This window comes from Arthrobacter sp. GQ119, from assembly GCF_059759125.1.
Map to the genome: position 1 here is coordinate 1 of NZ_JCAXEA010000031.1, position 54,341 is coordinate 54,341.

Sequence of the window (54,341 nt, forward strand, 5' to 3'; positions counted from 1 at the left end):
TTCACCAGTTCTGTGTAGCCGGGTTCCGTTAGTCCTGGACCAAGAGAGAGACACCGACTGGAGAGGCAACCCCGTCATGGGAGCTGCCTTCATTGGGAGAACACGCGAAATACCCGTGCCGGCCACAGCAGCCACCACCTGTGACCGGCACGGTCATCCTGTCGCTCATAACTGCAGAGCGACAGGGAGTCTGGAAAGTGTTGGTGCGTGCCCGGACGGAGAAACCTTTCCCTGGTCATTGGCGTCAGTCGTGCACTCAGCGTTCTAGCTCTTTTGGAGTACACCCACGGTCAGAAGCGCGTTCGCGAACCGCCGTGAATCGCCCGTAACGACACACAAGGCGAGATTCTGTGACCTGGCGAGATCATAGAATTCGAATCGGTCAACGAACTCCGTTTCGGTGCCTTCGGGCATTAGGTCATCGATTTCTGTATGAACGAGACATGGCATTGCGTCCCCGGAGGGCGTGATCCGCGTTAGCTTTTCGACACGGACGGTGCCCAGGACGACAGCCAGGACCTGGGGCACTGTTGGAAAGTCGGCCTGCAGGTTCAGGTAAACGGTTTGTGCGTTTGGGCCCACTGCGGTCGCTGCTGAATAGTGGCCGTCGGTGATGAGGACGGTGGCACCGTGGCCAGCGGCGGCCAACGCAGAGATGATGCGTGGATGCGTCAGCTGTCCGGTGATCATGCGAAGTACTGTCCGCCGTTGATGTCCACAACGGTGCCCGTGACAAATCGCGCATGTTCCGAAGCAAGCCACAACGCCGCACCTGCGACGTCTTCCGGAACTCCGGCCCTTCCGAGCGGGATTGTCTCGACCGTGGCGGCTTTGGACTCGGAAGTGGTGAAGGTGTCATGGAAGGGTGTCGCTTCGATGAAGCCAGGGGCCAGGGCATTGACGGTGATACCGGATGATGCCAGTTCCTTTGAAAGCCCTCGGGTGAAGCCAAAGATGGCGGCCTTGGACGTCGCGTACGCTGTTGCCCCGGCGTGTCCACCGTTGCGTCCGGCCAACGAGGCGACATTGATAACCCTGCCACCGCCGTTGATCAGTGGCAGGGCGAAATGGGTCATCAGGAAGGTGCTGTCCAGGTTGACGGCCAGGACCTGCTTCCAGAGTTTGAAGTCCATCTCGCCGATGGCAGATCGCTGGATGAGCCCGCCGACGTTGTTGACAAGAATGTCCAGCCGTCCAAAATCGCGGCCGAGGGCCTCGACTGTCCTTTGGACTTCCGTTTCGATGGTCGCGTCCAGTTGCACGGAGGCCAGGGGGTGTCCGGAGTGGCGTTCCACTTCATCGGCGAAATCCTGGTCGGGTTTGTGGCTGTTGTAGGTGATGGCGACTCTGGCTCCAGCTTTAGCGAGGGCCAGGGCGATGCCTTGACCGATGCCGGTGCCTCCGCCTGTAACCAGAGCGGTCTTTCCACGCAGTGACTGTTCAAACACGATGATTTGTTCCTTTCATGCGAACCGGTTCTCCGGCTGCGACTAATGGGTTTTGGCGAGTTCGGCTGCGGCGACAGCGCTGGGAGTGGCTGTGCCTTCGGGCCGGTTCCGTGCGTAGAGGAACGTGGCAATGGCTGTGATGACCAGGCAGGCAGCCAGGAAGAGCAGGCCGGCAAGGTTGCTGTGGGTGGCGTCATTGAGCAGCCCGACGGCGTAGGGGGCTACGAAGCCTCCGACATTTCCGATGGAGTTGACCAGCGCCAGGCCCGCCGCCGCGGCCGCGCCGCCCAACGCGGCCGATGGCATGGACAGGAGCGGGGCAGTTGCGGAGAACACGCCCATGGCGGCGATCGTGAGGAATACCAGTGCTGCGACAGGGTTGACCGGGAGGAGGAACGCGGCCCCGGTCAGCCCGAATGCTGCGATGAGCATGCTAATGCTGGCATGGGCTGCGCGTTTGCCGGTCCGGTCGGACCGGCGGCTCCAGTAGAAGACGAAGAACGCTGCGGCCGCGTAGGGAATGACGACGATGAAGCCCACTTGTGCGGGATCGAGCTTGCCCAGCCCGGCGACCACGGTGGGGAGCCACAAACCAAAGCCGTAGATGCCGCAAACCATGCCAAAGTTCAGGAACGCGTACACGAGGGCGCGGCGGTCTTTCAGCCCGTCCAGGAAGCTGTGCGATCCGCTGCGCTGTTTCTCCGCCAGTTCGTTGGCCATGGTAGTGCTCAGCCAGTTGCGTTCGTCCGGGCGGAGCCAGTGCGCCTCTTCCGGGCGGTCGGTCAGCAGCCGTGGGGCCATGAATCCCAGGATGATGGCGGGGATGCCTTCGATGATGTACAGCCACTGCCATCCGTGGAGGCCCATCAGCCCGTCCAGGTTCAGCAGCAATCCCGAGAGGGGTGCTCCGATGGCGTTGGAGACTGGCTGCGCGAGAATGAACAGCCCGAGGACGGTGACCCGCTGGGCCGCGGGGAACCACAGGGTGAGGTAGAAGACGACGGCGGGGAAGAAGCCGGCTTCGGCGGCTCCGAGCAGGAAACGGATCACGTAGAACGTCGTCTCGCCGGTGACCAGCGCCATCGCGGTGGCGCAGATGCCCCAGCTGACCAGGATCCGGGCGAGCCACTTCCTCGCCCCAAACCTGTACATGCCGCCATTGCTCGGGACTTCGAACAGGGCATACCCAATGAAGAAAATACCGGCGCCCAGGCCGTAGGCGGTGGCGGTCAGGCCGATGTCTTCGCTCATCGTCAGTTTCGCGAAACCAACGTTGTTTCGGTCCAGAAATGCGATGAAGTATAGAAGGCAGATCACCGGGATGATCCGGCGGCGCACCTTGGCCAGGGTCCGGTCGCCGAGCTCTCCGAAAGTGGGTTGGGCAGGGCGCTGCCGGGCTGAAATTAGCGTTTTCATCAAGGCTCCTTTGGCTTAATTCATTGTTGTCGCCGCACCCGTCCGTGGCGACACATCAAATCCGTTATGACTAGAGTGCAACATATGCACAGCATGTGCAAGTTCTTACTCGCCAACCTCTTCCCCATGCGCCCTCAATGGGGATATTTAGGACTTTTCGTTGACAGTAGGGCCGAGGCGTTCTATGTTTCTTGCACATAGCGTGCATATGTTGCACTGCACTTTGGAACAACGAAGAGATCAAGGAAGATCGCGTGATGCGCAGACGTAGTTTTTTGGTGCTTGCCACCGGATCGCTGGCAGCGGCAGGGTTGGCGGGTTGCTCTTCACAGGCTCCTTCAGGCGACCGAGAGGCCACCTTGAAGGTTTGGAACCCCCAGGACAACTGGCGTAAGACGACGAAGTTCTATGACGCCAGGGTTCAGGCGTTCAAGGAGAAGTACCCGAAGGTCCAGGTCGAGTATGTCGACATTCCGTACGGACAGTACGAGGCCCGGTACACGGCAGGGTTTAGTAGTTCCTCGGACGCGCCGGATATCTTCATGGGCCAGGTCTCCTATTACGGAGGCGGGCTCGGAGTGGCGGCCGTCGCCCCGGACGACCTCCAGGAATCGTGGGAGGAGAAGCTCAACAGCGTCACCCGGGACAATTTCAAAGTCGAGGGCAAATGGGCGGGGTATCCCGTGAGCACCGATCTGGGCATGCAGCTGTATTACAACGTGGACCACTACGCCGCGGCCGGCCTGAACCCCGATTCCCCGCCTAAATCTTTCGAGGAGCTTCGGCAGTACGCCGCCAAGCTCGTCAAGAAGGACGGTGAGAAGATCGTCCGGAACGGACTCTCGCTCCGTTACTCCGGAAACCCGACAGGTATCGCCGACAAGGGCTTGCCCTACATCCATGCCTTCGGCGGCAGGCTTTACGCCGAAGACCACAGCACGGCCGCCGGTTACCTCAACGGAGAAGGGACCGTGGCCGGCATCCGGTTCATGCAGGACCTCGTGAAGAAGGACCGCGTCTCCAGCCTGGAACTCGGAAGCCCCGATGACACCTTCGCCCAAGGCGCGTCTTCCATGACACTTCGTGAAGGCTGGTACGAGGGATGGCTGAAACAAAACGCCCCCGGCGTGAAGTTCGCCGTGGTGCCCTACCCCGAGGGCCCCAAGGGATACCCCAAGGTATCCCTGCTGTTCAACTGGGCATGGATGGTCAATGACCGCTCCAACAACAAGGACCTCGCCTGGGAATGGATGAGAACCGTTTCGAACCCCTCGACCGACCGTGAGCTGGCGAAGCTCGAAGGCTACCTGCCCGTATGGACCGAAAACTTCTCCGACCCGTACGTCACCGCACGCACGGACTACCAGGCAGTAAAAAAGCAAATGGCAGAAGGCCCCGGGCCGGTATACAACGCACCCTACACAAACCAGATTGCGATTACCGTCGGCAGCGCCATCGAGGCTTGCCTTCAGGGCGCCGACGTCCAGAAGACCCTGGACGGGGTCATTTCGCAGGTCGACGAACTCCTGGAACGCGGACGGTAGCCGGTGAACGCTCCTGCCCTCAGGCCAAAGGGCCTGAACAGCTCGCTGCACACCCGGCGCGCCTACACCTTCCTCGCCCCGGCACTGTTCTTCGTCCTGGTGCTGTTCATCATCCCCCTCGGCTACAACATCCTTATCAGCTTCTTTGACTGGTCGGCGGTGGGCCGCAAAGAGTTCAACGGACTCGAGAACTACATCAAAGTCCTTGGCAGCGAACGGTTTCTCAATGCCGCCGGAAACACCATGTACTTCACCGTGCTGGCGGTTCCGATCGGCGTGGTTCTCTCCCTCGTGGTCGCGCTGGGCTTTAACACCCTGCTCATCACGAAAGTGACCGGGTTCATCCGGGCCCTGTACTTCGCCCCGGTCGTGGCGTCGCTGACTGCTGTCGCCTTCGTCTGGTTGTGGATCTTCAACCCCGCATACGGCCTGGCTAATGACATCCTCGGAATCTTCGGCATCGGACCTCAGCCCTGGCTGACCGACGAATCCCAGGCAATACCCTCCCTCGCCATCATGTACGTGTGGGCACGGCTGGGATTCAACGTGATCATCCTGCTCGCAGGGCTGCAGGCTATCGACCGTTCCTACTACGAAGCTGCCCGGATCGACGGAGCAGGCCCGCTGAAGATGTTCTGGTCCATCACCTTGCCGCTGTTGAACCGCCAGCTCGTGCTCGTGATCAGCGTGGAAGTCATGAACGCGATCAAGCTTTTCGAGCTGCCGTTCGTGGCCACAAAGGGAGGCCCTGTTGGGTCCACCCGCTCAATCGTGATGGAAATCTACGAACTCGCGTTCCGCGCCGACAGGTGGGGAGAAGCCGCCGTCTACGTGATCTTCCTGTTCGTTTTCCTGCTCGTCGTTACCGGCCTGATCCGGAAACTCTTCACAAGGGACATATCGGAATGACCATCACGACAACCCGCCCGGAGAAGGCCAGAGCCCAGCAGGCTGTTCTCCGCGGTCCCCGCTTCCGCTGGGGCGCACTGCTGATCAAGACAGCACTCATCCTGGGCGGCTGCGCCCTGCTGGTGCCGCTGGCCTGGGTTGCCCTGTCCTCACTGAAGCGGCCGGACGAGATCCTGCAGCTTCCCGTGAAGTGGCTTCCTGAGAACTTCTTCAACTTCAACAACTACGTGCAGCTCTTCGCCCAGTACGACTTTGGCCGCTACATGGCCAACTCGTTCCTGGTCACGGGAATCGGAATCCTCACCAGTCTCGCCATAGCGCTGCTGGCCGCCTATGCCTTCGCCTATTACCAGTTCCGTTTCAAGGAGCCAATCTTCCTGCTGGTTCTGGCGCTGTTCATGGTCCCTCAAGAGGCGCTGGTGATCCCCATGTTCCTCATGGTCTCCGGAGCCGGCTTGAACAACACCTACATCGGCATGGCGTTCCCTGACCTGTTCACGGTCCTCGGGGTCTACCTGCTGCGGCAGTTTATGGAGGGAATCCCCTACAGCTACGTCGAGGCCGCCCGCATGGACGGCGCGCGGGAGTTCAAGATCCTCACCCGCGTGATCACCCCCATGGTGGCACCAGCGATCGTCGTTTTCGTCATTATCAAGTTCATGTTTACCTGGAACACCTTCCTGTGGCCCATGCTGATCGCCCAGGACGAGAACATGTACACCGTCACCGTCGGACTGGTGAACTTCGCCGGTTCCGAGTTCAACCAATGGAACCTCATCAACGCAGCGACCATGATTAGTATGATCCCCACCATCGTGCTTTTCATTACCCTGCAGCGCTACCTGGTCCGCGGAGTCGCCATGAGCGGCATGAAATAAGAAGGGAGGGTGCCGGCGGCCATATGCCGCCGGCACCCTGACAAAGCCAAGCGACACCACGGCCGCTCACCGACCGGGTGTCTAAACTGAGAAGGCCGGATCAGTTGCTGAGCGGTAGTCACGAGTCGACCATCAAAACCACAGGATCGAGCAAAGCCATGTCGCAGACGGTAGCCCGCGCTATCCAGATTCTGGAGTATTGCAGTGAACACCCGCGGACCCTGAAAGACATCGCCGCCGACCTCGGCGTCCACCGCACCACAGCGTCCAGAATCCTGCAGACCATGATCGAAGCGGGCTTCGTGCGGACCGATGAACGCGGCTATTTCGGCGTCGGCTTCAGGCTCGCCGGCCTGGCACAGTCCGCCCTGGAACAGTTCGATCTCCGGTCAGTCGTCCACCCCCACATCGTCCGGCTCAGCGAACACCTCGGCCACACCGTTCAGTTCGCGGTCCCGGAAGCCAACCGCATTGTCTACGTCGATAAGGTCGAACCCGAACAAGCCATCAGCCTGAACACCAGGATCGGTGGATTTGTAGTCATCCACACCGCCGGAGTCAGCAAAGCCATACTCGCGTTCATCGATGACCAACGCCGCGAAACCATTCTGGACAACGCCACCTTCGAACAACGGACGCCGAATTCCATCACGTCCAGGACAGAATTCGTGAAGCGCCTCGAGACTGTCCGCGCACGAGGGTGGGCTGAGGACAATGGCGAGTTCGACATCGTCTCGAACTGCATTGCCGCACCCGTATGGGATCACGCAGACCGCGTGGCAGGTGCGATATCAATCACAACCTTCCGAGAGAAGACCGGCCTGGAAGAACTCCGACGAAGCGTCCCGGACCTTCTGGCAACAACAATGTCCATCTCCCTCGAACTCGGCTGGAAGCCCAAAGGCGAGACCGTATCATCATGGGCAAAGGCAACAGGATGACCGCACGGACGTCACCAGTGGCGGAAAAAATCCGCGTCGTCACCATGGGAGTCTCCGGGAGCGGAAAAAGCATCGTCGGCCACATGCTCGCGGAAATCCTCCGCGCTGACTTCCTAGACGGCGATGACCTTCACCCGACAGCTAACATCGAAAAAATGGCAGCGGGCCAAGCCCTCACCGACGCAGACCGCGGGCCATGGCTCCGCCAAATCGGTTCCCGTCTGAATTCTGCACAAGGACCCGTCGTCGTCGCATGCAGCGCACTGAAAAGGTCATACCGCGACATCATCAGGCAGGAAGCACCGGATACCGTCTTCATACATCTGACCGGAAGCCGAGACGTGTTACACGCCAGAATGTCCCACCGCGCAGAACATTTCATGCCCATAACGCTGCTTCAGTCACAGCTCGACACCATTGAACAGCTCGATGCTGATGAGAACGGCACGGACCTTGACATCTCAGAACCGCCCGCCGTTATCGCCGCGGCTGCGGCCCATTGGCTGACTGACGGAAAGAACGGAACCTTCGCTATCTAAACTGTGCGGACAGCAACCGAAACCCGATACGCCAATTGCGCCACACCTGACGTTGGACGCATATGAAACTCAGTTCTTGATGTTCCGTGCATACAACTTCTGACATTCGGTTGAGACAACTTCGGAAAATCGCAACCAGAATCTGGGAAAGGGCTCAGAGATTCAGCCCAACTGAAGTACACCCCAACCTGACAGGCGCGGCGGATGATCTTGACCTTCTTTTGGAGCGGGCACAGAAGGCAACCTGGACAGGATGAGGGTTGGAGGCGCCGGTGCTGGACAGCGGATCGGGTACGTGCGGGTGAGTACGTTGGACGAGAACGGGAAACGCCAGCTCGAGGGCCAGGCGCTCTTATCCGGGCTTCGCGGACAGGGCTTCTAGCGGGGCGCAGCCGACCTCAGGGTAGCTGCGCCAGGTCAAAACTGGGGTGAGGTCTCTGCCCTTGCGGCGGGAACGTGCTCGCCGCGTGTAACGTCAGCAGCCGCAGGACCGCCGGATGACAAGCTCAGTGGGGAGGAGTTGGACGATGCTGTTTGAGTCTTTAGGGGAGAGGGCTGCCTGGACGACCGCCTCGGCAATCTGGTCGATGGGTTGTCTTACGGTCGTGAGCTGAGGCCAACTGAATTCCGATTCGGAGGTTCCGTCGAACGAGACAACGGCGACGTCTTCGGGTATGGAGAGGCCCGCTTCGTGGATGGCGCGCAGGGCGCCCACTGCCAGCAGATCGGAACTCGCGAAAATAGCCGTGGGCCGCTCTGGTCGTTCCAGTAGCCGGCGGGTGGCTTCGTAGCCACCCTGCCTGGTGAAGTCGGTGTACTCCGCTGGCCCCTCGGGAAGCCCTGCCTCCTGGAGTGCCTTCCTCCAACCATTGTGTCTGGGGTCAACACGGGACGGATCAATGTCCTTGCCGACCAGGACGCCAATGTCCTTGTGGCCGTGGCCGATCAGGTGCCGCACGCCAATGACAGCTCCCTGTTCAAAATCGGTACTGATGGTGGGCACACCATGCACGGCGCTGGACTGATCAATGAGAACCCGGGGTATTCCCTGGACCGGGAAGGCGGCCACTTCACTCGGGCTCAGTACTGTCGCGAGGATGATCGCGTCGACCTGTCGTGAGACAAAATTGAGGGTGTTTCGCCGCTCGGTTTCGGCGTCGGTTCGGGAGTTGGCGGCTAGGAGTGCGTAGCCGCGTGTGGCAGCAGCCTGCGCGATGGTGTCGGTCAGCTCGGCGAAGTAGGGGTTGGTGCTGTCCGGGACAATCATCCCCAGCAGCCGTGAGGAACCGATAGTCAGGGCCCGGGCGGTCGCATTGGGCTGGTATTGAAGCACTTTGATGGCTTCGCGCACCCTGGCTGCAGTGGCAGCCGCAACCGGCTTGGGGCCACCGTTGATGACGTAGCTGACGACGGCCGTGCTCACTCCTGCGTAACGGGCGACATCGGTCCGAGTTACTTTTCCCGCTCCGGCCTGCGCCTGCAGACTTGCCATCCAGGCCACCTCCTTCTCCATGTGCACCTAGTCTACCCGGGTGGATCATCGAAGCTTTGCATTTCAGCGTAGAAATAAAGGCTGCATGGAAAGCTTGCAGGAAAAAGTCTACCCGCGTAGACTCGACCTCGAGCCGACGGGGAGTGACCCTCCTCATGTTCCCCGCCTGAAGGCATTCAAGCATTCCGAACGCTTCCGCAAAACTCCACATCCTCCGAAGGGATCAATGATGATGACCACTCCAAAACCAACCAGCGGGAGGCGGTTCCTTACCGCCGCTTCCGCTGTCTCCATCGCCGCCGCGGCACTGACCGCGTGCGGCGGACCGGGAACAGGAAACACCGGCGGCACCGTTGAAGCGGGGTCCGGTGAAGGCTCGATTAATGTTTGGGCCGTTGACGGTCAGGCGGCCGAGAACAACGCGTTGAAGAAGATCACATCGAACTTCGAAACCTCGCAGGACAAAATCAAGGTCAATCTCAAGCTCTTCCCCTCCGACCAGTACACCAAGGCCGTGAACTCTGCTGCACCCGGTGACCTGCCCGATGTCCTCAATTTCGACGGACCCACCTTGGCCAGCTTCGTTTACAACGGCAAGATGGCCCCGCTGGCAGGCTCCGTGTCCGACGCGACACTGTCCAACCAGACCGACTCCATCAAGGGGCAGAACACCGTCGATGGTGCCGTGCACGGCGTCGGCATGATGAATGCCGGCCTTGCGCTATGGGGCAACAAGAAGCTCCTGGACGCCGCTGGTGTTACCTACCCGACCACCCCTGAAGAGGCATGGACGGCTGATGAATTCACCGGCGTCCTGGACAAGCTAGCCACCGTGGTGCCGGGCGGAAAACCCCTGGATCTTTCAGAACAGTACGGGTTCGCCGGTGAATGGGGCACCTGCTGCTCTGCCGGTCCGGTCATCTGGTCCGGCGGCGGCACCATGCTCAAGGACAACAAGGCATCCGGAGCGCTGGACTCCGAATCCAACGTCAAATCCCTGACAAAGTTCGCCAGCTGGAAAAAGTACACCGATCCCAATGCTGACGGACAGGCGTTTCCCAGCGGGCGGGTCGCGCTGAGCTGGGTGGGGCACTGGACCTACCCGACCTACAAGACCCTCGGCAGCAACCTGGTCTCCATCCCCCTGCCGAACTTCGGCAAGGGCACCAAGACCACATCCGGAACCTTCGCCTGGGGCATGGGCGCCACCACCAAGAACGGCTCCGCCGCCGGGAAATTCCTCGACTTCCTGATGACCGACGAGAGCGTACGCATCTACACCGATGCCAACGGCGCCCCGCCTGCCACCAAGACGGCACTGGCCGCATCGGCGCTCTACGGCCCGGGAAAGCAGCTGCAGCTCCTGGGAGATCAGCTGAGCAAGGCCTGCGGCGCCGAGGACCAGATCAATGACACCTGCGTCAGCGTCACACGCCCCGTCACCGCCGGCTACCCCATCGTCACGGACCAGGTAGGAAAAGCCGAGGCCGCGATCTATGCAGGCAAGGACGCCAAGGAAGCCCTGAGTGCTGCCGCCCGCGCGATCGACCAGAACTTCGCCGACAACGACGGATACAGGAAATAGACCTCCGATAATCGTCCGGCCGCAACACGGCGGCCGGACGGCTCCGGACTCGCTCCCAGCGAAAGCCTCCATCATGACTACCCAAACCCAACAGGTCCAGATCCCCGCGGCTCCGGCAAGGCGACGGTCCTCCGCCAGTCTTACCGGACACCGATTCTCAGGCCCGCTCTTCGCCAGCCCCGCCCTGCTGGGCCTGGCCATCTTCCTGGTCGCACCGTTCGTGCTCGCAATTGTGCTTTCCTTCTACCGTGTGCAGCTCAACAGCCCGCGCCCGGCCCGATTCGTCGGCTTCGAACAGTACAGCCGCCTGTTCAGCGACCCTGACCTGGCCGCAGCCTTCGGCAACGCACTGCTGAACAACTTCACCTTCGCACTCATCGTCGTACCGCTGCAGACGGTCCTTGCACTGGCCTTGGCCGTGCTCGTGAACCGAAAGCTCCGCGGCATGGTGATCTTCCGGACTTTCATCTTTATGCCCCTGGTGTTCCCGCTGGCCCTGACAGCCGTGATCTGGCGGCTCATCTACTCGCGGGGCGATGAGGGACTCCTGAACGCCATTCTGGGACTCTTCAGCGGCGGCACTCTGACCAGCCACGACTGGCTCGGCGATCCCGCCACGGCACTGGGATCAATCATCGTCATGTCGATCTGGCAGAGCGTGAGCTTCCAGATGATCATTGTCCTCGCGGCGCTGCAAAGCGTGCCGACCGAACTCTACGAAGCGGCCTCCCTGGACCGTGCCAACAAGTGGGACCAGTTCATGAACGTGACAGTGCCGGGCATCAGGAACACGCTGATCTTCGTCGCCTTGATCACCACGATCTTCTCCTTCCGGCTCTTCGACCAGGTCTATCTGCTGAGCCGTTCCGGAAGCGTTGACCGCGGTTCGACCGAGACCGTGATGACCCAGATCATCAACACCGGGTTCGACAACAACAACGTCGGGCAGGCCGCCGCCATGACCGTAATCTTCATGCTGATCATCACCGTGATCGCCATCATTCAACGCGCGGCAGCGCGCCAGCGAGGAGGCATCTGATGACGATGTCCAAGACCGTTCTACGAAACCGGCGCGGAAGCATGAAGCGCACCCGGCGCTGGCAGACCGCCCTGCACTACCTGATCCTGACCGCGGTTTCGCTGTTCTTCTTCCTGCCGGTCTATTACCTGATCGTCGGAAGCTTCCGCCCCTCCGCCGAGGTCCTCAGCGGCCTGAGCGGCTTCGTTCCAACGAACCTGTCCTTCGACAACTACACCGACGTGTTCGACCACCTCAGCTCCGATGCCACCGGATACTTCGGGCAGTTCGCGGCCGTCTCCATCATCGTCACCACCGCGGTGGTTGCCGGCAGCCTGATCGTGAACTCGATGGCCGCCTATTCTTTCGCCCGCATGCAGTGGCGGGGCAAGAAGGTCCTGTTCCTGGCCGTCATTATCCTGACGATCATTCCGTTCGAGGCCGTGGCCCTACCTCTGTATTACATGTTCTCCGGCCAGCGGGACACCATCGTCATCCAGGCCATCCCGTTCATTGCCAGCGCGTTCTCGATCTTCCTGTTCTATACCTTTTTCCTCGACGTACCCGCTGAGATCGAAGAGGCGGCACGCCTGGACGGAGCCGGGCCGTTCCGGACGTTTTTCCAGGTCGTGGTGCCCATCACTAAACCGGCATTCGCCACCGTGGCGATCCTGACCTTCCTGGCCCAATGGGGATCATATCTGTGGCCGGTCCTCATGGTCTCAGACCCCACCGTCCGGCCCCTCCCGCTGGCCATCAGCATCTTCCAAAACCAGCAGCCACCCGAATGGGGCCAGGTCCTGGCCTTCGGAACAATGTTCATCGTCCCGGTCCTGGCAGTCTTCCTGATCTTCCAGCGCTGGTTCGTCGCCAGCATCAGCAGCTCCGCCGTCAAGGGCTAACGCTTCCCCCTAAACAACCCCGCCCGAACGGGCGGCCATCATCAGATAGGTAATGAATTGGTTTTCCGTCTCAAAGACTCCTGGGTGTGGGACTTCTGGCTGGCCGACGACGGCTCCACGTTCCACATGTACTACCTCCACGCGCCTAAATGCTTGGGCGACCCGGCCCTGCGGCACCGCAATGCCCAGATCGGGCACGCCACCTCACGGGATCTGACCAACTGGGTCTCGCACGGCGTCGTCCTGCAGCCCGATGACCCTGATGCCTTCGACGCAACCTCCACCTGGACCGGGAGCGTGCTCCAAGGCCCCGACGGAATCTGGCGGATGTTCTACACCGGCGCCCGCTTTTACGAAACACACAACATCGAGGCCATCGGCGTCGCAACCTCCCCCGACCTCCACACCTGGACCAAAAACCCGGGCACCGTCATCGAAGCCGACCGGCGCTGGTACGAAAAATACGGCGACTCGACCTGGCCGGAAGAGGCATGGCGGGACCCATGGGTGTTCGCCGACCCGGACGGCAACGGGTGGCACATGCTGATCACCGCCAGGGCCAACAACGGCGATACAGACAACCGCGGCGTCATCGCGCACGCCGTCTCCCCCGACCTGGAAAGCTGGGACGTCAGGCCGCCCCTGAGCCGGCCAGGTGCCGGCTTCGGGCACCTCGAAGTCCCCCAGGTCGCCGTCATTGACGATCGAACCGTCCTCTTATTCTCGTGCGGCGTGGACACGCTGGCGGCCACGAAGGCGGAAGGCTTCGGCGGCGGCGGGATCTGGAGCAGGGAAACAGACAAAACCAGCGGACCGTACGATGTCGCCTCCGCGGCCGTCGTCACCACAGCACCGCTCTACAGCGGACGCCTTCTGCAGGACCGCGAAGGCCGTTGGGTCATGATGGCCTGCCACGACGCCAACAGCGACGGCTCCTTCGACGGCATCATCTCTGATCCCATCCCCGTCCACTGGGACATGGAACGCGCCGGCCTCGCCCCCGTCCCGGCACAAAAGCACCACCAAAAGACATAAGCCCGTAACTGGGATCGACCGCACCAACCCATGAGGAGTTCCATGCCCACCGAGAGCCAGGACGCGATCCTGCAACTGACCGCCGCCGGCGTCACCGTGCTGATAGACGCAACAGCCGGCCAGCTGCCCGCCATCGTTCACTGGGGGCCCGAGCTGCCGGTTCTGACCGCCAGCCAAGCCGAAGCCCTGATTGCGGCCAGCGTCCCCGTCACCGGATCGAACACCGTTGACCTGCCGCCCCGGCCGTCCCTGCTGCCCGGCCAGCACAGCGGCTGGACAGGCCGGCCCGGGCTAAAGGGCTCCTTCGCAGGCATCGGATGGTCCCCCAAGTTCAGCACCCACACAGTGACGCTCGACGGCACCGCCCTCTCGGGATTCACCTCCTCCGGCCCCGGCCTCCTCAAAGTGGCCGCCCTCGACGACGCCGAACGGCTGCGCCTCGACCTGACACTGGAACTGCTGCCGTGCGGGCTGCTGCGCAGCCGCGCACAACTGACGAACCTCTCCGAAGAGAACTACACCCTCGAAGATCTCGCCCTGTCCTTCCCTATCCCCCCGGAAGCCACAGAGCTGCTGGACTTCGCCGGCAACCACAACTACGAGCGGATCCCGCAGCGGGGCACGCTACGGACCGGAACCCACCTGAGGGAGAACCGCAAAGGCCGTACCGGGGCCGACAGCGCCTACATCCTGCACGCCGGAACCCCCGGATTCGGATTCGGCACCGGTGACGTCTGGGCCGTCCACACAGCCTGGAGCGGAAACCACCAGCACTACGCCGAACGGGTCTTCAGCGGCGAGCAACTCCTCGGCGGCGGGGAGCTGCTCCTGCCCGGCGAAGTCCTGCTCGGCAAAAATGACAGCTACGAAAGCCCCTGGATCTACGCCTCCCACGGGGTCGGACTCGACGGGGTCGCCCACCGGTTCCACGCCCATGTCCGCGGCCGCCAGCGACAGCTCTCCGCCCAGCGGCCAGTCACCCTCAACGTCTGGGAAGCCGTTTACTTCGAACACGACGCGGACAAACTCATCGACCTGGCCAAGCGAGCCGCCGCCGTCGGCGTCGAACGCTACGTGCTCGACGACGGATGGTTTGGGTCACGCCGGGATGACACCTCCGGATTGGGCGACTGGGTGGTCTCCCCCGACGTATGGCCAGGCGGGCTCCACCCCCTGGTGGACTACGTCCACGCCCTCGGCATGCAATTCGGCCTCTGGTTCGAACCCGAGATGGTTAATCCCGACAGTGACGTCGCCCGCGCACACCCGGAATGGATCATGGCCGCCCGCACCGAATGGCCCGTCGAAGCCCGCAACCAGCAGGTCCTCAACCTCGGCATCCCCGAAGCCTACGAACACGTCAAAAAACAGATCCTCGCAATCCTCGCCGAGTACCCGATCGACTACATCAAATGGGACCACAACCGCGACCTCATCGAAGCCGGCAACCAGCTCGACGGTGGACGCCCCGGCGTCCACGCCCAAACACTCGCCTTCTACGCGCTGCTGGAGGAAATCAGGTCACTGCACCCGGACCTGGAGATCGAATCATGTTCCTCGGGCGGCGCCCGTGTTGACCTCGGAGTTCTGGAACACACGGACCGCGTCTGGGTCTCGGACAACATCGACCCGCACGACCGGCAAACCATGCTCCGCTAGACCACTCAGCTGCTGCCGCCCGAATACATGGGCTCCCACATCGCTTCGGGCCGCTCCCACACAACCGGGCGCCAGCACGACCTGGCATTTCGGGCCGGCACGGCCGTCTTTGGACACCTCGGAGTCGAATGGGACCTGGCCAAAGCCTCTGCAGACGAACTATCGGGCCTGCGCCAATGGATCTCCTTCTACAAGCAGGAGCGGGACCTCCTGCTCAGCGGGGACGTTATCCGGATGGACGCCCACGATGCAAAGGTTATGGTTCACGGCGTCGTCAGCGGGGACCGTTCGCGGGCAATGTTCGCAGCCGCAGCACTGGACAGCATGTACCCGGATCCGGCCGTGCGCCTGAAACTCCGTGGACTCGAGCCGGAAGCAACATACCGGGTAAAACCCATCTTCCCCGGGGCCACACCCTCAGGGCTCCTGCCCCCTGGATGGTGGGGCCAGCCAACAGCCGCCAGCCGCTCCACAGAACCTACGTCCCTGCGGGCAACGACACAGGATGACGTGGTCTTCCCCGGCTCCGAGTTCCCCGGCAGCATCCTGGAACATGTAGGTCTCGCCTCCCCCAGGATCCACCCCGACCAGGTGGTTCTCTACCGCATTACCAAGACCGGTTGAGCCATCACCAACGTCACTGTCAGGGCTGCATAAACTGCCTGCATCCATCCGTCTGCCATTTCCATGGCCCAATGTCTTTGCGAATCGGAAACCCCCGCGGATCCCAGCTGCAGCTCCCTTGCTCAACGCGCCCTTAGATATTCAGTCAGACAGAACCACACGCCACCCTGACATCAAGCGGCCCAGGTATCTTGACCAACTCCAATAAAGACCATAGAACTCAATCTGACGGTTGAGGGTTTGGAGGCTCCGGTGGCTGGACAGCGGATCGGGTACGTGCGCGTAAGCACCCTTGACCAGAACGAGAAACGCCAGCTCGACGGCCAGGTTCTGGATCGGGTCTTCACCGACAAAGCCTCCGGCAGGGACACGACCAGACCAGAGCTCACTGAGCTGCTGCGGTTCGCCCGTGACGGGGACACCGTCGTGGTGCACAGCATGGACCGGCTCGCCCGCAACCTCGATGACCTGCGTGCCCTGGTCCAGGGGCTCACCCGTAAAGGCGTGCGGGTGGAGTTCGTCAAAGAGAGTCTGGTTTTCACCGGGGAGGACTCCCCCATGGCCAACCTCATGCTCTCCGTCATGGGCGCTTTCGCAGAGTTCGAACGCTCCCTCATTCGGGAGCGGCAGCGCGAAGGCATCGCCTTGGCCAAGCAGCGCGGCGCCTACAAAGAGCGGAAAAAGACCCTCACCCCGGATCGGGCAGCCGAACTGGTACAGCGTGCCGACAGCGGGGTTCCGAAAGCCGTCCTCGCCAACTACTGCGGCATCAGCTGGGAGACGGTCTACCAATACCTGCGCCAAGCCAAACTCTCCTAATCCCCCCTGCTGGGTAGCCATGGGTGTAATAGGCGCAGGATGACGGAATCACGCTTATTGGCGTTCTCAGGTTCCTCTTAGGAGGGCAGATCTGTAGTGTGGCTGACGCCCCTCTGGCCGGTTTCGCAAGGGGCGAGGCCGCCTTCGACCGCAGCAACCCAGCCAGACGCATGACGAGTTCCGTTTGCCCCAAGCTCAGAGTCTGTTGCCGGAACCAGTCGTCATTTTCGCCCTGGGCAGAGGAACGACTGGACGAGTTGGGGCGCCGGCCGGGTAGGCGACGGTTGATCCTTAGCCTGCAGTGATGCCGCCGAGCAGGACAGAAGGGTTGGACCTACAAAGACGCCAATGTTGCGAGAGTTGAGGCGAGAGCGTCTGCCAGCTCCTTGCCCTTGGTCACGAAATGCTGGGAAAACTGGTTGCGATGCTCTTCGTGCTCGTGAAAATGGTGAGGAGTTAGGACACCGGAAAATACTGGCACGTCCGTTTCCAACTGCACTCTCATGAGGGCGTCCACAACGCTTTGTGCGACAAATTCGTGGCGATAAATACCTCCGTCAACCACCAGGGCAGAGGTTGCGACACCGTCGTATCGGCCCGACGCTGCGAGCCGTCGAACGAGTAGCGGAATTTCAAAGGCCCCGGGCACTTGGTGAACATCCACGTTGACGATGCCGAGTTCCTTGAGTCGCGTCTGGAAGCTGTCGACCGAACGATCAACGATGTCGGCATGCCATCGGGCACAAACCATCGCTACCCGGAAGGAGGAAGTGGCGAGAGGTGACAAGGCAAGTTCCTTTCTTTTCTTGTGGATACTGGCGGCCCGAGCGCCCCGCCACCTTGGACCGCAGTTTTCGGCGTTACCTTTTCCTTGCCAGGAGTTACCCGACAACTTCGCCGGTGGTCGTGTAGGTCGCTGGGGGAGGTTGCCTCACGAAAAGCCCGGAGACTTTACACTGACGCAGGACTCACCAGATGACGAAACCACCGTCGACCAGCAGGTCGACTCCGGTCACAAAGGATGCCGCGTCGCTGAGGAGGAACGCGACGGGCCCGGCGATGTCTTCGGGTTCCGCGTTTCTGCCCAGAGGGGTGTCTTGGGCGTAGCCGGCCATGGCGCTGGCCTGCTCCGGGCGCTTGGTCATGGGCGTGTTGGTGTATCCGGGGCTGACGCTGTTCACCCTGATGCCCCGGGACGCCCACTCCCAGGCCAGGCTCTTGCCCAGGTGGACGACGCCTGCCTTGGCGGTGTTGTAGTGGGCTTGGAGCAGTCCTCTGTTCGCTATGGTGGCGGACATCGAGGCGATGTTCACGATGGATCCGCCGCCGTTGCGGAGCATGGCGTTGCCTTCTGCCTGGCAGGACAGGAATACCCCGGTCAGGTCGACGTCCAGAACCTTCTGCCACTGTGCCAGCGGCATGTCTTCTGCGGGGGCTGCGTTGGCGATGCCTGCGGCGTTGACTGCCAGCGAGATTGCTCCGAGTTCCTGTTCGATGCTGGCGACGGCATTGATCATGTCCTCAGGCTGGGTGACGTCGGCTGCGAAGTACGCGGCGCGACCTCCGGAGTTCTTAATCTCGGCGGTGACGCCTTCCAGGTCGCTGCCGGGCAGGTCGACGCAGCCAACTGCGGCTCCCAGTTCAGCGATGGCCAGGGCGATTGCCCGGCCGATGCCGCTGCTTGCTCCGGTGACGACGGCTGTCTTGTTTTCCAGCGTGAACTTTGGGGCACTCACTGTGGTTCTCCTCCTTGAAGGGGTCGGGTGTTTCCCGGCGGGACGGTGTTCGCGACGGACCAATGCCCGTGCAGTAGAGACTGGTGGTTGGCAGCAGGTCGAAGACTGCCGGTGCCGGTCAGGTTTGGTGGCGGCGGACGATTGATTGGAGGTCTTGGAAGTTGCCCTGCACATTTGCGTAGATGTCTTTGTACAGCTGGAAATACTCCATGTACATCTCGTGGTTCTGCTGGTCGGGCTCAAGATGCTCGCGATAGGTGCACCATTCCTTGGCGACCTTGAAGTCGTCGAAGACGCCCACACCGACGCCGGCCAGAATGGCGTCCCCGAGGGGGGCACCGGTGCGACCCTTAAGCATTGCCGTGGGGATGCCGAAGACGTCGGTGATGATACGGCGCCAGACCTCGCTTTTCGCCCCGCCCTCATTGAAGATGAGCGGGTGGTTGATCTTCAGCCCTGTTCGTTGGAGCACCGAGAAGGAGTCAAAGAGTGCATAGGCGACGCCTTCCATAAAGGCCCGGAAAACGTGGCCGCGGTGATGATGGAGTGAGAGCCCGAACATGACTGCGCGGGCGGAGGTGTCCCAGATCGGAGACCGTTCACCCATCAGGTAGGGCAATACCAGGAGCCCTTCGCTGCCCGGGGGCACGTCACGGGCCTGAAGCGTGATCAGGTCATAGGAACTGACCTTCAGCAGACGTTCAACGTCAGCCTCGCCTTCACCGAAAGTGTCGCGGAGGTACCGGAGGGCCTGGCCGCCGGTGGTGGTGACCGCTACTGCTGAGAAGGTGTCCCGCGGTGAGGTGGTGTAGGGGATGTTTACCATCCGCAGACCGTCCTGGGAGCTGAGGTAGTCCATGTTCTGGTGCACGACCCCGAGGACGCCGCTCGTCCCGAGGTTCAGCTGCATGTCACCGGGTTCGACCGCTCCGCCGGCGATCCAGCCGGCATTGCAGTCGACCTGTCCCCCGACGACGCGGGTGCCGGCGTGGAGGCCGGTGGCCCCTGCCGCCTCCATCGTGATGCTTCCTACGACGTCGGTGCTGTCGCAAAGACGCGGCAGGATTTCCGGGTCGATGTGGAGCTTTTCCAGGATCTCGTTGTGGAACACGCCCTTGCGGATGTCGAAGGCTACTCCGTAGAAAACGGCGGAGCTGGTGTTGAGCGTGAACTCGCCCGTGAGCCGGGAGACGATGAAGCCGTCGATGGTCAGGGCCTTGTAGACCTTGGCATAGATCTGCGGCTTGTTCCGCTGATACCAGAACAGGTTGACCAGGTTGGGGTGGTCCTCGATGCGGTTGGCCGTCACGTCTTCGATAGCGGACTCTCCGACCACGTTCCTGATGACGTTGACTTCTTCCAGGGCGCGGCGGTCCATGAGATTCATGGCAGGGGCTACGGGGCGGCCCTGGGAATCCACCAGCACCATTGAGGGCAGCGCGCTGGACACGGCGATTCCCTCGATTTCCTGGGGAAGGCACTGGGTGTCCCGCAGCACCTGCTGAATCATCTCGCACGTCACGCGCCAGTAGGTTTCCGGGTCGTGTTCGGACCATCCCGGACGGGGGTGGAAGATGGGGTATTCGCGGAACGCGTACGCGAGGACTTCGCCCTGATCATCGATGATGCAGGCTTTGGCGCCGCCTGTGCCGAAATCTATCCCAAGTAGCCGAGTGGCCATCTGATTCTCTCCTAGTTGCGGTACAGCGTGAGTCTGCATTGAGCCCGTCGCTGTAGTGTAATCGGGCCTGCGGTGCCGTTATTTAACTACTGAGACGCCACGGCGGTCGAAGGTCAGGAGAACCGCGAGGATGACCACGAGTCCCTGAACGATCTGCTGTGCCGCGGGGGGCAGGCCGATGATCAGCATTCCGTTGGTCAGCTCCACCAGGATCAGGGTACCGATGAGGCCTCGTGCCGCACCGCCCTGCCCGCCGGAGAGTGGAGTGCCGCCCATGACGATAGCGGCGATGGAGGGCAGGAGGAAGGAGTTTCCGATATCAGGGGTGGCAGCGGTGGTCGAGAAGAGTACGAGCACTCCGGCCAGGGCACAGCACAGGCCGCTGGCAGCGAAGGCCAAAGACTTCACCCAGGGGACATTAACGCCGCATACCTTCGCGGCACGTTCGTTCCCGCCGATTGCATAAATGAAGCGGCCGGTCGCGGTGCGCCTGAGGAAGACGATCAGCAGCAGCCAGAGGATGACGGCGTACACCAGGGGCAGGGGGAAGATACCGAAGAGGCTGCGCTGGAAGGCAGCGTTAAGGGGACCGCTGATCAGCTGGACGGGAAAGCCTCCGGATAGCAGGAGAGCGATGCCGCCAAAGGCGAAGGACGTTCCCAATGTCACGAGGAATGAGGGGAGCTTGATGTAGGAGCAGATCACGCCATTAAACAGTCCGATGAGCAAACCAAGCGGCAGCACAAGAAACACGGCCGCCTGTCCCATGGACTGGGCCAGCAATGCGGCCGACACCGCACACAGGGACACGATTGCGCCTACCGACAGGTCGATCGACCCGAGGAGGATCGGAGCGGTTCCGGCAGCGACGACGAGTAGCAGCACGGAGGCCTGACGCATCATGCTGTCCAGGTTGCCCGGTGAGAGGTACTGCGGATTCATGGAGGCAAAGACGACCGGCAGTATGAGCAGGGCCGCGAACAGCAGCAGCGTCTGAAGCCGGTCACGGTTCATGTAGGCGGACATGGCCTTCGGACCGTTCAGCCCGGGGATTGGCCCCTTTCGCGGGCTGCCGGTGCTGGTGGGCGGCTTTTGGGCTGCCAGTGGTTCTGAACTCATGATGATTCTCCCTTGAAACTATGAGGTTGCTGCTGCAAGTTCGGTCAGCGTGGGTTCTGCTCCGGACCGGCAATTGAATTCTGCGCTGACCTTTCCATTGCGGAAAGCGATGAGCCGGTCGCAGATCGGCATAAGTTCTTCCGGTTCGTCGCTGGCGACGAGGACGGAAACCCCCCGATCGGACGCTTCCAGGATGAGGCGGAAAATCTCGGATTTTGCGTGGACGTCGATGCCGCGCGTCGGTTTGTCCAACACAATGACCTGCGCCGCGTCGGACATGGCGCGGGCTACAAGGAGCTTCTGCTGGTTGCCGCCGGACAGCGACCCCGAGGCCTGTTCCAGGCCGGCAACTTTCACCCCGTACTTGGAAACGAGGTCTTGTGCGAAGGCCTTCTCGGCCTTTGGTTTGCGAGCCAGGTCCTGGCGGCGCTCGGCAGCCATGGCGCCCAGGGCCAGATTGTCCTGAACGGAGTGAAGGAGCGAGAGCCCTTCCCCTCCCCGGTCCGCGGGAACAAACCTCACGCCGGCCTCAAGGGCGCCCTTAACGGCTGGCCGAACCTTTGTCCCGTTAACCAGGACTTCTCCTGACGATGGTTTCAGCAGCCCCGATATGCACCGGGCGATCTGCGTCTTTTCCTCGGATTCTCCGATGAGTGCAACGACCTCCCCCGGTTGCAGAACCAGGTTCACGGGTTCTGCAAGGCTGGGAAGCACGAGGTCCCGGAGCTCCAGCACCGGCTTTCCCTGCTCCGCACGGACATCCCTGCGGGCGTGCCGGGTGACCTCCGCTTCGCCGACCATGAGCTGGCCAAGTTCCTCAGCTGACGTCGTGCGCGGGTCCGGTTCCCCGACCACCCGCCCGTCGCGCAGAACCACCACCCGGTCGCTCCATTCCAGAAGCTCGCTGCCCCGGTGGGTGGTGAGGATGATGCCCATCTGGCTGCGAAGCTGATTGATATGGCCCTCGAGGAAGTCGACCTGGGTCTGGGTGAGGCCGCTGGTCGGTTCATCCAGCAGCAAGACGGGCTTTTCGATCTTTGCCAGCCGTGCCATGTAGAGCGCCTTGGCGATTTCGACGAGCTGCCGTTCGGCCATTGTCAGCTGCTCGACGCGCTTCTTGGCGTCGAGGTCTCCGAGTCCGACATCGTCCAGGAAATCAGCCGCCGTCGCCGTCGTACGCTTCGGGGTGAGCAGGCCAAATTTGCGGATGTATTTCTCCGTGCCGAGTGTGAGGTTTTCCGCGACCGTGAGGTTGTCGATGACGGACAGCTCTTGATAGATGCGGAATACACCTGCTTCAGTCGCCCCCGAATATGACGTTGGCCGGTAGTTCTTTCCCGCGAGGGACATTGATCCGGAATCGGCTGTGAAAACGCCCGACAGAATGTTCAGCAGTGTGGATTTGCCGGCACCGTTGTGCCCGGCGAGACCGACGACTTCGCCAAGCCGAAGGTCAAAGGACACCGAGTCCAGCGCCTTGACTCCCTTGAAGGCCTTGGTCAGGTCTTTGATTTCCAGCAAGGAGTTGTTCGTCGCCATTATTAGAACTTCGTTCCGAAGACCGTGGCCCCCGTAGTGGTGAGCTTGACGGCCGTGGCATAGGGGTTGTTCTGTGTATGCTGCGCGTACAGGTCCGTGAATTTCTTCACTGCCCCGGAGTCGAGCGAGGCTTTGAGCGCGTCGGGGAACTTGAACCCCGCTGGCTGAGGGGTGTCGAGATCTTCGGTGAAGAACTTGACCGGATCCACCGGTGCCAAGGCTACCTGCGTGTCCCAGTCATCAGGGTGAAGGTGGCGGGACATCTTTTTCCAGTCGAAGCCGGTCGTCGGAGACGTGGCGATCTTCTTGTACTCCTGGGCAGATTCCTTCGTATCAATGATCAGGGAGTCCTGGAAGATCATTCGCTCGACCGGATCCAGCTCGACGCCGTTTGCCAGGTCGTAGTTGCGGACGATCATGTACCCGCCGAGCCACGTTCCAAAGATGGATTGCACTGCCACGACGTTTGGCCCCTGGATCAGCTTGTCCAGGATCGCGATCTGCTCGTCTGTCCCGCCCACCTTGATGTGGTCATTGCCCTTTTCCTCGAGGACGGATACGGCGCCGAGAGCTTCGGAGGAGTTGTGGCAGATGATGGCATCGATGTTGTTGAAGCGGGAAAGCATTGTTTGGACGACCGGGCGGGTGTCCTGACCTGTTTCCTTGCCGTCCTGCTTTGCCAGCACGTTGATCCCCGGGAAGTTCGCGACGGCCATGTCGAAGCCCTTCTCCCGGGCGTTGGAGGTCCGGTTGGTGGGGGCGCCCTGAATGTACACGACGTTTCCCTTGCCGCCGATTGCCTTGAAGACCGCTTCACTCAAAGCCTTCTGGCCCAGAACTTCACGCGGCGTGAACAGGGTGGAGTACATGTCCTTGTAACCGGGTTCGGACGGGACCATCCAGGGCGTCGCGGCGAAGGACGTCGCCAAGTGGATGTTTTGGCCGGCAAGGATTTCACCCATCTGCCGCACGGCATCATTATTGATCGGGAAGGTCACAACCTGGGTTGCCCCCGCAGCCTTGGCCGAGCGAAGCTGGTCAATCTGCGCTGAGGCGGAGCCCTCATAGCTCTGCATCCGGTAGGTCAGACCCAGGGCCTGTGCTGCTTCTGTGCCTCCGGCTTTCCACATTGTGAAGTACTCATTGGTCAACGTGGGGACTGAGGCGAGGGCCACTCCCCCGGCCCCTCCTGCGCCGGTGGTGCCGCCGGCACCCGATCCCAGCGGATCACTGCATCCCGCCAAGGCGCCGCCGGCACCCAGGGCCACCGCGCCCATGCCAAGGCCTTTGAGGAACTGGCGGCGTCGGACGTCGGTCTGCTGGTTCAAGCGGGCAAGGAGCCGCGCATTGGTGCCGTCTTCAAAGTTCTGTGGATTCATCGTTGATACTCACGTTTCATAAGAAGTTTGTCGGGATCCAGTCGCCATGAAACGTGGCCCCTCGTTGGGCTGGGGTTTCATCGGGACTAAAGCGAAATCACATTTGTGAGAGGAATCACTTATGTGAGATCTAGGCTAGTGTCATGAGTCACATATGTCAACGGAGCTGGCCTTGACCGGGAGCAGGAGGCAATGCATCTTGCCGATTTTCAAGCGGAGCGCCGCCAGCTGGGGTATGTACCTGTGTGTGCCAGGGAGGCCGGAGATCTTGGGTTGGCCGCGCGGACAGCGAGGACTGGAAGATAAGACCTTGGCGGTCGGCTTACCGATGTTTCTGTGCCATCAAAGGTGCCAGGCTTAGGGAGATTGCCGGCGGACACAGGTAGGTGCGGGTGCCATTATGGGCAGCAGTGTAGAGAGGCCTAGGGCTGCGCGGTCTACTGGCTCGCAAGCGTGCCCCTGCCCGGATATGGCGGGGCGGGCGGCCGGGAGGCGTGTGCGCTGTTTAGGCGGCTTCCAGGGCTTGTCCGAGGGCGCTGTCAATGATGAGGACGTTCACGAGTCCTCCCCTGATTGCGGCGCTGACTGCTTCGGCTTTGAAGGGTCCGCTGGCGACAGCGACGACGGTGTCGATGTCCCTGAGGTCCTCCAGGTCCAGTGAGATGATCCGCCGGTTGATGGCGAGGTCGAGCTGCTTGCCCGAGCTGTCGTAGAAGCGTCCGGAGATCTGCCCGACGGCGCCACGGTCTACCGCTTCACGGATCTCGTCATCCGATGCGCCGGCCCGCTGGAGGAAGAGGTCGGAACTTTCCATTCCGTACTGGCCGATGCCCAGAACGGCGACATCGGAGGTTCTTCCCAGTGCCAGGGCATTCGCGACTTGCTCCGTCTTCATGAGGGCTGCAGCGGTGGCTTCGTCCTGGGTCGTTGCCGGGGCGTTGAAGTAGCGGTACCGCCCGCCCAGTTTTTCGGCAAGATTCCTTACCAGGTCGTGGCCGGAGAAGCGGGAGTCGATGCTGAGTTCTCCTGCGAGCTGGACGACTTCGACGTCGACACGGCGGTTGAAATGGGCGCTGTCGACCATTGCCTCCACGGTGCTGCCCCAGCAAAGGCCCAGAGTCTGGCCGTCCTTGAGGTTTTTATCTAGCCAGCCGACGCCGGCCTGGCCGACAGCGAGCAATCCGTGGCTGGTAGCGCCGACTCCGGTGTCGCGTCCCGGCACGACGACCACTTCCGAGACCCCGTCTTTGGAGAATCTGGCCTGGAGGCGTTGCTCCATGGCGGGATCCCGGTCCAGGGGGTAAGCGATCTCGAACTTGACGATGTATTGCTCCCTGGCGGCAGTGAGCATGCGGGAGACATTCGAGCGCGTCACGCCCAGCTGTTTGGCTACCTCCATTTGGGACAGACCCTGGACGTAGTACAGGAACGCGGCGTGCGCCAGCCTCTCAGCGCTTAGCCTTACCATGCTGCTCCCTACCGGCACCGTGTGCCTCGAATGAAACTGTTGTTAATTGTATCGGCCATAGTTCTGGACCCAGGCTGCGCAGCCGTCAGCCGAGATTCCTGTCGATGAGCTCCTTCCAATGGCCAAAGCCCTCCACGGCGTAGGACTGTTGGTCGGAGGGGTGGAAGTAGTCCGGCGGTCCTATCACAGGAGAGCCGGTGGGGAGGTCGTTCCCCAACGTTTTGAGGGCGACGCGGGCGGCTCCCAGCGCTGTCAATTCCCGGTTGGGCGGCCGGACAATGGCTGTTGCTGTGAGGTCCGCGAGCAGTTGGCACAAATAGTTGTTGCCGGCACCGCCCCCGTCGACGGACAGCGGTGTGCCGCTCAGCAGGTCCGGCATTGCTTTGACAAGGTCGAAGGCTTGGAAGGCCATGCTTTCGATTCCTGCCCGCACAATGTCTGAGGGGCCGGAGTCCATCAGCAGGCCGCTGATAATTGCTCCGGATCCCTTCGGCCACCGGGGTGCGCCGAGTTCAGTGAATGAGGGCACCAGATAGACCCGCCGGTTGGCTGGCAGAGCGCTCCGTTCCGGCTCGGCGTGGGCTGTTGCCGGAAGGGAGAGCGTCCTGGCGAGCCAGGACATTGTGTACCCGCAATGGAAGGCGGATCCTTCCATCTCGTACACTGCACGGTTATCGGGGGCAGACCAGGCCACCGAGGTCACGAGCCCCTCGGCGGTTGAAGGGCTTTGGCCAAGGTTTGCGCTGACGACGCAGGAGGTGCCAAACGTTGCCTTCGCTTCTCCTTGCCGGTCGCAGCCGTGCCCGAGCAGCGATGCCTGCTGGTCTCCGATCATGCCGGTGATTGGGATGCGGAAGCCCGTGATCTCCGGGTCGGTGTAGCCAAAATGCGAGGCCGTCGGCCGGACATCGGGCAAGGCTGCCCGGGGAATGCCCAACGCCTCAGGCAACTGCTCGTCCCATTGAAGCGAGTGAAGGTTCAGGAGCTGGTAGCGGGAGGCGTTTGAGACGTCGGTGGCGTGCACGGCTCCGCCCGTCAGGGAATACAGCAGCCAGGAATCGATGGTTCCGACGGCGAGTTTGCCCGTGTTTGCCATGGCCGCCAGGTCAGGTCTCTCGTTGAGCAGCCAGGCTATTTTTGATCCGAAGAAGAAGGTGTGGTTGCTGAGCCCTGTTCGTTCCCGGATCAGGGGCGCAAGCCCGTCCTCATCCCAGCGGGCGATAATGTTCTGGCTTTGCTGTGACATCCACATGATGCCGTTATGGACCGGAAGACCTGTGTGACGTGACCAGGCGATTGCCGACTCACGCATGTTCGTAATCCCGATGCACAGTGGGACTTGCTCGCAGCGGGCGAGTGTTGCGCGCAGTACCCGAACCGTTGCGGCCACAAGCTCCAGGGGATCGATCTCGATCTGCTGCGGCCCTTCGACTTTCAACGTCAGTTTTTCGGAAGCTCCGACCTCGTAGGCGCCGGTTCCGAGGTCAAAAAGGAGGCAGCGGACAGACTGGGTTCCGCAGTCGATGGCTAAAACCTGGGGCTGACCCAATGGGCTGTCTCCTGGGGGTGAGTGGGGTTCGCATCCCTGCCAGATCAGCAGGGATGCGAACCGTGTCGCTTGTCTGGTGCTACTCGGTGGGAACGGATTCCCCGGGCTCACCGATGTAGGCGATGACGGTGCCCGCGTTCACGGTGGTGTCCGCGGGGCAGACGATCTTCAGCAGAACGCCGTCGGCCACGCATTCGACCTCGAGCTGGGCCTTGTCGGTTTCCACGCTGAGGAGCGGCTGTCCCATTTCGACTTCGTCGCCCTCCTTGACCAGCCACTCCTGGATGTACGCTTCTTCACTTGTCTGCCCCAGGGCAGGCATGACGATGGCTTCCACAGTCTTACTCCTTTCCGGATCGGGTGTGGTCCGCGGACAGGACGTCCCGGACCGCTGCCTCTATGTGCTCCGCCAGCGGCAGGACTGCGGCCTCCAGAGGCGGTGAGAACGGCATGGGGATGTCCCGGCTGGCCACACGGCGCACGGGTGCCTTGAGATCGGCGAACAGCTCATCCGAGATCCGGGCGCTTACTTCGGCTCCCCAGCCGCCGGTCAGGTGCGCTTCATGCGCTATGACCAGCCGGCCCGTGCGCTTGACGCTCTCCATGACAGTTGTCCAGTCGAACGGGGAGAGCCAGACGGGATCGATGACCTCGAGTTCGATGCCTTCGGCCGACAGCTTCTCCGCAAGTTCCAGGGCTTTGTACAGTTCAGTGAAGGTCGCGACGATGGTCGCGTCCTTGCCCCTGCGTCGTACGCGCGCCTGGCCGACGGGCAGTTCGAAGTTCTCTTCCGGAACGTAGGCCCTGGTGTTGATGGAGCCGGCTTCCTGGCGCTTCTTGGCCCCATAGAGCAGCTTGTGTTCGAACACCAGCACCGGATCCTCGTCACGGATGGCGGCCGTGAGGGCGCCCTTGGCCGTGTACGGGTCAGAGATGCACAGGACCTTGATCCCCGGCACATGCATGAAGAAGCTCTCCGGGCACTGGGCGTGCTGGGCGCCGCGCTGGGATGCTCCGACGGGGCAGCGCAGGACCATCGGAATCGTCAATTTTCCGTTGGACATGTAGCGCTGCTTCGCGGCCTCGTTGACGAGTTCATCCATGGCTTCGAAGACAAAGTCCGCGTACTGCAGATCCGGCACCGTGCGCATCCCGCCGATCGCGGCGCCGATAGCGGCACCGATGATCGCTTTTTCACTGATCGGGGTGTCGATCACGCGGTGCCGGCCGTACTCCTCGGCCAGCCCCTGGTAAACGCCGAACGCGCCGCCGAATCCGCCCGGCACGCCCACATCTTCACCGAGCAGGACCAGGGACTGGTCCGTGCCGAGTTCGCTGTGCAGGGTCTCCCTGATGGAGTCGGCGATGGAGATGTACCGTTCCTCGTCCTGGCTTTCCTCGAGGGGACCGGCACCCTCAACTTCCTGGGGCGGGTTGCCGAAGATGATGTTCGGAGCCAGCGCGGTGACAGGATCCGGCCACGGCGCCTGCTGGGCATGCTTGAGCGCTTCTGCGATCCGCTTTTTCGCCCGCGCGGTGGCTTCCTTCACCTGGTCCTCGGAAGCGGTGCCCTCTTCCACGAGGGCGGCACCGAAGGTCTTGATCGGATCCTTGGCTGCCCAGATGGCCTCTTCGTCCTTGGTCCGGTAACCCCTGGCATCCCCACGGCTGTGGCCCACGTACCGGTAGGTGAGGAACTCGAGCAAAACCGGGCCCTTGCCGCTCCTCGCGGTCTCGAGCGCGCGCTGGGTTGCGTCCCTGACCGCCCGGATGTCCATGCCGTCGGCCTGTTCGGAAGGAATGCCGTAGGCGGCTCCCCTGGAGGCCACGTTGGTGTTCCGCGTGGTCTCATGGAACGGTGTCGAGGCCCCGTACATGTTGTTTTCGCAGACGAAGATCACGGGGAGGTTGAACGCGGCAGCGTAGTTGACGCCTTCGTGGAAAGCGCCTTCGTTGACAGCTCCGTCGCCGAAGAAACAGACGACGACGTTGTCCGTTTCCTTGTACTTAAGGGCGTGCGCAAGACCGGGGGCGATGGTGACTCCGCCGCCGACGATGGCGATGGAGGGAAGAATGCCCAGCGCCGGGTCGCCCAGGTGCATCGATCCGCCGCGCCCGCCCAGACAGCCGGTCTCCCGGCCATAGATTTCTGCCATGCCGGCTGCCGGGTCCAGCCCCTTCGCCAGGGCATGGCCGTGGGGCCGGTGGGTGGAAGTGATCCAGTCTTCGGTGCGCAGCAGCGAGCAGACGCCCACGGCAACGGCTTCCTGACCCTGTGACTGGTGCAGTGTTCCGGGGATTTCGCCCTGGAGGTAGCGCAGGTACGCGGTCTGTTCGAACTGGCGGATGAGGACCATCTCCTCAAGGAGATGCAGGCTCTCTTCCGCGCTCAGGACTTCTTTTTGCAGGGTGTCTGTGGGCTGAGACATTAGCGGCCGGCCTGACCGGTGGAGCCGAAGACGTCCATGAGCCGCTGGATTTCCTTGCGCAGCGCGACACCGGCGCGGGAGTTGGCATCGCCTTCGAACCGCGAACCGAACACAAGGTTCGGGTCCTCAACCGGGCGGCTCAGTTCGGCGACGAGCGCCTGGCCGAACACGTGCTTGAGCTTGGTGCCGACGTTGACCTTGGTGATGCCTGCTTCGACGGCCTGGCGGGTCTGGTCGTCCGGCGTACCGGATCCGCCGTGCAGAACGAGGGGCACATCCACGGTGTTGCCGATTTCCTTGATGAGATCGACCTGGACCGTGGGCACGTGGCCGCCGGTGACGAAGTGGACGTTTCCAACGGCCACCGCGAGGCAGTCCACCTTGGTTTCGCGGACAAAGAGTTCAGCGGCTTCCGGGGTGGTGTAGGAGGCGCCTGCTGCGTCAAGGACACCGTCCTTGATTTCGGCCAGAGCGCCGATTTCACCTTCAACGGCGACGTTGACGGCGTGGGCTGCCGCGACCAGTGCTGCGGTGTCCGCAATGAGCTTGTCCTGGTCCCAGCCCTGGGTGTGCATCATGACCGAGTTGAAGCCGGCGCCGAGCCCGCCCGCGGCTTCAGCGAAGCTGTCGGCTTCGTTGAACAATGTGGCGACAGGCACCTTTGCCCTGTCGGCAAGGGCACGGCAGGCTGCCCCGTAGAGCTCGATGCCGCCGGACTGCAGCCATTCGTGGTTTGCGGACAGGCCGCCGATTCCGATGATGACCGGAGACTTGCTCGCCTCGGCCGCGGCGATGGTGGCTTCAAGGCTGTAGATGTCCCAGGACTCGAAGTATCCGACTGCGTAGCGGTTCTTACCAGCGTGGTCCAGCAGTTCGGGAAGGGATACGAGTGACATGAGTTATTGCTCCGATTTCTTCGTTGATGTTGGGTTGGTGGCTAGGTTGGTCAGCATGGTTACAGGTGTTGGGTATTTGGCCAGGTTGGTCAGCATGGTCGCGGCGTCTTCCATGGCACGCGGTCTGCGGTGGCGGATCCATTGGCGGTAGGCCTCGAGTTCCTGATGAACGCGCTGGCCGTCCCACTGCAGTTCCCGGGCGGCGATTTCAGCGACAGCTTCAATTGCCTTCAACCCGGCATCGTCACACCAGGACAGCAGCATCCGGCGGGCGACAATGTCGGTAAGCGTGCGGGCGAACTCCTCACGGACCGCCAGCACGACTTCTGCACCCACCGCGTTCTCATGGTCCGGCAGCGGCGCGCCAAGGGATTGATCTGCGCAGATAAGTTCTTCGATCCTGGCGGCACGGACTCCGTAGAGCCCGAGCAGCCGTTGCGCGGTGGCCGGGGACAGCCTGGTGTGTTCCAGGAAGTCCTTCTGGAACTGCCCCCAGTCCGCGCAGCGCGCCCCGGGCAATTTGAGGTGCTTCGTCGCGGATCGACCGGAAGGGAAGATCCTGCGCCAAGGTGCGCGTGGGGAGCGTGGTTGCGTATGTTGTTCCACCACGTTCATTGCCATCTCCCCCAGCGCCCTGTGCGTGGTCAGCTTTCCCCCGCTGATGCTGAAGAGGTTCCTGACCGTGGGGTGGGCGCTGACGTGATGGTTCCGGCTCACCTGGGCGGCTGTTGTGGCTTCGGGCGAGTACGGCAGCGGGCGGACGCCCGAAATTGTGTGCAGCACGGACCGGGTCGTGAGCCGGGCCTGCGGTATCAACGTGTTTACTTCTTTCAGCAGATAGGCGATCTCCTCGTCGGTCATGACGGCTTCGGCCGGATCACCCTCGAAAAAGATGTCCGTGGAGCCGATGAGGTAGTTCCCGTCGGGTAAAGGAAGCACGAGAATTGCACGGCCGTCACTGACTGCCTCATAGTGCACCCCGGTCGTGGGCGCGCCGGGAAAGGGGCCGACAGTCATGTGGGAACCCTTGGTTCCGCCAATGAGCCGCGCGCTCTCGTGCACGGAAGTGGACAGCACCATATCCACCCACGGTCCCGCCGCGTTCACCACAACCCTCGCCGGCTGAACCAGCTTTTTGCCGGTGAGGGTGTCGATGAGCTGAACGTTCACGCCCCGTTCCGCCTCGTTCAGTCCCGTTACCTTCAGGTGGTTGTGGACCTGCCCGCCGAAACCGGCGACGCCAAGAGCCTGTTCAACGCAGAGCCGTTCTGCGTTGGCGACCTGGGCGTCGTAGTAGAGGACCGCTCCATAGAGGTCACCTGATTCCAGCCCCGGATACCTGACTTCAGCCTCTGCCTTCGACAGTGATTTGTGCAGCGGCGTGGACTTATCGAAGGACAACACGTCGTACAGGAACATGCCCAGTCGCATCACGAAGCCGGAGCGCTGGTTATGGCGGTAGAACGGAATGAGGAGGGGAAAGGGCTTCACCAGGTGCGGTGCGGTTTGCAGCAGCCGTTCGCGCTCCCGCAGCGACTCCCGCACAAGATGAAACTCCAGGTTTTCCAGATATCGGATGCCGCCGTGGATCAGCCGGCTCGACGTTCCCGAGGTTCCTGCCCCGAAATCTTCGGCGTCGACGACCGCTGTCAGCCATCCCCGGGAGGATGCTTCCCTGGCAACTGCCAGGCCGTTGACACCACCGCCGATCACGAGAATGTCGACCGGCGCCAATGCCTCGGATCCTCCATTCTCACAATTGTGCACTTGCTCACATATGTGATTCATAGGTAGAGTATGACCCAGATCACGAAGGCCTGTCAACGTAAGACGCGGCAGCTTCCGTGGCTGGATTTCACATTTGCCACCAATGAATTCGGAAGGGTGCCATGAGGGCGCTAAACGATACAGAGTTCCCGGCCTTTGCCAATGAGGTCTTGTTACAACTGCAGAGCTGGCCCGGTGAACCGTCGCTGGCCGTCGTTGGGGAAGATGGCGTCCTGGGTTGTCGGGATGCGGGCCGGGTGTACCGGCTGGCTTCGGTCACCAAGCTCCTCACGGCACTGACCGTGCTTTCGGCAGCGGATGAAGGAATGGTTTCACTCGATGACGAGGCCGGCCCGCCAGGGTCCTCGCTCCTGCACCTGCTCTCCCATGCATCAGGAGTGGGCTTTGCCGATGAACAGGTACGGGCACCGGCAGGGGCACGGCGAATCTACTCCAACACCGGCATCGACATGGCCGCGAACCATCTGGCGAGCCGCTCCGGAAAAGACTTCCGTAACGAGATGCGGATCCGGGTCTTGGAACCTTTGGGCATGCATGAGACAAAACTGACCGGTCCCCCGTCAAAGGGCGGCGAAGGCACGATTGCCGACACTGCCCGCCTGGCCTGGGAATTACTGAAACCGTCGGTGTTTCCTCAGGCAAGGATCGATGTTCTGACTTCACTTGCCTACCCGGGCCTGGCAGGGTTTCTTCCCGGATTCGGCCACCACGCCGAGAACGACTGGGGCGCCGGAGCTGAAATACGCGGACATAAGTCACCACACTGGACCAGCCCGGAGAACTCCCCCGCGACCTTCGGTCATTTCGGCATGGCAGGGAGCTTCCTGTGGGTGGACCGGGAGGCGGGGCTGGCTTGCACGGCTCTTTCGACCGTCGAGTTCGGGGAATGGGCTCCTGTGGCCTGGCCGGACACTTCCACCGCGGTACTCCGGGAGTATGCAAAAACCAGGCAAACAGCCACGTCCCGTGCCGGCCTCCGGACAGACAATGTTCAGCGCTGAGGGCGGCGGCCGGCCGCGACCACTCGAAACAAACATGCTTGGAGTGCGAACGTGAGCATTGCACCTGAGGGCCGGCGCATGCTGCGCGTAGAAGCACGCAACTCCCAGACACCTGTCGAACGCAAGCCGGAGTGGATCAGAAGCAAGGTCAAAACCGGGCCGGAGTACATCGGTCTGAAGAACCTGGTACGGAAAGAAGGCCTCCATACAGTCTGCGAAGAAGCCGGATGCCCCAACATCTATGAATGCTGGGAAGACAAGGAAGCAACCTTCCTCATTGGCGGGGCACAGTGCACCAGGAGATGCGACTTCTGCCAGATCGACACCGGCAGGCCCGAAGCACTGGACCCGACCGAACCTGTCAAGGTTGCTGAATCCGTGCGAACCATGGGACTGCGGTACGCCACCGTCACCGGGGTAGCCCGCGACGACCTCCCCGACGAAGGAGCCTGGCTCTACGCTGAAACCATCCGGCAGATCCATGCCCACAACCCCGGAACCGGTGTCGAGATCCTGATCCCGGACTTCACCGGACACCAGGATCTCATCCAGCTGGTTATCGACGCCCGGCCGGAGGTCTTCGCCCACAACGTCGAAACCGTGCCAAGGATATTCAAGGCCATCCGCCCGGCGTTCCGGTATGAACGGTCCCTCGATGTCATACGGCAGGGCAGTGACAAGGGCATGGTGACCAAATCAAACCTCATTCTGGGAATGGGCGAGACGAGGGAGGAAATGTCAGAGGCACTGCGCGACCTGCGCGATGCCGGATGCGATCTCGTCACCATCAACCAGTATCTGCGACCCAGCCAAAAACACCACCCCGTCACCCGCTGGGTCAAACCGCAGGAGTTTGTGGACCTGAAGGCCGAAGCAGAAGAGATGGGTTTTCTCGGCGTCATGAGCGGACCCTTGGTGCGCTCCTCCTACCGGGCAGGACGGCTCTGGGCCGAGGCCATGGGGAAAAAGGGCCGTGAATTGCCCGACCAACTGGCCCACATCAGGGGTTAGCAGCAGACAACTGGCCAATAGCCGGGGGCAAGAGCTGAATGGCAAACCGAACACGCGGGCTCTGTCCCGCATTTTAAGAACAGAATCCGAAGAGAAACAGAAGGGGTTTAGATGAATCCGCAGCAGTTCGATGTCCTGGTTGTTGGCGCCGGGCCAGGAGGCTACACGGCAGCGATCCGCGCCGCCCAGTTAGGCAAACGGGTCGCGATCGTCGAAGAACAGTACTGGGGAGGGGTGTGCCTGAACATCGGATGCGTGCCCTCGAAATCCCTGATTTACAGCGCCCAGCTGGTCCAAACGTTCAGAAATGACGCCAAGGAACACGGCATACAGGTAGAAGGAGAGGTTTCCTACGACTTCCAGGCTGCCTTCCAGCGCAGCAGGTCGGTCGCCGACGGCCGCGTCAAAGGCATCCATTACCTCATGAAAAAGAACGGCATCACGGAGTTCAATGCACGCGGAACCTTCACCGGGCCCAACGACATGGAGCTGGAACTCGCGGACGGTGAGCGGCAGAAAGTAACCTTCGCCCACGCCATCATCGCTGCCGGCGCGGAAACCCGTTTGCTGCCCGGGACCGCCCTCTCGGACAGGGTGGTGACCTACAAGGAACAGATCCTCTCATCCACCCTGCCGAAAAGCATCGTCATCGCCGGCGCCGGGGCCATTGGCGTTGAATTCGCCTACGTGATGAGCAGCTACGGGGTAAAGGTGACACTGGTCGAATTCGCCGACCGTATCGTTCCGCTCGAAGACGCGGACGTGTCCAGAGAGCTGACCAAGCGCTACCGGAAACTCGGCATAGACATACGTACTGCCACCGCGGTCACCGCCGTCGAAGAGCACCCCGGAGAAGTCGCCGTCACGCTGACCAAGGGCGAGACTGACGAGGTTGTCCGTGCCGAAAAACTCCTCCAGGCAACCGGATTCATACCCCGGGTCACCGGCTACGGCCTCGAAAGCACCGGCGTAGCCCTTACCGACCGCGGAGCCATCGCCGTCGATGACCAGATGCGAACCAGCGTCCCGCACATTTATGCCATCGGCGATGTGACCGCCAAGCTCATGCTCGCGCACGCCGCTGAAGCGATGGCGCTGGTCGCCGCCGAAGCCCTCGCCGGCGAACCGACTCATCCTCTCGACTACCTCATGATGCCCCGGGCCACTTACACCAACCCACAAATCGCAAGCTTTGGATTCTCCGAAAACGGGACCTCTCCCGCGGGCAGCGAAGTCAAGAAAACGGTCTTCCCGTTCGTAGCAAATGCCAAGGCCCACGCCGTCGGCGAACCGGGCGGTTTCGTCAAACTACTCACCGACAGCCGCGATGGAAAACTGCTGGGCGCCCACCTCATCGGGCCAGACGTGACCGAGCTGTTGCCCGAACTGACCCTCGCCCGCCAGGAAGGCCTGACCGTTACCCAAGTGGCCCGCAACGTCCACGCACACCCCACCCTGAGCGAAGCAGTCAAGGAAGCCCTCCACGGCGCGGCTGGCCAAAGCATCAACATCTAACCGACGCCCCGACCGAAGAAAGATCAGCACATGACTACGAACGAAATCCAGGCCCTTCAGGGAACCACCGCCCCCCTCAAGGGCATCCGGCGGGCGGCAGCGAAGCAAATGGTCGCAGCGTGGGAAGCACCGGCGTTTCACCTCACCGTCGAAGTGGACATGACCAACGCGCTGACGGTGAAGTCAGTCTCACCCCAGTCAACCGTCACCGACCGGCTCATCTCCGCCGCAGCGACCGCTTTGCAAGAGAATCCCGGGCTGAACGCCCACTACTCCGAAGAAGGAGTCACCACCTTCGCGGACATCAACATCGGCATTGCAGTGGCAACAGATCACGGGCTGACCGTCCCTGTCATCCACGAAGTGACACGCCTCAGCCTGCCCGACATCGCCCAAAGGCGGCGTGAGGTCGTCGAAAAGGCCCGCGCCAGGAAGCTCGAGATGGCGGATATCTCCGCAGGGACCTTCACCATCTCAAACCTTGGCATGCTCGGTATCGACCGCTTCGATGCCATCATCAATGTCCCTCAAGTAGCCATCCTCGCAGTTGCCTCCACACGGCAGCGCTATGTCATGGCTAATGGTCAGGCCGAATGGCGACCCATCGCTGAGCTGACCCTGACATGCGACCACCGCGCTGTGGACGGGTCCATGGGAGCAGTCTTCCTCAAACGGCTAAAAGAGCTCATCGAAGCTCCCATCCCCACGCCATAAGGCACCGTAACGGGGAGAACCATTATGACGACAGCAACAGGGAAGAAGTCCGGCAACAACTGGCGCGTGGCCGACATCGTGGTGGCGGCGCTGATCGCCGTCGCCGGCGGTGTGATTTTCTGGGCCTGGTCCCAGGGCGCCAACCTTATCTCCGCACCGCTGAACGCGGTCTATCCGCCGCTGACCGGCCTGTACGCCGGCGGCTGGATGATCCCGGCGGTGCTGGGCATGCTCATCATCCGCAAGCCCGGTGCCGCGCTGTTCTGCGAAACCGTGGCAGCCACCGGCGAGCTGATCATGGGCTCGCAGTACGGCACCACGGTGCTGATCTCGGGCGTGCTGCAGGGCCTCGGTGCGGAACTCGTGTTCGCAGCGTTCCGGTACAAGAAGTTCAACCTGCCCGTTTCGCTGCTGGCCGGCGCGGGTGCTGGGCTGTTCTGCGGCCTGAACGACTCCTTCGCCCCGTGGGGCTGGAACATCGCCTACGCAGCCGGGGACAAGCTGGCGTACATCATCTTCACCGCCATCTCCGGCGCCATCATCGCCGGTGCATTGTCCTGGGTCGCTACCCGAGGCCTGGCCAGGACCGGCGTGCTGAGCTCCTTCGCGTCCCGGAAGGCCGCCACGGAACCCGTCTTCAACTGAAGCGGCCAGGGGAAGGGCAAAGGCGCTTCCCTGGTCTGGGCAGACCATGCCGGCTACCGAAGTCCCGGCAGCAGGCACCGGCCACCGGCGTAGGGAGGGCTAAGGCATCACCCATACCTGCAACCCGCAGCCGGCTCATCAAGCTTCAGTTCAAAGGAAAGAACGTCATGACGAGCATCATCTTTTCTCTGATGGCATTCATTAGAAGCCGGTCCGAGCGGACGGTAACGCCGCGGAAAACTCCGACGAGTGAATGTCACCAACTCCCAATCGACTGCCGGGACCTCCTGGCCGTTCCCGATCTGATGGCCTTTGGCGACACTGTGGGATGCAGTTGCCGTAACCAGTAGTGCATGAGAACTCCACGCTCATTCTCCGCGCACTCCGGTCACTCCCCGCGCGTCCAGGGACGGAAGCCCGCCAAGCGGAGATTTAACGGGCGGGCAGGATGCGTCAGCAGCGTAACCCACCTACCGGCACCCAGGTGGGCCAGGACAACGGATCCAAAGGAGGCATGCATAGTACGCCGCCCTACTGCATTCTGAAGGACTGCCCGAGAGATGCGCTATCCGTACGTGCGCAGATCCTGCCGCAGGACCGCCACCAACGGCAGTCCAATCCCCAGGCCGGACCAACGCAAACTGCATACACTTTTCCACCCCTATTGCTGCAGTCGAACAGCACATCAGGGGCTTGCACTCACAAACGTGATGTGCAACACTTGAAAGTAGATAAAGTGTATACAGTTAGGCTTGCAAGGAATTGCGGGTGCCGATTGAGAGGGGCTCGTCCATTGGTTGAAACATCTATAAAAGCCCAGACCGATGAGCCTGCTGCTGAACCTCGGAAGTTGGTCTCATACGCGCACCGGCAGCTTAGGGAAGCAATCCTCACTAATGCCATTCCCGCTGATTCGACGATCAGCCAGGTTCAGCTGGCCAAGCATCTGGGGGTGAGTCGGACCCCGCTTCGCGAGGCGCTCCGCCTGCTCGAGCATGAAGGTCTTGCCACCGTCGAAGTCAACAAGAAAGTGACAGTCGCAAACGTATCTCCGGAGGATCTGGATGCACTGTATGCGCTGCGTATCCAGCAGGAATCACTCGCGATTTTCACGTCTGTGCAGAAGGCTGATCAAGGCCGCATCGATCGTTCGCGCGAACACCTAGAGGGCATGCAGCGTGCCATCAGCGATCAGGACTATGCGGATTGGGCTCATCATCACCGCGTTTTTCACATGAGCTTGGTTGACGGGGTCGGTGACCGGTTCTGCAAATCGATCCTTCAAAACTTCGACCATGCAGAGCGGTACCGCAGGATCTATCTCAGCGAATCGGAGACCAACTGGAACCAAAGCATGGTGGATCACCAGAGCATCTTCGATGCCTTGGTGAACGGAAACCCTGCTGCCGCGGCCGAATTGCTCGCCGGTCATTATTCACATACGGCCAAGGGCGTCCTTTCGGCCATCGACGCCGACTACACGCCTGGTCTGATGAATGCGGCCGTAACCATGGCAATCAGTCTTAGATTCCAGCAGTAACAAACGTGATGCAGCCCACGACAAGCTGCACACACCTTCTTTCCGATCCTGCGCCCGCAACGATGGAGCAACTATGCCAATTTGTCGATTTATTCAACCGTTCCCGAGCCGTGGCACCATCATCCGGCCTCAGAAGCAAAGCCTGAACCTTACCCCAGCGCCAAGCGATGACATCCCCATGGAGGAAGCATGAGTGTGAACGCCTGTGCCCGAACAGAACCGGGCCCCGCAAGCGGCCAGGAGAACAGGACGCCGAGGTTCCTTCTTCCTGCCGCCGGAGACAACGTGGCCATCGCCACCGAACGAATCGAGGCCGGTGAACGCATCGAGATCGACGGTCAGCTGCTCACCGTCAGAACAGTCATTCCCAAGGGCCACCGTCTGTGTGTCAAGAGCATCAACGCCGGCGAAGGCCTGCTTTCTTGGGGGTATCCCTTCGGATACGCAACTGTAGAGATCAACCCCGGGGATTATCTCTGCAATGTGCGGATGAAAAACGTTCTGACAATGAGAAACCCCCACGACTACCCCAACGACCTGACCGTAAACTTCATCGACCGGGACAGCACGAAGGAGCAGACTCTGCCGCAGAGGCAGATCCTTGCTACGAACGAGCGTAAGCAGGATTCCAGCCAGGGTTTCATGGGGTACCTCCGCGGACCCGCCCGAGGATGGGGTACCAGAAATGACGTAGCGGTCATCGGCGTCACTTCGCGCGCCAGATCCCTCGTTCTCGCCGCCACGGAAGAGCTTCAGGGCTACGTACGCGGCCTGGAGAACCTTGATGCCTTAACGCCCGTCGTGCACACCGAGGGTGGCAGTTCTGGCGTCATGCATAACAAGCGCCTGCTCCTCAGGACACTGGCGGGATTCGCCGTAAACCCCAATGTCGCGGCCGCTGTCTTCGTCAACGATCCGGACTCGCCTGTATCAAATGCGGAACTGCTCCAGCAGCTCACGTCGCTCGGTGACATCCATCTGGAAAGCAAGATCCGATACTTCGTCAGCGACACTAATTCCGACGACCCGGTTTCCGCACTAACAGCACTCATTCGGCCGCTCCTTGACGGAGCCGCCAAGTGCGTGCGCGAGCCCGCACCGCTTGAAGGATTGAAAGTGGGACTGCAGTGCGGCGGCTCCGATGCGTTCTCCGGAGTAACGGCGAATCCGCTACTCGGAACGTTGGTAGAAAAGCTGCTGGGGGGAGGAGGAACGGCAAATCTCGCCGAGACCGACGAGCTCATCGGCGCCGAAGAACATGTGCTGGCCAAGGTAGCGGAGCAAAATGTCGCAGAGCAATTCCTGGACAAGCTCAATGCCTTCAAAGATTATGCCCAACGCCACGGCCAGACCGCAGAGGGAAATGTCTCAGGAGGGAACCTCTACCGCGGTCTATACAACATCACGCTCAAATCACTGGGCGCAGGACGGAAAAAGGATCCGAACACAGCGCTTGAGCATGTGATCGGGTACGGCGAACGCATGGAGCTGCCCGGCTACTACTTCATGGACAGCCCTGGAAATGACTTGGAAAGCATCGCGGGGCAGGTCGCGGCGGGGGCCAATCTGATCCTCTTCACCACCGGGAACGGGTCGATCACTAACTTCCCCTTCGTTCCAACGATCAAGATCGTGACCACGAACGAGCGCTTCGCCTTGCTCGAGACTGACATGGACTTCAATGCAGGATTGCTGCTTGAGGGCATGGGACGGGACGACGCTGCGGAACGGCTGCTCGAGCTCACCTGCCGCGTCGCCTCCGGTGAAAAGAGCAAGGGAGAACACACCGGACAGTCCCAGGTGCAAATCTGGAGGGACTGGCGCCAGGACGGCACCCAGAGCACCGATGCCACGTTTGGCCATTCCGCACCCTGCACAGGGGAACCCGTGCTCCGGGCACAGCAACGAAGCGCAGATCCGGCGCATGCCGCCCTGGAAGCCGGCCCAGGCATCGAACGCAGAAGGACTATCGAAATCCTGCCGACGAGTTTGTGTTCAGGCCAAGTGGCAGAACAGATCGCCGCCAGCATGAACGACTCTCTCGCGGCAGCCGGATCATCGGACGCATGGGAAGTGGTCGCCCTGCCCCATACCGAGGGATGCGGAGTATCCGGAGGAGACGCAGAGGAGATCTACACCAGAACGATGCTCGGCTACGCGATGCATCCGGCCGTCGCGCACACGATTTTCCTTGAGCACGGCTGCGAGAAGACGCACAACGACTACTTCAAGGACAGTTTGAGGCGCCGTGGCGTTGACCCGGCAAGTTTTGGATGGGCAGGAATCCAAAACTCTGGGGGAATCACGGCAGTGTCAGGCATCGTCGATGCTCTCGTTCACGAACATATCCGCGGATACGACGGTCGCAACGAGCTACAGCTGGAACCGGCCGGCCGCATAATCGGCTTGGCTGCAGCGACTGATCCGACCCAGCGCGCGGTCGAGGTTGCAATTGACGTCATCCGGCGGCTGCTGGCTGAAGGAGCCAGTGTCGTCGTGAGCGAGACCGATCCGCTGCTGACCGCGACGGGCTTCCTGGAAAGACTCAATATCGACGGCGTCCGACCCACACTTCCGTACGCGGGATCAGTCGTGGAACCTGGACTTCATGTCATGAGCTCAAGCACGTCGGATTGGCTCGAGGTCTCTACCGGTCTCGGTGCCACCGGCGCTGAAACTCTCCTGGTTCTTGCCGGCAGACGCCCGGTCCAGCCGCATCGAATGCTGCCGGTGCTCCAGATCGGAACCGGAACCATATCCAACACCGAGAAGTGGTTTGACGTCACCGCGAACGACCACGATTCCTCGGTTACCGGCGCAGAAATCATCTCCAAGATCAACGACTTAAGCAGAGGACGCTACACGCCTGTAGTGACCCCGCGTCCTAACGTCGGATTCCAAATATCCAGAGGGTCCTGGGGCGTCTCGCTCTGACCATCAACCAAGAACCACCAACAGAAAGATCAAAGCACAATGTCAGCACTTTTGAAGAACAAGCTCCAAGCCCGCGCCGCTCAGGGTAACCCAATCCGTGTGGGATTCGTAGGTTCAGGCCGAATGGGCACCGGCGCCATCTGTCAGATCGGACAGATGGCCGGGATGGAGGTCACCGCCATCGCGGACATCAACACCGACCGAGCGGTGGAAGCCTTCGAGAAGTCCGAAGTAAAGGCCCAGCTCGTCAGCGTATGCAACGAGGCCGCCGAAGCCAAGCGCCTCATTGGCCAGGGCCAGCGCATTGTCACCCAGGACTGGCGCCTGCTGCTGGAGATCGGCGTCGATGTCATAGTTGAGTCAACCGGAGTGCCCGAGGTCGGCGCCGAGGTCGCCATGCAGGCAATCCTCAACCACATCCACGTCGTGATGCTCAACGTAGAGACAGACGTCGTGGTGGGTCCGATCCTGACCTCCATGGCCGACCAGAGCGGGGTCGTGTATACGGTGTCCTCCGGCGATGAGCCGGGACTAATCGGCGAGCTCTACGACCGATACACGTCTCTGGGCTTCAAGGTCGTTGCCACCGGCAAGTCCCCCTCGAGCATCGGCGAATACGACCGCTACGCCACCCCGGACAGCGTGCGTGAAGACGCACAGCGCCTGAAGATCAACCCCCACTTCCTCGTCACATTCAGGGACGCCACCAAGACCATGATCGAGATGGCAGCCGTGTCGAATTACACCGGGCTCCGCGCCGACGTCCGGGGCATGCACGGCCCCGTGGCCGGTGTCGAGGAAATCTGCCGCTTCTTCCGGCCCAAGGCAGAAGGCGGCGAACTCAACAGCATCGGCGTCATCGATTACGCCCGGCCGCTCAAGAACGAGGACGGGAGCATCGACTTTTTCCGCTCGGTCACCCCAGGCGTCTTCATGGTCATCCACACCGACAATGAGCAGATCCGCGAGGACCTCGACTACCTGGACGTATACGGCGACAACGGCTACTACGTCATGCACACCCCCTACCACCTCGTTACCAACGAGATCCCTCTCTCCGTTGTTCAGGCCGTCGATTTCGGCGAACCCACCGTGTTCCCCAAATACGGACTGGTATCGGAAGTCTTCGCAGCCGCCAAGCAGGACCTCAAGAAGGGCGAGACCATCGACGGCGCCGGCGGTTTCGCCGTGTACTCCCTCGTGGACGACTACGAGACGTGCAAACAGGAGAACGTCGTTCCCCTCGCGCTGCTCACCAACGCAAAGCTGACATGCGACGTCGAAAAGGACCAGGTCATCACCTACGACATGGTCGAAATCAACAAGGACTCAGTCCTCTATCACCTTCGCTGCCTGCAGGACTCCATGGCCACCGCCTGATCCACGGCATCCCTCGTTACATATAAAAGGATTTCTGAATGCGCATCGCATCCATCAACGGCCGTGCCACCCTCATCACCGGAAGTGGCCAGGACCTGCAAGGCATCGACATTGAAAAATGGTCGAACGGCAAATTCCCCAGCAACACTCAAGAGCTACTGTCCCACCTCAACGAATTGAGGTCCTGGGCTAATAACCAGGACCTTGACTCCGATGCCTTCCCGGTCTCCTGGGATTCATTGGAAAGCCCGATCACCGATCCCCGGCAGATTTTCGCCATCGGCATGAACTACCAGGCCCACGCCGAAGAGGTCTCGATCGCAGCTCCCGAGGTTCCGGCCGTTTTTACCAAGTTCGCCACATCACTGTCAGGGGCACGAAAGGCAATCAAACTGCCCTCCGACAGCGTCGATTGGGAAATTGAACTCGTCGCCATCATTGGGCGCGGGGGCCGCAACATCTCCAAAGCAGACGCCTTGGACCACATAGCCGGTTACGCGGTGGGACAGGACCTGTCAGACCGGGCTCTGCAGTTCGCTGCAAGCTCATCACCACAATTCTCACTCGGAAAGTCCTATGCCGGCTTTGCCCCAGTGGGGCCTTGGATGACGACCTCCGACGAGGTGGCGGACCCGGGACAGCTGAAGATGCGCTGCACTGTGGGCGAGGAAGTGCTCCAGGACGGATCAACAGCAAACCTGATCTTCGATATCCCCACTCTAGTGGAGCACCTGTCGTCCGTCGTTGAACTGACGCCCGGGGATCTGATCTTCACGGGAACTCCTGACGGCGTCGGTTTCGGTAGAAACCCCAAACGCTACCTGCGCACAGGCGAAGAGCTCGTCAGCACGATTGAGGGACTGGGCGAGATAAAACAGCTCTTCTCGTAATCCAACTGGCCCTAAACAAGCCACATCTTCCAATTCAAGAGCGGCCACTTCAACGGGAAGTGGCCGCTCCCCTTCCTCCCAGGATCCACGGTTCAAAGGAGAACAACAGTGAGCTCCACCCTTACCCAGCGCGAAAAGAACCGCGCAACTGCTCTCGGCACCATGGTCGGCGCCGGCATCGAATGGTATGACTTCTACGTCTTCGGCATAGCTGCCGCCTTGGTGTTCAACAAGATCTTTTTCCCCGGCGTTGACCCAGCCACCGGCACGCTCCTGTCATTCGCTACATTCGCTACTGCATGGTTTGCCCGCCCACTAGGCGGAATCATCTTTTCGCACCTGGGAGACAGGCTGGGCCGCAAGCACATCATGCTGGTCACGCTCATCCTCATGGGTACAGCCACCACGGCAATCGGGCTGCTCCCCGACGCCGGTGCGATCGGAGTCTGGGCGCCCATCAGCCTTGTCATCCTCAGATTCCTCCAAGGCCTGGCCTGCGGAGGCGAATGGGGTGCCGCCACCGTAACCGCCGTTGAAAACGCCCCTCCGGGCAAGCGCGGCCTGTTCGGCGCCTTCCCCCAAATGGGCGTGCCGATGGGACTATTTCTCTCTTCCGGCGTATCCCTCCTCTTCTACATGCTTCCCGAAGATCAGCTCCTCAGCTGGGGCTGGCGCGTCCCCTTCCTCCTCACCATCGTGTTCGTCGTCGTAGGTCAGTACATCCGACGCCGCCTGCCTGAGAGCGAGGACTTCAAGGAAGCGGCCAAGAACGGCGAACTCGTCCGGTTCCCCATGCTCGAGGCCCTCCGCCGCCATCCCCGCGCAGTCCTAACCGTGTTCCTGGGACAAGCCATCGTTAACGTCACCTTTTTCACCGCAACGACTTACATCCTCGACTACGCCACCAAGCATGGATCCTTTGAGCGCACTACCGTCCTAGCGGTTGTAGCCCTTGCCGCTGTGGTGGACTTCTTCGCCATCCTCGTCGGCGGCCTGCTGGCCGACCGGTTCGGAGCCAAGCGAATCTACCTGACCGCCTGCGCAGCAGGAATCGTAGTCTTTGCGGCCATATTCCCTCTGACCGACACCGGCGATATTCTCGCACTCATCCTCGGCATCGCGGTCCTGTTCCCCCTGGTGCACGGGCTTGCCTTCGGCGCGCAAGCCTCGTTCTTCGCAGGCCTCTTCCCTCCGAACGTACGTCTTTCGGGCATGTCCACCGGATTCCAGTTCTCAGGCATGGCATTTGGTGCACCACTTCCCCTGCTGGCCGGCTTCCTGATAGCAACCGCAGGCGGGTCACCCTGGCTCCTTGTCGCATATATCGGCGCCGTCGGCCTCATCAGCACCATCGGCACCCTCACCTCACCGCGCGAGTATGTTCCGGTTTCATCGGCTCAGAAAGCCCCCCCCGCGCACGCAAACAATATCTGAGAATTAGGTCTGCGTTCCCTGGAAATCAAGGTAGCCGGCACTCCTAGGCGGCACCCCTTCAAGTCCCAGGTGGCAGCGGCTTCGGGCCGCTGCCACCTCCTACTGTTGAGACAACGGAAGTCAAATGACACTGAACCGCGCCACGCCACGCAAACATGTCGAATGGAACTTACTGATCAACGCACTGGTTGAAATCCGCCACCACGGCCAAGTGATCAGAACCGGTTTCGTGGAAGACGCAATGCCCAACTCCTCCGCCATATGGATAGCGGCCGACGCTACCCATCCTCGTCGGATATTTGAAGCGGCCCAAGGCCACCAGGTATGGGTCACCCCAAGGGAGCTCAGCGGTGACCTTAACTACCGGATGACATCAACACAGATCTTCGGAAAGACCTCGCAGAAAAGCGCCTGAGGCGGTACAGCGTCTTGTCCTGACCAGGCCGGCACTCTCTATGTGCTCACTGCTCATGATGCTCTGGCCCTGTGACTGCTGATGACTGCTGATACGGCCAGCCGGACCTAAGGTAAGCCCCATCTCGTCGCCGGAGAAGTACACCCCAGCCTGACGTAAAGGCGGTCTCGCAAGGGAGGATTCACCTGCCGGTGGGGCTTCGGTCTTGTTCTCAGACACCTGTCGAGCCGCAAGAGGGGAATTCGTCAGCTCCTGCCGCAAGCGAGTCTCATCGAGTCCCGATTCTTTGGCCTATTTTGATGATTCTCGGGCTACCGCACCTCGGTTTCCTGCCATTCGACTGTCAGGGTGGGATTTGAGAACATCATGAGCGACTGTCAATAAAACGGAAATTTCGCCCTATTCTGACGCCACGCCGATCGTTGCTCCTTTGGCCTTCCTTTGGCCTGACCGGACTCGTGACTATACGGGCACAAGAAAAGCCCCGGACCGTGGTCCGGGGCTTTGGGGCCGGCTACGCTCGATCGTGACGCTGAGGTCCAGATGGATGTCAACAGTGGGACCTGAGCACGTCAAGGGGCGCCCAGTGCCGGTGTCCGGCGCTCAGTCGTTCAATGTCAGTGCGGAAGGTGCCGCGGTGGTCATTACGGGCTGACGCGCGCATGGTGAAGGGAATGAAAGCTGTGGGCAAGAGGGTCCTTTCGAATGAGGCAGCCAACGGTCAGCGGCCCCATCAGCAACAAGGCGCTGGAAGGCTTTCCTATTCCTTCTTCGCTCCAAGAGAGTCGAGCCTCACGTGGCACTGCTGAAGATCAGAACCCAAAACCAGCTGAAGACCTCGAATCATGCACGCCTGGCTAAAGAGAGTAGCCATCAAGGCGTCAGCGTCGTTTTTCGACCGGACGGTACCTGTCTGCGAAAGCAGCGAGGGAGCTCTGGAGCAGCGTCATGCTGTCCAGCATGTCCACGGGTCTGGAGCACGCCCCGGCTGACAGCGGGCTGACCATCCATGCGGCGAACACGTAGTGCGGGACCTTCAGCGCCATGGCGTGGTCAAAGAGCCGCAGTACGGGTTCGTGGAGAACCCCGTCTTTGAGCTGGAAGCCCGGGCAGAAGGTTTCCTCGCCGATAAACACTTATCCGGACTACTCAGGCGAAATTCCCGCCAGCTGGACATCAATCGCCAACGCTGGCATTTTGGCCGGGCAGCGGGCGCGCGCGACGTTTCAGCTCAAGCCAGGCAAGGGTTCCCCGATAGAAGGAGACGAGTGCGCAAGCGAAAACCGCAACGGCTACCCAAGTCTTCACCGACATATCCCACTCAAACAAAATAATGCTGGAGAGAACGAGGCTTGTACCAATGAGAAACGAGCTCAGTCTCAAGGAACTTAACTGAGCTACGGATGACTGATGCAACTTTTCTCGATACATGGCTAAAGCTAACAAGATTGCATCAGGAACGATAGGTAACTGTTGATTCGGTCTCTATAGGCTTCTTGCCTCCCTGACTCGTGGGGTCCCAAGCTCAACGATTCCCCGCTCGTTATGGGTCTGCAGTTTATACATCTGAGCGAGCTTGATTTCGGCGCCGCTGAGCGTGACCCGCAGCCCTTCGGCGTCGCCGATCCAGCCGTGTTGTTCGGCTTCAGTGATGCGTTCTTCGAGATTCTCGATGATGTCCTGGAGCCGGTTGATCTGACTGGGATCCGGACGGAGAAGGGAACAACGGAGGCATGCGTGTTCGTGTTGACAGCCTGTTCCGTATGCCCGTCCGCAGCTGCCCAGGCTGAGTTTGCGTTGCACGAAATGGGCTTCGAATTCGTCCCATTCGGCGGCGGTTGGTTCGCGGTATTCTTCGGTGGGCCGAATGACCCGTCGCTTTTCGATGAAGGTGCGGTGGTGCCGAATGACGTCCCTGGGATAAATCGCTGCGTATCCCTGAGTCGTCGCCAGACTGGCGTGCCCCATCAGCACCTGCACGATGTGTGGAGGCAAGCCGCTGGCAAGTGCCTCGGTCGCGAAGATGCGACGGAAATCGTGCGGGGTGAACCTCACCTCGGCCCCGCTGACCTTGATCTGCGCGCGTCGCGCCAAGTCATTGAGCAGCGTGGAGACGGTGGCCGTCGTCATCACCTTCGGCGGTCCGGCGCCACGGCGGCGGACGAACAGGTGCGGAAGAGGTGAGCTCAGCACTTTCTCAGCTGAGTCCCATCGCTGTGTCAGCGGTGCACCACCCGTGTCCTTGGTGATACGAGAAAGCACTCGGTAGAGCACGTGCACGAGCTCGGGGCCTGCCACCATCAGACGCTCTGTGTCGGTCTTGCTCGGAGCGAAGTGCAGCAGCGGTATGGTCTCCCCGGTCCCTGGAACCTTATAGGGCTGGATGCTCATGTGCACCAATTCGAGGACTTCTTCGATCCGTGCACCGGTGTGTCGAAGTGTCTCAACAAGCGCCCATGTCCAGAAGGCGTTGTCCTCTTCAAAGGACAGGTCCCGGTCCTTTCCATTGCGCCGAATCCGGACATGCGCATGTTCACTGCTCTGGAAGACTTCCCAAGCCTCGCCGTCCATGTCGATAGTTTGGCCGGCGCCGGCCATCTTGGCATCCGCCAGGGTTGCTTCTGCTGCGCGGAGGGCCTGTTCGGCAGCCTCCACCAGACGGGGCAACACGGGAGCCAGTTCACGGGTGCGCTGCTGCATCGTTGCGATGGTCGCGCGCCGGTGCTTCACGTAACCACGGGTTTCCGCGAAGGTTACGGGGCTTGGGGCGACCCATTGCGCCCAGAAGGCATCTTCGAGTGCCCATTGGCTGATGTCGAGATAGAACGCCCGGACGGAGAAGAAGACGCTGTAAACTTCCCGGCGCGGCGAGCCGTCGGCTTTGAGTTTGACTCTGGCTTTCCAGCCAGCCGCCTGCTTCGGGGTCAGTGCGAAGCTGCGTTGGCCTGGGTAGTGCTTGACGATGTCGGCGAAGAAGAGGCCGGCCAGATACCTGCCCAAAGCACAGAGCGAGGAGTAGTCGAGGCCAGCCGACCGGACCTGAAGATAGCGGATGAGTGGCTCCCGGCAGGGGCCGGTGATGTCGTAGTAGTCGACCATCTCATCCACCGTTTTCGGTCCGACGCGGAGCCGTGTGGGCATGGTTCCGGAATCGTGTCTGATCCATCCCAGCCCGTGCAGCACGGGCCATACGGCGGTCAGCCCGCTGCGGCTGACGTCGATCAGCTTCCCGGGAAGCTGGGTAGTCAGTTCGAGGATGTCTTCGGCTGTGAGCTGGCGGATCGATTTGCCTGTATGGGCCTGAATGCGACCTAAGGTGAGGATCCCGCTAGTGGCCTGGGCCGGTGAAGCCTTCGCATGGAGGAGGGCGTTTTCGAGTTCAGCTGTGTGGGCGGGATCCCGGAACCGGCTGAGTGCTTTCCAGAAGGCGAAGCGCTGACCCGCGAGCCACCGGTGGGAGGGGCGCATGACGTCCAGGGCCAGCAGCGGTCCCATCGCCGCATTGAGTCCTTCGACCTCGTTGCGGTTCTTCGTGTTCTTGCTTGAACCGCCGGCTATTCTGAGCCGCCACGTCAGAGCGTCATGCCCGATCTGGCCTTCGAACAGCGCCCAGCGGTCCTGCCAGGTTTCACCCGGCAACTGCCTCAAATGACCGAGTAAACGCCGAATGCGCGCCCTGTGCTCATGCACATGTGGCCAGTACGGGCTGCAGTCCTCAAGACGGTTGATGATGTCCTCAATGCTGGCGCTGGTCAGCGGTCCAGAAGGGATGGGCGGCAGTGCAGGCGGTTGTTGTTCCTGTGGTGGCGGCGTGTGGTCATTCCAGCTTCGTCGTGCGGTCTGGATCTTATTGATGGGCGGACTTGTCACTGGTTCCCCCAAAGCACGCGCAACTCATCGGGGTTATAGGGCTGACCGGCCGGTGAACTGTCAGCGGCAGGCGAAGTCCTGCTGCTCAGATGGGTCCGATAATGCTCGATGACTTCCTCCATATGCGGAACCGCATAGACCGTGGTCGTAGTCAGCGACTGGTGGCCCAGCAACTCCTGGACTTCGTGAAGGCCCATCCCGCCCTCGAGCGCTCGGATCGCGAACGTGTGCCGCAGATCGTGCAGCGTCCAGTTCGAACCGAGCAGCTCGTTGCAGCGTCTCAGTACGGCGCGCATGGCTTCGTAGGTCAGAGGACGGGGCTCTCCCCGCAGCGTGAGCCAAACCGGTTCATCCGGGCCGGCGACGCCTCCTTCGAGCTGATAGAGCCGAAGCCATACGAAAGCATCAGGCGCAGCGGGCAACCATTGCAGCTGGCCGCCTTTGCGGTAAACGCCGATTAGCTGGTCACCCACGTTGACCCTGTCGCCCGTGATCCCGAGCAGCTCGCTCGCCCGTGCACCGCTGCTGACATAAAACGCCACCAACGCCCGGTCCCTGTTGGACCGCAAGCGGCGAAACAGATCGTTGAACTTCCCATCCGGGATTGATCTTGGCACCCGGTGCGCCTCGCGCTGACGCAAGGGTTGTCGCCGCACCGGGGCAAACTCCCGCTGAGGATCATGATGCGCATGGGCTCGCCCGCGGCGCAGCTCGAAAGGATTCACGATGGGCCCATCTCCCATCCGAAGCTGGAAAGCGTAGAACTCCTTACACACCGTCGTCGTGTGGTTGATCGTCGAGGGTGAGTAACGCATTCCGAGATGCTTCTTTCCCGTGACAAGGTTCCGGCTCCCCCGCCGCTGCGGGACGTTACGATTCCCGACGAACTTCTCGGTCTGGCGCGCCCACAACACGAAGTCGCGCGCTTCAAGGGACGTTGCCTGCTCCCAGCTGACACCGATGGCCCATAAAAATCGAAGGAACCGAAGCAACGACAATGCATAGGTTCGTACCGTTTGAGGGGAACGGTCCGTCGCTGCCAGCTCAAGCAGATACTCCGTGGCAGGAGCGAACTCCTCGCCCTTCGCGTCGAGGACCACGAACCCCGGAACACCGGAGCGAGGAATCACCCGCCCGACGTTCGCGACAGGCAGTCCCTCCGCCCGATGCCGATCCGAACTGCGATCCGAGAGATCCATGACCAAAGCATGACGCTGACGGGGTTCGTCCCAGCCGACGACACGCACTGTGAACCGTCAACTTAGTCCGGTAAACAGATCCCGGACGGTCCGGCGCATCCCTTCGGGCTCGCCGATAGACCGGAAGTGTGTCTCCATCTCTGCCGCGGTTGGCAAGGTAAATTCTTCGCGGATGCTGTCCCAGACCCGCTCCGGGACAGCCGGCCAGTAGCGGGGCTCAGCCCTCACATCCGACACAGTAGGCATGGCCGTCCTTCTCGCGCGCCTCCTGCGAACGGTGGCGGACCAGGAAACACGAGTAACAGGTGAACTCATCATCAGCCTGCGGAATGACCTGCACAACGAGCTCTTCGGCAATGAACTCGCCGCCCGGGGTCAGGCCGTCGAGGACATCCGCCTCGTCGAGCTCCTGAACCACAGACTTCGCATCCGGCGCTTTGGCGGACTTCAGGGCCTCCAGCGAATTTTCTTGGGACTCCTTCACGTCGGTGCGCAGTTCGTCGTAATCGGTTGCCACGGCGGTGCATCTCTTCTCTGTCGGGGTGGGTTAACGGTCCTGCAACGTACAGGACATGGGAAGAATTCCCCAAAAAGCGGTGCTGTTCCTCCCCCTCCTCTATTAATCGGGAAGAGGAAAGGCCTCTGCCAACGCCCGCGCGACGTCGTAGCTGGCCGACTTGGCCGAGAGAGGCAAGTTAACGGAATCGCGGTTATCGGCGTTCTAAAAGCACTGGCAAATAGGGGATTTGGTCTCGTGGTCAGCGCATGTGGCTTGCCAGCCTTGTTGGCGAATTGCCAAACGATCCGGCGAATTCTGCCGGTGAGTTGGCGAATCGCCGGTAGTGCCCCTAAGGTGCGCGTTCGGCCGGGTCACCACCGCAATGGCCTCGGCGACCAGACGATCCCTGAATGCCAGTTGAACGAACTTTTGCCAGTTCCGGTGGCATCGCGAGCCGCTCGCGATCTTTGTTCAGACTGGCGCGCTCTTCCAGTCAGCTGACCCACGCAATTGGCCAACAAGGGGCGCAACGTTCCCGCTTCGGCCACTCTCAGCGGCTCGCCAACTCGTTGTCAGGCTCGCCATCTACGTTGGCAAGCCACAGCGCACGAACGCCGGAACGTAGGAGTCGTTGAAGGGCTCGAACCAGTCCTTGAGCTCCATTGGTGCGAGGCCGAGCTGCGTCGTCTTCGAATGCGTCCATCGCGTTTTGGTAGAGCATTTCGCTGTCCCTGTCTTCGAGCATGTGCTCTTCAAGCCGGCCGCGCCAGCCGTCTGCCAAGCCAAGCCCGTACAGGTCTTGGATGACTTCCACCTGGTCCAGCAGGCAACCGGACGGCCAGTTCCTGGGCCACGCAGGACGGTTGGGTCCAGCCGCGCACCAGGACCGTCACCATGTCTGTGGCTATGACCAGGAACTGCTGGGCGAGCCGGACATCGTATTTGTCCGCGTGCTTCGGGGGCAGTCCGGACAGCACGAAGCTCTCAGATATCTCCTGCCGGGTGCCGTCGTTGAGCCGGCGCAACTGTGCAATGTCCTCGAAGAGCTGGTCGATCAGGACAGCCGACGCTTCCCAAAGCGCGCTGGCCAGGAGCTTGGCGTGGAACAGGCTTTTGTCCCGCTGCTGGCGTGACCGACTCCATCCATTCCAGATCCGCGGTCTCCAGGGCGTTCCGTCCATCATCGCTAAGGTCATCAGGGCACGGCTTGTACCCCAGCTGCTCCAAGCTAATGCCGTTTAGCTCTTCACCAATGTGGATCAAGTATTCGACATAGCTCTCGTGCTCACGGGTCATGGCCTGATGCTACAGCTAAGCTCAAACAACTCCGGCAACACGACTGCTGCGCCTAACGCCAATGAGTCGGACTCCCCCAAACGCTTCGGTGGACGGACGACGTCCTCGGTTCTGGCACTGTCCCACCACCGGGCGTCCAGTGCCGGGGCAACCTGTGCCCTCACGGCTGCCCATTCGCCCTGGAGGCGGACACGTAGCTCGCGGCCCTGCTGTTCTTCCGCTGCCTGGGCTACGCGTAGGCGCTGCTCGCGGGCGCGGGCAAGCCCTTCACCGATGCGTGCCGCAGCAGTCAGGCCTGTGCGGAGCATCGTTTCTACAACCTCGTCCAGTCCGCCTGATTCGCTCATGGTTTGCCTTCCTGGTCTTATCGCTCGATGTCCGGGCGGCCGTTTCCGGTCCGGGTGGTTGTGGGCGTTCTTGGACGTTCGTACTTGGGTGGCAGAACCGATCCTGGCTTGTTCATGGGTGCCAGGCCTTCGCGCGCACGGCGTACCGTTTCGGCCAGCTCGGCATCCACCACCGGCACGGGGGTAACATTCGCTGATTCCTGCTGTACCGCGGGCGCAGGCGGTGCTGCCGGCACCGGGGGTAGGGCGTTGGCTACCGTCACCAGTTGCGTGCGGACCATGGTGTTGATCTGCCGTGAACGGCGCAAGTCGTTGTTCGCCTTGTGCATGTCGTGGATGGCTTTGGAGACGTTGAGCAGCTGCCGCAGCATGATCGCCTGCGCGGCAGTTCCCGAGCCCTTCGTTGCGGTCATCAGCAGCAGCGACGCTCCACGGGCAGAAGGCCCGACAGTCTTTACAGGTTTGATCGGATACTTGCGCAGCTGCGCCGTCTTGGACAGTTCCGTTGCGGCCGCGGCCAACGGTCCGAGCACCGGTTCGGTGGCCGGTGGACCATGCCGCGAAAGCGCCGGCGGTTTCCCGGGCGAGATGCGCCCGGGTTGGGTGGACATGCAGCGGAACAGAACGCAGCGTTTCGCGCAGCTGGGCTTCCTCGTGGCCGCAGCCCGGACCTATCTGGCTGTCGGATACTTCTTGCTGATGGCGGCCATTGTGGCGTTTCCGGTCATGGATATCTGCAGTAGCGTTTGGGCGACCGGCCCGTCGGATCCTTGCTGAAGATGGTGCTCCAGAATGCATGCCATTTCATGTAGGCGGATGGCGCCCACCAAGGTGGAGGCGATCTTCAGGCTAAGAAGCGTCTCAGCGGCTTGCTCGTCGCTCCCTGCCGCGATGGCTGTGCAGAGGCGGTTGTAGCGTATTGGCCAGCGTTGGACGTAGGTTTCAACGAACCGCCGGTAGACCAGTTCGTTGTTAAGGTCTACTTCGAGCTTCTTCAGGACAGAGGGCCGAAGAAGCGGCGTGGGTTTTCGCTCGACACGAGGAGCTGTTGGGGCCATTGCGGTGCCTCGTTTCCGCGTCTGCGTTGGGAACGTGGTAAGGAACTGCGTAGCGCAGTTCCTTACCACGGAGTCATGGAGCGAAAGTTCAGGAGGCCTGTGCGGCGCGTTCCTCGTCCTTCAGATCTTCGGAATGCCGCGCTCCATTGCGTTGAATCGCAGCTGCCAGTTCGTCAATTCGCTGAGGGGCGAGGGCGTAC

General features: G+C 61.4%; 46 protein-coding genes and 1 pseudogene. 24 read left to right on the forward strand and 23 right to left on the reverse strand.

Translation table 11 applies throughout. From position 1 onward, the window contains the following. Positions 1–264: 264 nt before the first annotated feature. Genes AC6CH3_RS21290 through AC6CH3_RS21300 form a run of 3 tightly spaced genes read right to left on the reverse strand, consistent with a single transcriptional unit; the run spans position 265 to position 2,864 of the window. Positions 265–690 carry an RbsD/FucU domain-containing protein gene (locus AC6CH3_RS21290; RefSeq protein ID WP_498134317.1) on the reverse strand — a complete coding sequence of 142 codons (426 nt, stop codon included), beginning with the start codon at positions 688–690 and terminating at the stop codon, positions 265–267. Beyond that, a complete protein-coding gene (locus tag AC6CH3_RS21295) occupies positions 687–1,448 on the reverse strand; it encodes an SDR family NAD(P)-dependent oxidoreductase (protein WP_498134318.1) in 762 nt (253 codons plus the stop codon). Before AC6CH3_RS21295 ends, AC6CH3_RS21290 begins: the two co-directional genes overlap by 4 nt. Positions 1,449–1,490: 42 nt before the next feature. Beyond that, the gene (locus AC6CH3_RS21300) at positions 1,491–2,864 is read right to left on the reverse strand and encodes an MFS transporter (RefSeq protein WP_498134319.1); all 1,374 of its coding nucleotides are present in this window, start codon (positions 2,862–2,864) and stop codon (positions 1,491–1,493) included. 359 nt (positions 2,865–3,223) lie between these two features. Between AC6CH3_RS21300 and AC6CH3_RS21305 the strand changes: the two genes are divergently transcribed. The 5 genes from AC6CH3_RS21305 to AC6CH3_RS21325 all read left to right on the forward strand — a co-directional run bounded on the left by AC6CH3_RS21305 (position 3,224) and on the right by AC6CH3_RS21325 (position 7,675). Next, entirely contained in the window at positions 3,224–4,408 is a 1,185-nt protein-coding gene (locus AC6CH3_RS21305; protein ID WP_498134320.1) for an extracellular solute-binding protein, read from the forward strand. 3 nt (positions 4,409–4,411) lie between these two features. Next, positions 4,412–5,317, forward strand: coding sequence for a carbohydrate ABC transporter permease (locus AC6CH3_RS21310; protein WP_498134321.1), 906 nt, complete (start codon positions 4,412–4,414; stop codon positions 5,315–5,317). Next, positions 5,314–6,195, forward strand: a complete 882-nt coding sequence (locus tag AC6CH3_RS21315) for a carbohydrate ABC transporter permease (RefSeq protein WP_498134322.1) — start codon at positions 5,314–5,316, stop codon at positions 6,193–6,195. Before AC6CH3_RS21310 ends, AC6CH3_RS21315 begins: the two co-directional genes overlap by 4 nt. 158 nt (positions 6,196–6,353) lie before the next feature. After that, positions 6,354–7,136: an IclR family transcriptional regulator gene (locus AC6CH3_RS21320; protein ID WP_498134323.1), complete on the forward strand. Its 783-nt coding sequence runs from the start codon at positions 6,354–6,356 to the stop codon at positions 7,134–7,136. Beyond that, complete coding sequence (locus tag AC6CH3_RS21325; protein ID WP_498134324.1) at positions 7,133–7,675, forward strand: gluconokinase; 543 nt, start codon at positions 7,133–7,135, stop codon at positions 7,673–7,675. The genes AC6CH3_RS21320 and AC6CH3_RS21325 overlap by 4 nt, the downstream gene beginning before the upstream one ends. Positions 7,676–8,150: 475 nt before the next feature. Here AC6CH3_RS21325 and AC6CH3_RS21330 read toward each other — a convergent pair whose 3' ends face one another. Continuing rightward, complete coding sequence (locus AC6CH3_RS21330; RefSeq protein ID WP_498134325.1) at positions 8,151–9,167, reverse strand: LacI family DNA-binding transcriptional regulator; 1,017 nt, start codon at positions 9,165–9,167, stop codon at positions 8,151–8,153. A gap of 232 nt (positions 9,168–9,399) precedes the next feature. Between AC6CH3_RS21330 and AC6CH3_RS21335 the strand changes: the two genes are divergently transcribed. From AC6CH3_RS21335 to AC6CH3_RS21365, 7 genes and pseudogenes are all read left to right on the forward strand, one after another. Next, positions 9,400–10,752 carry an extracellular solute-binding protein gene (locus AC6CH3_RS21335; protein WP_498134326.1) on the forward strand — a complete coding sequence of 451 codons (1,353 nt, stop codon included), beginning with the start codon at positions 9,400–9,402 and terminating at the stop codon, positions 10,750–10,752. A 73-nt stretch (positions 10,753–10,825) separates the two neighbouring features. Next, positions 10,826–11,791: a carbohydrate ABC transporter permease gene (locus AC6CH3_RS21340; protein WP_498134327.1), complete on the forward strand. Its 966-nt coding sequence runs from the start codon at positions 10,826–10,828 to the stop codon at positions 11,789–11,791. Further along, positions 11,791–12,672 carry a carbohydrate ABC transporter permease gene (locus AC6CH3_RS21345; RefSeq protein ID WP_498134328.1) on the forward strand — a complete coding sequence of 294 codons (882 nt, stop codon included), beginning with the start codon at positions 11,791–11,793 and terminating at the stop codon, positions 12,670–12,672. The genes AC6CH3_RS21340 and AC6CH3_RS21345 overlap by 1 nt, the downstream gene beginning before the upstream one ends. Before the next feature lie 57 nt (positions 12,673–12,729). Then, positions 12,730–13,707: a family 43 glycosylhydrolase gene (locus tag AC6CH3_RS21350; protein WP_498134329.1), complete on the forward strand. Its 978-nt coding sequence runs from the start codon at positions 12,730–12,732 to the stop codon at positions 13,705–13,707. 42 nt (positions 13,708–13,749) lie between these two features. Continuing rightward, positions 13,750–15,573 (forward strand): annotated as a pseudogene (locus AC6CH3_RS21355) (alpha-galactosidase); the annotation flags it as partial. A gap of 51 nt (positions 15,574–15,624) precedes the next feature. Then, positions 15,625–15,990 (forward strand): GH36 C-terminal domain-containing protein, encoded by a 366-nt coding sequence (locus AC6CH3_RS21360; RefSeq protein WP_498134361.1) that lies wholly within the window; start codon positions 15,625–15,627, stop codon positions 15,988–15,990. A 252-nt stretch (positions 15,991–16,242) separates the two neighbouring features. Next, the gene (locus AC6CH3_RS21365) at positions 16,243–16,809 is read left to right on the forward strand and encodes a recombinase family protein (protein WP_498134330.1); all 567 of its coding nucleotides are present in this window, start codon (positions 16,243–16,245) and stop codon (positions 16,807–16,809) included. A gap of 334 nt (positions 16,810–17,143) precedes the next feature. Here the strand turns inward: AC6CH3_RS21365 and AC6CH3_RS21370 are convergent, their stop codons facing one another. The 12 genes from AC6CH3_RS21370 to AC6CH3_RS21425 all read right to left on the reverse strand — a co-directional run bounded on the left by AC6CH3_RS21370 (position 17,144) and on the right by AC6CH3_RS21425 (position 32,339). After that, the gene (locus AC6CH3_RS21370; RefSeq protein ID WP_498134331.1) at positions 17,144–17,596 is read right to left on the reverse strand and encodes a 6,7-dimethyl-8-ribityllumazine synthase; all 453 of its coding nucleotides are present in this window, start codon (positions 17,594–17,596) and stop codon (positions 17,144–17,146) included. Positions 17,597–17,777: 181 nt separating this feature from the next. Beyond that, on the reverse strand, positions 17,778–18,545 hold the full coding sequence (locus tag AC6CH3_RS21375; protein WP_498134332.1) for an SDR family oxidoreductase: 768 nt from the start codon (positions 18,543–18,545) through the stop codon (positions 17,778–17,780). 118 nt (positions 18,546–18,663) lie between these two features. After that, on the reverse strand, positions 18,664–20,226 hold the full coding sequence (locus AC6CH3_RS21380) for an FGGY-family carbohydrate kinase (RefSeq protein ID WP_498134333.1): 1,563 nt from the start codon (positions 20,224–20,226) through the stop codon (positions 18,664–18,666). Positions 20,227–20,304: 78 nt separating this feature from the next. After that, complete coding sequence (locus tag AC6CH3_RS21385) at positions 20,305–21,345, reverse strand: ABC transporter permease (RefSeq protein WP_498134334.1); 1,041 nt, start codon at positions 21,343–21,345, stop codon at positions 20,305–20,307. Between the two features lie 18 nt (positions 21,346–21,363). Next, positions 21,364–22,884: a sugar ABC transporter ATP-binding protein gene (locus AC6CH3_RS21390; RefSeq protein ID WP_498134335.1), complete on the reverse strand. Its 1,521-nt coding sequence runs from the start codon at positions 22,882–22,884 to the stop codon at positions 21,364–21,366. Between the two features lie 2 nt (positions 22,885–22,886). Further along, entirely contained in the window at positions 22,887–24,263 is a 1,377-nt protein-coding gene (locus AC6CH3_RS21395) for a sugar ABC transporter substrate-binding protein (protein ID WP_498134336.1), read from the reverse strand. Positions 24,264–24,768: 505 nt separating this feature from the next. Beyond that, positions 24,769–25,731 (reverse strand): sugar-binding transcriptional regulator, encoded by a 963-nt coding sequence (locus tag AC6CH3_RS21400; protein WP_498134337.1) that lies wholly within the window; start codon positions 25,729–25,731, stop codon positions 24,769–24,771. A gap of 85 nt (positions 25,732–25,816) precedes the next feature. After that, on the reverse strand, positions 25,817–27,280 hold the full coding sequence (locus AC6CH3_RS21405; RefSeq protein ID WP_498134338.1) for an FGGY family carbohydrate kinase: 1,464 nt from the start codon (positions 27,278–27,280) through the stop codon (positions 25,817–25,819). Positions 27,281–27,359: 79 nt separating this feature from the next. Then, positions 27,360–27,617: a biotin/lipoyl-containing protein gene (locus AC6CH3_RS21410; RefSeq protein WP_494018672.1), complete on the reverse strand. Its 258-nt coding sequence runs from the start codon at positions 27,615–27,617 to the stop codon at positions 27,360–27,362. Between the two features lie 4 nt (positions 27,618–27,621). Then, positions 27,622–29,709 carry an alpha-ketoacid dehydrogenase subunit alpha/beta gene (locus AC6CH3_RS21415; RefSeq protein ID WP_498134339.1) on the reverse strand — a complete coding sequence of 696 codons (2,088 nt, stop codon included), beginning with the start codon at positions 29,707–29,709 and terminating at the stop codon, positions 27,622–27,624. Then, positions 29,709–30,605, reverse strand: a complete 897-nt coding sequence (locus AC6CH3_RS21420; RefSeq protein ID WP_498134340.1) for a class II fructose-bisphosphate aldolase — start codon at positions 30,603–30,605, stop codon at positions 29,709–29,711. The genes AC6CH3_RS21415 and AC6CH3_RS21420 overlap by 1 nt, the downstream gene beginning before the upstream one ends. A 3-nt stretch (positions 30,606–30,608) precedes the next feature. After that, a complete protein-coding gene (locus AC6CH3_RS21425; RefSeq protein WP_498134341.1) occupies positions 30,609–32,339 on the reverse strand; it encodes a glycerol-3-phosphate dehydrogenase/oxidase in 1,731 nt (576 codons plus the stop codon). Positions 32,340–32,494: 155 nt separating this feature from the next. Here AC6CH3_RS21425 and AC6CH3_RS21430 point away from each other — a divergent pair, with 155 nt between their 5' ends. The 11 genes from AC6CH3_RS21430 to AC6CH3_RS21480 all read left to right on the forward strand — a co-directional run bounded on the left by AC6CH3_RS21430 (position 32,495) and on the right by AC6CH3_RS21480 (position 45,872). Further along, positions 32,495–33,394, forward strand: a complete 900-nt coding sequence (locus AC6CH3_RS21430) for a serine hydrolase domain-containing protein (RefSeq protein ID WP_498134342.1) — start codon at positions 32,495–32,497, stop codon at positions 33,392–33,394. A gap of 51 nt (positions 33,395–33,445) precedes the next feature. Further along, positions 33,446–34,405, forward strand: coding sequence for a lipoyl synthase (gene lipA / locus AC6CH3_RS21435; RefSeq protein WP_498134343.1), 960 nt, complete (start codon positions 33,446–33,448; stop codon positions 34,403–34,405). A 111-nt stretch (positions 34,406–34,516) separates the two neighbouring features. Beyond that, positions 34,517–35,920 carry a dihydrolipoyl dehydrogenase gene (lpdA, locus tag AC6CH3_RS21440; protein WP_498134344.1) on the forward strand — a complete coding sequence of 468 codons (1,404 nt, stop codon included), beginning with the start codon at positions 34,517–34,519 and terminating at the stop codon, positions 35,918–35,920. Positions 35,921–35,950: 30 nt separating this feature from the next. Then, entirely contained in the window at positions 35,951–36,634 is a 684-nt protein-coding gene (locus AC6CH3_RS21445; protein WP_498134345.1) for a dihydrolipoamide acetyltransferase family protein, read from the forward strand. Between the two features lie 24 nt (positions 36,635–36,658). Continuing rightward, entirely contained in the window at positions 36,659–37,279 is a 621-nt protein-coding gene (locus AC6CH3_RS21450; protein WP_498134346.1) for an ECF transporter S component, read from the forward strand. A 793-nt stretch (positions 37,280–38,072) separates the two neighbouring features. Continuing rightward, positions 38,073–38,819: a GntR family transcriptional regulator gene (locus tag AC6CH3_RS21455; RefSeq protein WP_498134347.1), complete on the forward strand. Its 747-nt coding sequence runs from the start codon at positions 38,073–38,075 to the stop codon at positions 38,817–38,819. Positions 38,820–39,008: 189 nt separating this feature from the next. Beyond that, complete coding sequence (locus AC6CH3_RS21460; RefSeq protein WP_498134348.1) at positions 39,009–41,753, forward strand: UxaA family hydrolase; 2,745 nt, start codon at positions 39,009–39,011, stop codon at positions 41,751–41,753. Between the two features lie 123 nt (positions 41,754–41,876). Then, complete coding sequence (locus AC6CH3_RS21465) at positions 41,877–43,133, forward strand: NAD(P)H-dependent oxidoreductase (RefSeq protein ID WP_498134349.1); 1,257 nt, start codon at positions 41,877–41,879, stop codon at positions 43,131–43,133. A gap of 38 nt (positions 43,134–43,171) precedes the next feature. Continuing rightward, on the forward strand, positions 43,172–44,023 hold the full coding sequence (locus tag AC6CH3_RS21470) for a fumarylacetoacetate hydrolase family protein (protein ID WP_498134350.1): 852 nt from the start codon (positions 43,172–43,174) through the stop codon (positions 44,021–44,023). Between the two features lie 108 nt (positions 44,024–44,131). Beyond that, positions 44,132–45,457: an MFS transporter gene (locus tag AC6CH3_RS21475; protein WP_498134351.1), complete on the forward strand. Its 1,326-nt coding sequence runs from the start codon at positions 44,132–44,134 to the stop codon at positions 45,455–45,457. Positions 45,458–45,581: 124 nt separating this feature from the next. Continuing rightward, on the forward strand, positions 45,582–45,872 hold the full coding sequence (locus tag AC6CH3_RS21480; protein WP_498134352.1) for a hypothetical protein: 291 nt from the start codon (positions 45,582–45,584) through the stop codon (positions 45,870–45,872). A gap of 881 nt (positions 45,873–46,753) precedes the next feature. Here AC6CH3_RS21480 and AC6CH3_RS21485 read toward each other — a convergent pair. The 4 genes from AC6CH3_RS21485 to AC6CH3_RS21500 form a co-directional block, all read right to left on the reverse strand. After that, on the reverse strand, positions 46,754–47,008 hold the full coding sequence (locus tag AC6CH3_RS21485; RefSeq protein WP_498134353.1) for a hypothetical protein: 255 nt from the start codon (positions 47,006–47,008) through the stop codon (positions 46,754–46,756). Between the two features lie 349 nt (positions 47,009–47,357). After that, positions 47,358–49,520 (reverse strand): tyrosine-type recombinase/integrase, encoded by a 2,163-nt coding sequence (locus AC6CH3_RS21490; RefSeq protein ID WP_498134354.1) that lies wholly within the window; start codon positions 49,518–49,520, stop codon positions 47,358–47,360. Between the two features lie 218 nt (positions 49,521–49,738). Next, a complete protein-coding gene (locus AC6CH3_RS21495; protein ID WP_498134355.1) occupies positions 49,739–50,941 on the reverse strand; it encodes a tyrosine-type recombinase/integrase in 1,203 nt (400 codons plus the stop codon). A gap of 217 nt (positions 50,942–51,158) precedes the next feature. Continuing rightward, positions 51,159–51,458: a DUF4193 domain-containing protein gene (locus AC6CH3_RS21500; protein ID WP_498134356.1), complete on the reverse strand. Its 300-nt coding sequence runs from the start codon at positions 51,456–51,458 to the stop codon at positions 51,159–51,161. A 785-nt stretch (positions 51,459–52,243) separates the two neighbouring features. On the opposite strand from AC6CH3_RS21500, the gene AC6CH3_RS21505 reads away from it, so the two are divergent. Continuing rightward, complete coding sequence (locus tag AC6CH3_RS21505) at positions 52,244–52,573, forward strand: hypothetical protein (protein WP_498134357.1); 330 nt, start codon at positions 52,244–52,246, stop codon at positions 52,571–52,573. A 159-nt stretch (positions 52,574–52,732) separates the two neighbouring features. On the opposite strand, the gene AC6CH3_RS21510 is transcribed toward AC6CH3_RS21505, so the two are convergent. Genes AC6CH3_RS21510 through AC6CH3_RS21520 form a run of 3 tightly spaced genes read right to left on the reverse strand, consistent with a single transcriptional unit; the run spans position 52,733 to position 54,141 of the window. Then, complete coding sequence (locus AC6CH3_RS21510) at positions 52,733–53,083, reverse strand: hypothetical protein (protein WP_498134358.1); 351 nt, start codon at positions 53,081–53,083, stop codon at positions 52,733–52,735. Positions 53,084–53,100: 17 nt separating this feature from the next. Beyond that, a complete protein-coding gene (locus AC6CH3_RS21515; RefSeq protein ID WP_498134359.1) occupies positions 53,101–53,694 on the reverse strand; it encodes a hypothetical protein in 594 nt (197 codons plus the stop codon). Positions 53,695–53,754: 60 nt separating this feature from the next. After that, entirely contained in the window at positions 53,755–54,141 is a 387-nt protein-coding gene (locus AC6CH3_RS21520; RefSeq protein WP_498134360.1) for a hypothetical protein, read from the reverse strand. Between the last annotated feature and the right edge of the window lie 200 nt (positions 54,142–54,341).

Coding starts and splice junctions, on each gene's coding strand:
- AC6CH3_RS21290 (WP_498134317.1), bottom strand. CDS start 690: ATGATCACCGGACAGCTGACGCATCCACGCATCATCTCTGCGTTGGCC.
- AC6CH3_RS21300 (WP_498134319.1), bottom strand. CDS start 2,864: ATGAAAACGCTAATTTCAGCCCGGCAGCGCCCTGCCCAACCCACTTTC.
- AC6CH3_RS21315 (WP_498134322.1), top strand. CDS start 5,314: ATGACCATCACGACAACCCGCCCGGAGAAGGCCAGAGCCCAGCAGGCT.
- AC6CH3_RS21320 (WP_498134323.1), top strand. CDS start 6,354: ATGTCGCAGACGGTAGCCCGCGCTATCCAGATTCTGGAGTATTGCAGT.
- AC6CH3_RS21325 (WP_498134324.1), top strand. CDS start 7,133: ATGACCGCACGGACGTCACCAGTGGCGGAAAAAATCCGCGTCGTCACC.
- AC6CH3_RS21330 (WP_498134325.1), bottom strand. CDS start 9,167: ATGGCAAGTCTGCAGGCGCAGGCCGGAGCGGGAAAAGTAACTCGGACC.
- AC6CH3_RS21335 (WP_498134326.1), top strand. CDS start 9,400: ATGACCACTCCAAAACCAACCAGCGGGAGGCGGTTCCTTACCGCCGCT.
- AC6CH3_RS21340 (WP_498134327.1), top strand. CDS start 10,826: ATGACTACCCAAACCCAACAGGTCCAGATCCCCGCGGCTCCGGCAAGG.
- AC6CH3_RS21345 (WP_498134328.1), top strand. CDS start 11,791: ATGACGATGTCCAAGACCGTTCTACGAAACCGGCGCGGAAGCATGAAG.
- AC6CH3_RS21360 (WP_498134361.1), top strand. CDS start 15,625: ATGGTTCACGGCGTCGTCAGCGGGGACCGTTCGCGGGCAATGTTCGCA.
- AC6CH3_RS21380 (WP_498134333.1), bottom strand. CDS start 20,226: ATGGCCACTCGGCTACTTGGGATAGATTTCGGCACAGGCGGCGCCAAA.
- AC6CH3_RS21385 (WP_498134334.1), bottom strand. CDS start 21,345: ATGAGTTCAGAACCACTGGCAGCCCAAAAGCCGCCCACCAGCACCGGC.
- AC6CH3_RS21390 (WP_498134335.1), bottom strand. CDS start 22,884: ATGGCGACGAACAACTCCTTGCTGGAAATCAAAGACCTGACCAAGGCC.
- AC6CH3_RS21395 (WP_498134336.1), bottom strand. CDS start 24,263: ATGAATCCACAGAACTTTGAAGACGGCACCAATGCGCGGCTCCTTGCC.
- AC6CH3_RS21400 (WP_498134337.1), bottom strand. CDS start 25,731: ATGGTAAGGCTAAGCGCTGAGAGGCTGGCGCACGCCGCGTTCCTGTAC.
- AC6CH3_RS21415 (WP_498134339.1), bottom strand. CDS start 29,709: ATGTCTCAGCCCACAGACACCCTGCAAAAAGAAGTCCTGAGCGCGGAA.
- AC6CH3_RS21420 (WP_498134340.1), bottom strand. CDS start 30,605: ATGTCACTCGTATCCCTTCCCGAACTGCTGGACCACGCTGGTAAGAAC.
- AC6CH3_RS21430 (WP_498134342.1), top strand. CDS start 32,495: ATGAGGGCGCTAAACGATACAGAGTTCCCGGCCTTTGCCAATGAGGTC.
- lpdA (WP_498134344.1), top strand. CDS start 34,517: ATGAATCCGCAGCAGTTCGATGTCCTGGTTGTTGGCGCCGGGCCAGGA.
- AC6CH3_RS21445 (WP_498134345.1), top strand. CDS start 35,951: ATGACTACGAACGAAATCCAGGCCCTTCAGGGAACCACCGCCCCCCTC.
- AC6CH3_RS21450 (WP_498134346.1), top strand. CDS start 36,659: ATGACGACAGCAACAGGGAAGAAGTCCGGCAACAACTGGCGCGTGGCC.
- AC6CH3_RS21460 (WP_498134348.1), top strand. CDS start 39,009: ATGAGTGTGAACGCCTGTGCCCGAACAGAACCGGGCCCCGCAAGCGGC.
- AC6CH3_RS21465 (WP_498134349.1), top strand. CDS start 41,877: ATGGGCACCGGCGCCATCTGTCAGATCGGACAGATGGCCGGGATGGAG.
- AC6CH3_RS21470 (WP_498134350.1), top strand. CDS start 43,172: ATGCGCATCGCATCCATCAACGGCCGTGCCACCCTCATCACCGGAAGT.
- AC6CH3_RS21480 (WP_498134352.1), top strand. CDS start 45,582: ATGACACTGAACCGCGCCACGCCACGCAAACATGTCGAATGGAACTTA.
- AC6CH3_RS21495 (WP_498134355.1), bottom strand. CDS start 50,941: ATGGATCTCTCGGATCGCAGTTCGGATCGGCATCGGGCGGAGGGACTG.
- AC6CH3_RS21505 (WP_498134357.1), top strand. CDS start 52,244: ATGACTTCCACCTGGTCCAGCAGGCAACCGGACGGCCAGTTCCTGGGC.
- AC6CH3_RS21510 (WP_498134358.1), bottom strand. CDS start 53,083: ATGAGCGAATCAGGCGGACTGGACGAGGTTGTAGAAACGATGCTCCGC.
- AC6CH3_RS21515 (WP_498134359.1), bottom strand. CDS start 53,694: ATGTCCACCCAACCCGGGCGCATCTCGCCCGGGAAACCGCCGGCGCTT.
- AC6CH3_RS21520 (WP_498134360.1), bottom strand. CDS start 54,141: ATGGCCCCAACAGCTCCTCGTGTCGAGCGAAAACCCACGCCGCTTCTT.